The organism is Streptomyces sp. CB02980 (assembly GCF_014451325.2).
Lineage (GTDB): Bacteria > Actinomycetota > Actinomycetes > Streptomycetales > Streptomycetaceae > Streptomyces.
Window position 1 is genome coordinate 1 of record NZ_JACSCH020000009.1, and the last position, 56,388, is coordinate 56,388.

General features: G+C 72.7%; 52 protein-coding genes (1 of these 52 only partly in view). 33 read left to right on the forward strand and 19 right to left on the reverse strand.

Annotation, left to right across the window (positions count from 1 at the left end):
- Window positions 1-635 precede the first annotated feature (635 nt).
- The gene (gene ileS, locus E0F75_RS19780; protein ID WP_187623869.1) at window positions 636-3,779 is read right to left on the reverse strand and encodes an isoleucine--tRNA ligase; all 3,144 of its coding nucleotides are present in this window, start codon (window positions 3,777-3,779) and stop codon (window positions 636-638) included.
- Between the two features lie 541 nt (window positions 3,780-4,320).
- On the opposite strand from ileS, the gene E0F75_RS19785 reads away from it, so the two are divergent.
- From E0F75_RS19785 to E0F75_RS19810, 6 genes are all read left to right on the forward strand, one after another.
- Window positions 4,321-5,112 (forward strand): histone H1-like repetitive region-containing protein, encoded by a 792-nt coding sequence (locus E0F75_RS19785; RefSeq protein WP_187623870.1) that lies wholly within the window; start codon window positions 4,321-4,323, stop codon window positions 5,110-5,112.
- Window positions 5,113-5,319: 207 nt separating this feature from the next.
- Window positions 5,320-5,943, forward strand: coding sequence for a signal peptidase II (gene lspA, locus E0F75_RS19790; protein WP_187623871.1), 624 nt, complete (start codon window positions 5,320-5,322; stop codon window positions 5,941-5,943).
- A gap of 51 nt (window positions 5,944-5,994) precedes the next feature.
- Entirely contained in the window at window positions 5,995-6,936 is a 942-nt protein-coding gene (locus E0F75_RS19795) for an RluA family pseudouridine synthase (protein ID WP_187623872.1), read from the forward strand.
- On the forward strand, window positions 6,933-7,400 hold the full coding sequence (locus tag E0F75_RS19800; RefSeq protein WP_187623873.1) for a GNAT family N-acetyltransferase: 468 nt from the start codon (window positions 6,933-6,935) through the stop codon (window positions 7,398-7,400). Before E0F75_RS19795 ends, E0F75_RS19800 begins: the two co-directional genes overlap by 4 nt.
- A gap of 110 nt (window positions 7,401-7,510) precedes the next feature.
- Window positions 7,511-9,097, forward strand: a complete 1,587-nt coding sequence (locus E0F75_RS19805) for a Na+/H+ antiporter (protein ID WP_187623874.1) — start codon at window positions 7,511-7,513, stop codon at window positions 9,095-9,097.
- Between the two features lie 121 nt (window positions 9,098-9,218).
- The gene (locus E0F75_RS19810; RefSeq protein ID WP_187623875.1) at window positions 9,219-9,788 is read left to right on the forward strand and encodes a dienelactone hydrolase family protein; all 570 of its coding nucleotides are present in this window, start codon (window positions 9,219-9,221) and stop codon (window positions 9,786-9,788) included.
- A 65-nt stretch (window positions 9,789-9,853) separates the two neighbouring features.
- Here the strand turns inward: E0F75_RS19810 and E0F75_RS19815 are convergent, their stop codons facing one another.
- Window positions 9,854-10,831, reverse strand: a complete 978-nt coding sequence (locus E0F75_RS19815; protein WP_229312743.1) for a zinc metalloprotease — start codon at window positions 10,829-10,831, stop codon at window positions 9,854-9,856.
- A gap of 336 nt (window positions 10,832-11,167) precedes the next feature.
- Complete coding sequence (locus tag E0F75_RS19820) at window positions 11,168-12,817, reverse strand: alkaline phosphatase (RefSeq protein WP_187623876.1); 1,650 nt, start codon at window positions 12,815-12,817, stop codon at window positions 11,168-11,170.
- A 197-nt stretch (window positions 12,818-13,014) separates the two neighbouring features.
- Here E0F75_RS19820 and E0F75_RS19825 point away from each other — a divergent pair, with 197 nt between their 5' ends.
- Window positions 13,015-14,553, forward strand: a complete 1,539-nt coding sequence (locus tag E0F75_RS19825; RefSeq protein WP_229312744.1) for a PQQ-binding-like beta-propeller repeat protein — start codon at window positions 13,015-13,017, stop codon at window positions 14,551-14,553.
- A gap of 55 nt (window positions 14,554-14,608) precedes the next feature.
- Here the strand turns inward: E0F75_RS19825 and E0F75_RS19830 are convergent, their stop codons facing one another.
- The 3 genes from E0F75_RS19830 to E0F75_RS19840 all read right to left on the reverse strand — a co-directional run bounded on the left by E0F75_RS19830 (window position 14,609) and on the right by E0F75_RS19840 (window position 17,646).
- Window positions 14,609-15,424: a DsbA family protein gene (locus tag E0F75_RS19830; RefSeq protein ID WP_187623877.1), complete on the reverse strand. Its 816-nt coding sequence runs from the start codon at window positions 15,422-15,424 to the stop codon at window positions 14,609-14,611.
- Between the two features lie 60 nt (window positions 15,425-15,484).
- Window positions 15,485-16,171 carry a hypothetical protein gene (locus E0F75_RS19835; protein WP_187624124.1) on the reverse strand — a complete coding sequence of 229 codons (687 nt, stop codon included), beginning with the start codon at window positions 16,169-16,171 and terminating at the stop codon, window positions 15,485-15,487.
- A gap of 125 nt (window positions 16,172-16,296) precedes the next feature.
- Window positions 16,297-17,646 carry a DUF2252 domain-containing protein gene (locus E0F75_RS19840; RefSeq protein ID WP_187623878.1) on the reverse strand — a complete coding sequence of 450 codons (1,350 nt, stop codon included), beginning with the start codon at window positions 17,644-17,646 and terminating at the stop codon, window positions 16,297-16,299.
- A gap of 158 nt (window positions 17,647-17,804) precedes the next feature.
- On the opposite strand from E0F75_RS19840, the gene dnaE reads away from it, so the two are divergent.
- Window positions 17,805-21,344: a DNA polymerase III subunit alpha gene (dnaE, locus tag E0F75_RS19845; RefSeq protein WP_187623879.1), complete on the forward strand. Its 3,540-nt coding sequence runs from the start codon at window positions 17,805-17,807 to the stop codon at window positions 21,342-21,344.
- A 100-nt stretch (window positions 21,345-21,444) separates the two neighbouring features.
- Here the strand turns inward: dnaE and E0F75_RS19850 are convergent, their stop codons facing one another.
- Window positions 21,445-21,618 carry a hypothetical protein gene (locus tag E0F75_RS19850; RefSeq protein ID WP_187623880.1) on the reverse strand — a complete coding sequence of 58 codons (174 nt, stop codon included), beginning with the start codon at window positions 21,616-21,618 and terminating at the stop codon, window positions 21,445-21,447.
- Between the two features lie 216 nt (window positions 21,619-21,834).
- Between E0F75_RS19850 and E0F75_RS19855 the strand changes: the two genes are divergently transcribed.
- The 4 genes from E0F75_RS19855 to E0F75_RS19870 all read left to right on the forward strand — a co-directional run bounded on the left by E0F75_RS19855 (window position 21,835) and on the right by E0F75_RS19870 (window position 25,798).
- Entirely contained in the window at window positions 21,835-23,190 is a 1,356-nt protein-coding gene (locus E0F75_RS19855) for an NYN domain-containing protein (RefSeq protein ID WP_187623881.1), read from the forward strand.
- 20 nt (window positions 23,191-23,210) lie between these two features.
- Window positions 23,211-24,182, forward strand: a complete 972-nt coding sequence (locus E0F75_RS19860) for an ABC transporter ATP-binding protein (protein ID WP_187624125.1) — start codon at window positions 23,211-23,213, stop codon at window positions 24,180-24,182.
- A gap of 112 nt (window positions 24,183-24,294) precedes the next feature.
- Complete coding sequence (locus E0F75_RS19865; RefSeq protein ID WP_187623882.1) at window positions 24,295-25,122, forward strand: ABC transporter permease; 828 nt, start codon at window positions 24,295-24,297, stop codon at window positions 25,120-25,122.
- A gap of 34 nt (window positions 25,123-25,156) precedes the next feature.
- Window positions 25,157-25,798 (forward strand): DUF2567 domain-containing protein, encoded by a 642-nt coding sequence (locus tag E0F75_RS19870; RefSeq protein WP_187623883.1) that lies wholly within the window; start codon window positions 25,157-25,159, stop codon window positions 25,796-25,798.
- Window positions 25,799-25,918: 120 nt separating this feature from the next.
- Here E0F75_RS19870 and ybaK read toward each other — a convergent pair whose 3' ends face one another.
- The 4 genes from ybaK to E0F75_RS19890 all read right to left on the reverse strand — a co-directional run bounded on the left by ybaK (window position 25,919) and on the right by E0F75_RS19890 (window position 29,983).
- The gene (gene ybaK, locus E0F75_RS19875) at window positions 25,919-26,416 is read right to left on the reverse strand and encodes a Cys-tRNA(Pro) deacylase (RefSeq protein ID WP_187623884.1); all 498 of its coding nucleotides are present in this window, start codon (window positions 26,414-26,416) and stop codon (window positions 25,919-25,921) included.
- A gap of 14 nt (window positions 26,417-26,430) precedes the next feature.
- Window positions 26,431-27,168 (reverse strand): LON peptidase substrate-binding domain-containing protein, encoded by a 738-nt coding sequence (locus tag E0F75_RS19880; RefSeq protein WP_187623885.1) that lies wholly within the window; start codon window positions 27,166-27,168, stop codon window positions 26,431-26,433.
- 10 nt (window positions 27,169-27,178) lie between these two features.
- Entirely contained in the window at window positions 27,179-28,258 is a 1,080-nt protein-coding gene (locus E0F75_RS19885; RefSeq protein ID WP_187623886.1) for a hypothetical protein, read from the reverse strand.
- Window positions 28,259-28,369: 111 nt separating this feature from the next.
- Window positions 28,370-29,983 carry an oxidoreductase gene (locus tag E0F75_RS19890; RefSeq protein ID WP_187623887.1) on the reverse strand — a complete coding sequence of 538 codons (1,614 nt, stop codon included), beginning with the start codon at window positions 29,981-29,983 and terminating at the stop codon, window positions 28,370-28,372.
- A gap of 214 nt (window positions 29,984-30,197) precedes the next feature.
- Between E0F75_RS19890 and hisD the strand changes: the two genes are divergently transcribed.
- The 10 genes from hisD (at window position 30,198) to E0F75_RS19940 (ending at window position 37,915) form a co-directional block, all read left to right on the forward strand.
- Entirely contained in the window at window positions 30,198-31,541 is a 1,344-nt protein-coding gene (gene hisD, locus E0F75_RS19895) for a histidinol dehydrogenase (RefSeq protein WP_187623888.1), read from the forward strand.
- Window positions 31,538-32,662, forward strand: coding sequence for a histidinol-phosphate transaminase (locus tag E0F75_RS19900; RefSeq protein ID WP_229312745.1), 1,125 nt, complete (start codon window positions 31,538-31,540; stop codon window positions 32,660-32,662). The genes hisD and E0F75_RS19900 overlap by 4 nt, the downstream gene beginning before the upstream one ends.
- A complete protein-coding gene (gene hisB / locus E0F75_RS19905; RefSeq protein WP_015032911.1) occupies window positions 32,659-33,252 on the forward strand; it encodes an imidazoleglycerol-phosphate dehydratase HisB in 594 nt (197 codons plus the stop codon). The genes E0F75_RS19900 and hisB overlap by 4 nt, the downstream gene beginning before the upstream one ends.
- A 2-nt stretch (window positions 33,253-33,254) precedes the next feature.
- Window positions 33,255-33,419 carry a hypothetical protein gene (locus tag E0F75_RS19910; protein WP_187623890.1) on the forward strand — a complete coding sequence of 55 codons (165 nt, stop codon included), beginning with the start codon at window positions 33,255-33,257 and terminating at the stop codon, window positions 33,417-33,419.
- Window positions 33,416-34,063: an imidazole glycerol phosphate synthase subunit HisH gene (hisH, locus tag E0F75_RS19915; protein ID WP_187623891.1), complete on the forward strand. Its 648-nt coding sequence runs from the start codon at window positions 33,416-33,418 to the stop codon at window positions 34,061-34,063. Before E0F75_RS19910 ends, hisH begins: the two co-directional genes overlap by 4 nt.
- A 2-nt stretch (window positions 34,064-34,065) precedes the next feature.
- A complete protein-coding gene (gene priA / locus E0F75_RS19920) occupies window positions 34,066-34,797 on the forward strand; it encodes a bifunctional 1-(5-phosphoribosyl)-5-((5-phosphoribosylamino)methylideneamino)imidazole-4-carboxamide isomerase/phosphoribosylanthranilate isomerase PriA (protein ID WP_187623892.1) in 732 nt (243 codons plus the stop codon).
- Complete coding sequence (locus E0F75_RS19925) at window positions 34,794-35,207, forward strand: RidA family protein (protein ID WP_187623893.1); 414 nt, start codon at window positions 34,794-34,796, stop codon at window positions 35,205-35,207. Before priA ends, E0F75_RS19925 begins: the two co-directional genes overlap by 4 nt.
- The gene (hisF, locus tag E0F75_RS19930; protein WP_187623894.1) at window positions 35,204-35,959 is read left to right on the forward strand and encodes an imidazole glycerol phosphate synthase subunit HisF; all 756 of its coding nucleotides are present in this window, start codon (window positions 35,204-35,206) and stop codon (window positions 35,957-35,959) included. The genes E0F75_RS19925 and hisF overlap by 4 nt, the downstream gene beginning before the upstream one ends.
- Before the next feature lie 118 nt (window positions 35,960-36,077).
- Window positions 36,078-36,665, forward strand: coding sequence for a transcriptional regulator (locus tag E0F75_RS19935; protein WP_187623895.1), 588 nt, complete (start codon window positions 36,078-36,080; stop codon window positions 36,663-36,665).
- Window positions 36,662-37,915 (forward strand): MFS transporter, encoded by a 1,254-nt coding sequence (locus E0F75_RS19940; RefSeq protein ID WP_187623896.1) that lies wholly within the window; start codon window positions 36,662-36,664, stop codon window positions 37,913-37,915. Before E0F75_RS19935 ends, E0F75_RS19940 begins: the two co-directional genes overlap by 4 nt.
- Window positions 37,916-37,984: 69 nt before the next feature.
- Here the strand turns inward: E0F75_RS19940 and E0F75_RS19945 are convergent, their stop codons facing one another.
- Window positions 37,985-38,620: a TIGR03085 family metal-binding protein gene (locus E0F75_RS19945; protein ID WP_187623897.1), complete on the reverse strand. Its 636-nt coding sequence runs from the start codon at window positions 38,618-38,620 to the stop codon at window positions 37,985-37,987.
- 84 nt (window positions 38,621-38,704) lie between these two features.
- Here E0F75_RS19945 and hisI point away from each other — a divergent pair, with 84 nt between their 5' ends.
- The 11 genes from hisI to lgt all read left to right on the forward strand — a co-directional run bounded on the left by hisI (window position 38,705) and on the right by lgt (window position 48,270).
- Window positions 38,705-39,097 carry a phosphoribosyl-AMP cyclohydrolase gene (gene hisI, locus E0F75_RS19950; RefSeq protein ID WP_187623898.1) on the forward strand — a complete coding sequence of 131 codons (393 nt, stop codon included), beginning with the start codon at window positions 38,705-38,707 and terminating at the stop codon, window positions 39,095-39,097.
- A gap of 11 nt (window positions 39,098-39,108) precedes the next feature.
- Entirely contained in the window at window positions 39,109-40,611 is a 1,503-nt protein-coding gene (locus E0F75_RS19955; RefSeq protein ID WP_187623899.1) for an anthranilate synthase component I, read from the forward strand.
- 14 nt (window positions 40,612-40,625) lie between these two features.
- Window positions 40,626-41,276, forward strand: coding sequence for a TIGR02234 family membrane protein (locus E0F75_RS19960; RefSeq protein ID WP_187623900.1), 651 nt, complete (start codon window positions 40,626-40,628; stop codon window positions 41,274-41,276).
- A 169-nt stretch (window positions 41,277-41,445) separates the two neighbouring features.
- Window positions 41,446-41,694: an HGxxPAAW family protein gene (locus E0F75_RS19965; protein ID WP_187623901.1), complete on the forward strand. Its 249-nt coding sequence runs from the start codon at window positions 41,446-41,448 to the stop codon at window positions 41,692-41,694.
- A gap of 332 nt (window positions 41,695-42,026) precedes the next feature.
- Window positions 42,027-42,452 (forward strand): DUF2752 domain-containing protein, encoded by a 426-nt coding sequence (locus E0F75_RS19970; protein ID WP_187623902.1) that lies wholly within the window; start codon window positions 42,027-42,029, stop codon window positions 42,450-42,452.
- A 155-nt stretch (window positions 42,453-42,607) separates the two neighbouring features.
- Window positions 42,608-43,417, forward strand: coding sequence for an indole-3-glycerol phosphate synthase TrpC (gene trpC, locus E0F75_RS19975; protein WP_187623903.1), 810 nt, complete (start codon window positions 42,608-42,610; stop codon window positions 43,415-43,417).
- Window positions 43,418-43,424: 7 nt separating this feature from the next.
- Window positions 43,425-43,685, forward strand: a complete 261-nt coding sequence (trpM, locus tag E0F75_RS19980; protein WP_194481304.1) for a tryptophan biosynthesis modulator TrpM — start codon at window positions 43,425-43,427, stop codon at window positions 43,683-43,685.
- 517 nt (window positions 43,686-44,202) lie between these two features.
- Window positions 44,203-45,441 (forward strand): tryptophan synthase subunit beta, encoded by a 1,239-nt coding sequence (gene trpB, locus E0F75_RS19985; RefSeq protein WP_187623904.1) that lies wholly within the window; start codon window positions 44,203-44,205, stop codon window positions 45,439-45,441.
- On the forward strand, window positions 45,438-46,259 hold the full coding sequence (gene trpA, locus E0F75_RS19990) for a tryptophan synthase subunit alpha (protein WP_187623905.1): 822 nt from the start codon (window positions 45,438-45,440) through the stop codon (window positions 46,257-46,259). Before trpB ends, trpA begins: the two co-directional genes overlap by 4 nt.
- A 63-nt stretch (window positions 46,260-46,322) precedes the next feature.
- Entirely contained in the window at window positions 46,323-47,180 is an 858-nt protein-coding gene (locus tag E0F75_RS19995; protein ID WP_187623906.1) for a thioredoxin domain-containing protein, read from the forward strand.
- An 88-nt stretch (window positions 47,181-47,268) separates the two neighbouring features.
- A complete protein-coding gene (gene lgt, locus E0F75_RS20000) occupies window positions 47,269-48,270 on the forward strand; it encodes a prolipoprotein diacylglyceryl transferase (protein ID WP_187623907.1) in 1,002 nt (333 codons plus the stop codon).
- 100 nt (window positions 48,271-48,370) lie between these two features.
- On the opposite strand, the gene E0F75_RS20005 is transcribed toward lgt, so the two are convergent.
- From E0F75_RS20005 to E0F75_RS20035, 7 genes are all read right to left on the reverse strand, one after another.
- The gene (locus E0F75_RS20005; protein WP_187624127.1) at window positions 48,371-49,216 is read right to left on the reverse strand and encodes a CoA ester lyase; all 846 of its coding nucleotides are present in this window, start codon (window positions 49,214-49,216) and stop codon (window positions 48,371-48,373) included.
- Window positions 49,217-49,221: 5 nt separating this feature from the next.
- A complete protein-coding gene (locus tag E0F75_RS20010; RefSeq protein WP_229312746.1) occupies window positions 49,222-50,496 on the reverse strand; it encodes a CaiB/BaiF CoA-transferase family protein in 1,275 nt (424 codons plus the stop codon).
- On the reverse strand, window positions 50,493-51,431 hold the full coding sequence (gene rbsK / locus E0F75_RS20015; protein WP_187623908.1) for a ribokinase: 939 nt from the start codon (window positions 51,429-51,431) through the stop codon (window positions 50,493-50,495). Before rbsK ends, E0F75_RS20010 begins: the two co-directional genes overlap by 4 nt.
- The gene (locus E0F75_RS20020) at window positions 51,428-52,828 is read right to left on the reverse strand and encodes an ADP-ribosylglycohydrolase family protein (RefSeq protein WP_187623909.1); all 1,401 of its coding nucleotides are present in this window, start codon (window positions 52,826-52,828) and stop codon (window positions 51,428-51,430) included. The genes rbsK and E0F75_RS20020 overlap by 4 nt, the downstream gene beginning before the upstream one ends.
- Window positions 52,825-54,003 carry an ADP-ribosylglycohydrolase family protein gene (locus tag E0F75_RS20025; protein ID WP_187623910.1) on the reverse strand — a complete coding sequence of 393 codons (1,179 nt, stop codon included), beginning with the start codon at window positions 54,001-54,003 and terminating at the stop codon, window positions 52,825-52,827. Before E0F75_RS20025 ends, E0F75_RS20020 begins: the two co-directional genes overlap by 4 nt.
- Window positions 53,960-55,273 carry an ADP-ribosylglycohydrolase family protein gene (locus E0F75_RS20030; RefSeq protein ID WP_374115415.1) on the reverse strand — a complete coding sequence of 438 codons (1,314 nt, stop codon included), beginning with the start codon at window positions 55,271-55,273 and terminating at the stop codon, window positions 53,960-53,962. Before E0F75_RS20030 ends, E0F75_RS20025 begins: the two co-directional genes overlap by 44 nt.
- A gap of 296 nt (window positions 55,274-55,569) precedes the next feature.
- On the reverse strand, window positions 55,570-56,388 hold the 3' portion of the coding sequence (locus E0F75_RS20035; protein WP_187623911.1) for an ADP-ribosylglycohydrolase family protein. The gene runs 177 nt beyond the window's last position; the window shows 819 of its 996 coding nt (coding positions 178-996); the start codon falls outside the window, past its right edge; it ends in the stop codon at window positions 55,570-55,572.

Here is a 56,388-nt window from a genome sequence, read left to right on the forward strand (position 1 = left end):
CGCCCGCCACCGCACCCTCTGCCGGGCTGCGCCCGCCACCGCACCCTCTGCCGGGCTGCGCCCGCCACCGCACCCTCACCCGGGCTGCGCCCGCGCCCTCGCCACCCGCCGTGCGGGCTGTGCCCGCCATCCCGCCCACCTCCGTGTGGGCAATCGTCCCGCTGGGGCGGGACGGGTGGGCACACGGGACGGCGCCCTTTGCGGGCGCCTCCGCCCCTTGTGCCTGGACCCGCGCCCAAGGTCGGTGCACTAGGGGTGCGGGTCAGGGCGCGGAAGCCTAGGCCCGGCACGGGGCGCCGTTCCGTTGTGCCCACCCGTTCCGCCCCAGCGGAACAACTGCCCACAACGAGGTGGGCGGCGGGCGGGGGTGGGTACTGCGCCGGTGGAAGGGATGGCCGCAACGTTGGGTGGCGGGTGCGGGGGTGGGCACCGCGCCGGCGGAAGGGATGGCCGCATCGAGGGCGGCGGCGGGGGCTGTGCCGGCGGAGCGGGTGGTTGCAACGGGGTGGCGGTGGGCGCCGCGCAGGGGAGTGGATGGCTGCAATCGGGTGGGCGGGTGGGCTTCGGCGCGGCGGGGCCGGGGGTATGGCGATGGGCCCGGCGCCAGGGGTGGTGCCGGGCCCATCGCGTACCGATCAGGCCTTGCGGAGGCGGAACGTCAGGTTCAGGGACTCGTCCGTGAACGGGGCGCCGAACGTGGCGTCCGCCTCGCCCTGGGCGTGGTCCGTGGCCAGGACCTCGTCAGCGATCAGGCCCGCGTGAGCCGTCAGCGCCTCCGCCGTCTCCGGGGAGTCCGTCACCCAGCGCAGGGCGATCCGGTCGGCCACGTCCAGGCCGCTGTTCTTGCGGGCCTCCTGGATCAGGCGGATCGCGTCACGCGCCAGGCCCGCCTTGCGGAGCTCCGGGGTGATCTCCAGGTCCAGGGCGACCGTCGCGCCCGCGTCCGAGGCCACCGACCAGCCCTCGCGGGGGGTCTCCGTGATGATGACCTCCTCGGGGGTGACGGTGATGTCCTCGCCGTTCACCGACAGGGTCGCCTCGCCCGACCGGAGCGCCAGGGACAGCGCCGCCGCGTCCGCCGCCGCCACCGCCTTCGCCACGTCCTGGACGCCCTTGCCGAAGCGCTTGCCCAGGGAGCGGAAGTTCGCCTTCGCGGTGGTGTCCACCAGCGAGCCGCCCACCTCGGAGAGGGAGGCCAGGGACGAGACGTTCAGCTCCTCCGTGATCTGGGCCTGGAGGTCCGCGGAGAGGGCCGCGAAGCCCGTCGCCGCCACCAGGGCCCGGGAGAGCGGCTGGCGGGTCTTCACGCCCGACTCCGCGCGCGTCGCCCGGCCCAGCTCCACCAGACGCCGGACGAGGAGCATCTGCTCCGAGAGCGTCTTGTCGATCGCCGTCGTGTCCGCCTCCGGCCACGTCGCCAGGTGGACCGACTCGGGGGCGTCCGGCGACACCGGCACCACCAGGTCCTGCCAGACCCGCTCGGTGATGAACGGGGTCAGCGGGGCCATCAGGCGCGTGACCGTCTCCACCACGTCGTGGAGGGTGCGGAGGGCCGCCTTGTCGCCCTGCCAGAAGCGGCGGCGCGAGCGGCGCACGTACCAGTTGGAGAGATCGTCGACGAAGGCCGAGATCAGCTTGCCGGTGCGCTGGGTGTCGTACGACTCCATCGCCTCGGTCGTCTCGGCGACCAGCGTGTTCAGCTCGGAGAGCAGCCACTTGTCGAGGACCGTGCGGTCGGCCGGGGCCGGGTCCGCGGCCGAGGGGGCCCAGCCGGACGTACGGGCGTACAGCGCCTGGAAGGCCACCGTGTTCCAGTACGTCAGGAGGGTCTTGCGGACGACCTCCTGGATCGTGCCGTGGCCCACCCGGCGCGCCGCCCACGGCGAGCCGCCGGCCGCCATGAACCAGCGGACCGCGTCGGCGCCGTGCTGGTCCATCAGCGCGATCGGCTCCAGGGTGTTGCCCAGGTGCTTGGACATCTTGCGGCCGTCCTCGGCGAGGATGTGGCCCAGGCAGACCACGTTCTCGTAGGACGACTTGTCGAAGACCAGCGTGCCGACGGCCATCAGCGTGTAGAACCAGCCTCGCGTCTGGTCGATCGCCTCGCTGATGAACTGCGCCGGGTAGCGGGACTCGAAGAGTTCCTTGTTCTCGTGCGGGTAGCCGTACTGCGCGAACGGCATCGAGCCCGAGTCGTACCAGGCGTCGATGACCTCGGAGACGCGGGTGGACTCCAGCGCGCAGCCCTCCGTCGGGCAGCCGAACGTCACCGCGTCGATGTACGGGCGGTGCGGGTCGAGCTGCGACTGGTCCGTGCCGGTCAGCTCGGTCAGCTCGGCGCGCGAGCCCACACAGGTCAGGTGGCCGTCCTCGCAGCGCCAGATCGGCAGCGGGGTGCCCCAGTAGCGGTTCCGGGAGAGCGCCCAGTCGACGTTGTTGGTCAGCCAGTCGCCGAAGCGGCCGTGCTTGACCGAGTCCGGGAACCAGTTCGTCCGCTCGTTCTCCGCGAGCATGCGGTCCTTGACCGCGGTCGTGCGGATGTACCAGGACGGCTGCGCGTAGTACAGCAGCGCCGTGTGGCAGCGCCAGCAGTGCGGGTAGCTGTGCTCGTACGCGATGTGCCGGAAGAGCAGCCCGCGCGCGTCCAGGTCGGCGGTGAGCGCCTCGTCGGCCTTCTTGAAGAAGACGCCGCCGACCAGCGGCACGTCCTCCTCGAAGGTGCCGTCGGGGCGGACCGGGTTCACGACCGGCAGGCCGTACGCCTTGCAGACCTTGAGGTCGTCCTCACCGAAGGCGGGGGACTGGTGGACCAGACCCGTACCGTCCTCGGTCGTCACGTACTCGGCGTTCACGACGTAGTGGGCCGGCTCGGGGAACTCGACCAGCTCGAAGGGGCGCTGGTAGGTCCAGCGCTCCATCTCGGCGCCGGTGAAGGACTCGCCCGTGGTGACCCAGCCCTCGCCGAGGGCCTTCTCGACCAGCGGCTGGGCGACGACGACCCGCTCGTCGCCGTCGGTGGCGACGACGTAGGTGACCTCGGGGTGGGCGGCGACCGCGGTGTTGGACACCAGGGTCCACGGGGTCGTCGTCCAGACCAGGAGCGCCGCCTTGCCGGCCAGCGGGCCGGAGGTCAGCGGGAAGCGGACGTAGACCGAGGGGTCGACGACCGTCTCGTAGCCCTGGGCCAGCTCGTGGTCGGAGAGGCCGGTGCCGCAGCGCGGGCACCAGGGGGCGACCCGGTGGTCCTGGACGAGCAGGTCCTTGTCGAAGATCTGCTTCAGCGACCACCAGACCGACTCGATGTACGAGGGGTCCATCGTCCGGTACGCGTCGTCCAGGTCGACCCAGTAGCCCATGCGGGTCGTGAGCTCGGCGAACGCGTCGGTGTGCCGGGTCACGGACTCGCGGCACTTGTCGTTGAACTCGGCGATGCCGTAGTCCTCGATGTCCTTCTTGCCGGCGAAGCCGAGCTCCTTCTCGACGGCGAGCTCGACCGGGAGGCCGTGGCAGTCCCAGCCGGCCTTGCGGGCGACGTGGTAGCCGCGCATGGTCCGGAAGCGGGGGAAGACGTCCTTGAAGACGCGGGCCTCGATGTGGTGCGCGCCCGGCATGCCGTTGGCGGTCGGCGGGCCCTCGTAGAACACCCACTCGGGGCGTCCCTCGGACTGTTCGAGGGTCTTGGCGAAGACCTTGTTCTCGTGCCAGAGATCGAGCACGGCGTGCTCCATCGCGGGCAGGTCTACCTGGGCGGGCACCTGGCGGTACTGCGGCGGTGTCATCGAGTTCCTCCGGCGGACTGTCGTCGTTCCGTCGGAGGGACGAGAGCGCTGCTCCCGCGGTACCACCCTCCTTGGCCCGGGGCACGCACGCCCTGAGCCCCCTCATTGGGGTCGCGACGCCGGGTCTAGTCACCGCAGTGCCCTGCGGCTTTCTTCCGACGGCTCCGGGGTGATGCTTCACATCGGGCTCGCCCCCGGGCTCTCACCGTCCCCGGGTCGCTCATGGCTGCGTACGACGCTACTCGTCCCCATCCAAGCCTTTCGCCAGGACCAGTGTACGGGCCCCGGGGCGGGGCGGCAGACCGGTTTTCCCGTGACCCGAATGGCCATACGGGGCGGTGCGGACTTGGGGTGCGGCCATGTGGGGGAGGGGCGGGACGGATTACCCGGCGGGGAGCTGGGCACAACGGAGGCAGGCCTGCCCCGAGGGGTGCGGGGGCGGGTGGGAACGGCGGCGTGCCCCGTTGCCGCGGGCCTTGGGCCGATTTATCGTCCCAGCACGATTCGCGAGCAAGATCACAAAATGTGAAGGGGCCGCGACATGGTGGCGAAGAAGACCGCCGCGAAGAAGCCCTCGGCCGCCGGTTCCACCGGTTCGGCGGAGGGCGCCAAGGACGTGGCCGGGAAGAAGACGACGGTCGCGGAGCCGCCGACGGTCGCGAAGAGGACCACCACGAAGAAGAACACCGCGAAGAAGGCCGCCGTGAAGAAGACCGCCGTGAAGAAGACCGCGGGGGAGGAGGCGGTCGCCGAGGAGACGGTTGCCCCGAAGGCCACCGCCAGGAAGACGCCCGCCAAGAAGGCCGCGGCGAAGAAGGCGGCTGCCACGGCGCCCGCCGCGAAGAAGCAGACAGGAGCCAGGACGGTGGCAGCGAAGAAGACCGCGGGTGGCGTCACGACCGCCGGGGACGAGGCCGCCGTGCCTCCCGCCCGGACCGGCGAGCTCGCCGTACGTCCCGGGGAGGATCCGTGGACCCCGGCCGAGGTCACCGAGGCCCGCAACGAGCTCCAGTCCGAGGTGCTGCGGCTCCGCAGCGAGCTCGCGCACTCCCAGGAGGAGCTCACCGGCCTCATGCGGGACTCGGGCGACGGCGCAGGCGACGACCAGGCCGACACCGGCACCAAGAACATCACCCGCGAGCACGAGCTCGCCCTGGCCGCCAACGCCCGGGAGATGCTGGAACAGACCGAGCACGCCCTGGAACGGCTCGACGCGGGCACGTACGGCCTCTGCGAGGTGTGCGGGAAGCCGATCGGCAAGGCGCGGATGCAGGCCTTCCCCCGGGCCACGCTCTGCGTCGAGGACAAGCAGCGGCAGGAGCGGCGCGGCTGACGGCGGAAGGCGGCGCGGCTGACGGTGGAGGGCGGCGCGGCCGACGGTGAAGGGCGGGCCGCGGCCGGGAGCGGAGCGGGTGACGAACGGCGGCCGCGCGGCCGCCGGCCGGACGCCGCGCGGCCGGTGATCTCGGCTGCCGGTCTCGTACGCCTGTGCCGTACCCTCGGTGCACGGTCAGGCATCGAGGTCGAGGGACTCACTCACGTGGCAGAGGCGGAGCGCATCATCGGTACGCCGGATTCAGCAGGGGCCGAGGAGCCGGCCGCCTCCGACGAGACGGTGGCCGCCGACGGCAGGGCCACGCCCGACGACGGTCCGGCCGCTCCCGAGGAGCGGCCGAAGGGCAGGCGCAGGATCCTCGCCCTGTTCGTCGTGGCCGTCCTCGCCTACCTGCTCGACCTGGGCAGCAAGATGCTCGTGGTCGCCAGGCTGGAGGGCCATGAGCCGATCCAGGTCGTCGGTGACCTGCTGCGCTTCGACGCCATCCGGAACCCGGGTGCGGCGTTCGGCATGGGCGAGGCCTTCACGATCATCTTCACCTGCATCGCGGCCGCCGTGATCGTCGTGATCATCCGGCTGGCGCGGAAGCTCTACAGCCTGCCCTGGGCGATCGCGCTCGGTCTGCTGCTCGGCGGCGCGCTGGGCAACCTCACGGACCGGATCTTCCGCTCCCCGGGCGTCTTCGAGGGCGCGGTCGTCGACTTCATCGCCCCCGCGCACTTCGCCGTCTTCAACCTCGCCGACTCGGCGATCGTCTGCGGCGGCATCCTCATCGTGATCCTGTCGTTCCGGGGTCTGGACCCCGACGGCACCGTCCACAAGGACTGAGCCGATCCGGCCGCGAGACCCGAGCACCTCGGGGCAAGGCATACTCGACGAGTGAGTACGAGTCCCGAGATCCGCACGCTGCCCGTTCCCGATGGCCTGGAGGGCGAGCGCGTCGACGCCGCCATCGCCCGTATGTTCGGGTTCTCCCGTACGAAGGCGGCCGAGCTGGCCGCCGCAGGGAAGGTCCAGGTCGACGGCTCCGTCGTCGGCAAGTCCGAGCGGGTGAGCGGTGGCGCGTGGCTCGAGGTCGAGATGCCGGGCGCGGCCGCGCCCGTGCAGATCGTCGCCGAGCCCGTCGAGGGCATGGAGATCGTCCACGACGACGACGACATCGTCGTGATCATGAAGCCGATCGGTGTGGCCGCGCACCCCAGCCCCGGCTGGACCGGCACCACGGTCATCGGCGGCCTCGCCGCCGCCGGGTACCGCATCTCCACCTCCGGCGCCGCCGAGCGCCAGGGCATCGTGCACCGCCTCGACGTCGGCACCTCCGGTCTGATGGTGGTCGCCAAGTCGGAGTACGCGTACACCTCGCTCAAGCGCCAGTTCAAGGAGCGCACGGTCGACAAGCGCTACCACGCGCTGGTGCAGGGCCACCCCGACCCGATGAGCGGCACCATCGACGCCCCCATCGGCCGGCACCCGAACCACGACTACAAGTGGGCGGTCACCGCCGACGGCAAGGCGTCCGTCACGCACTACGACCTCATCGAGGCGTACCGCTCGGCGTCGCTGCTCGACATCAAGCTGGAGACGGGCCGCACCCACCAGATCCGGGTGCACATGTCCGCCCACCGCCACCCCTGCGTCGGTGACCTCACGTACGGCGCCGACCCGACGATCGCCAAGCGCCTCGGTCTGACCCGGCAGTGGCTGCACGCCGTCCGGCTGGGCTTCGAGCACCCGGGCGACGGCTCGTGGGCCGAGTTCGCCAGCACGTACCCCGAGGACCTCCAGAAGGCCCTGGACCGGATCGCGTCGGAGAGCCAGTGAGCAGCGCGTACAGCGTCCGTGAGGCGCTCGGCGCCGAGGACCGGGAGGCCTGCTTCGCGGTCCGCCGCGAGGTCTTCGTGGTGGAGCAGGGCGTTCCGCAGGAGCTGGAGTACGACACGTACGACACCACCGCGGTGCACGTGCTCGCCGTGCGCGAGGACGGGCTGCCGCTGGGCACCGGCCGGCTGCTCCTCGGGGCGGACGCGGTCGGCAAGACCGGCGCCGGCGCCACGGTGGGCTCGCTCGGCCGGCTCGCGGTGTCCCAGGCCGCGCGCGGCCTCGGTGTCGGCGCGGCGCTCGTGCGGGGCATCGAGGACGTGGCGCGCGAGCGCGGTCTGACCGCCGTCGACCTGCATGCGCAGACCCACGCGCTCGGTTTCTACGAGCGGCTCGGCTACGAGGCGTACGGCCCCGAGTTCCCGGACGCGGACATGCCGCACCGGGCCATGCGTAGGGCTCTGTAGGGCCCGCGCCGCACCAGGAGTGCTCGACCGCCCCCTGCCACACCCGCCGCGAGCGGGCGCACACAGGGGGCAGTCGCCGTTAAATCGGACATACGTGACAGGGTGTGTCCGTGGATCAATTGGCCCTGTTGTTCTTGCTGCTGCTCGGCGCGCTGCTCACGGTCCCCCTCGGCGAGCGGCTCGGACTGCCCGCGCCCGTCCTGATGACCCTCATCGGAATCGGGCTGGCCGTCCTGCCCTTCGTACCGAACGTCGAGGTGCCACCGGAGTTCATCCTTCCGCTGGTGCTGCCACCGCTGCTCTACGCCTCGGTGCAGCGGACCTCCTGGCGTCAGTTCGCGGCCAACAGGCGGCCGATCTTCCTGCTCGCGGTCGCCCTCGTGTTCGTCACCACGGCCGCCGTCGGCGCCGTCGCCAGCGCCCTCGTGCCCGGTCTTCCGCTGGCCGCCGCGATCGCGCTCGGCGCCCTCGTCGCCCCGCCCGACCCGGTCGCGGCGACCGCCGTCGCCGGCTCGCTGGGGCTGCCGCGGCGGCTGGTGTCGATCCTGGAGGGCGAGGGGCTCTTCAACGACGTCACCGCGATCGTGCTGTACCACGTGGCCATCGCCGCCGCGGTCAGCGGCTCCTTCTCCTGGCCCGACGCGCTCGGCGAGTTCGTCCTCTCCGCGGTGGTCGCGGTGGCCGTCGGTCTGGCGCTCGGCTGGCTCGCCAACAAGCTCATCGGGCTGCTAGGCGACGCCACCCTCCAGACCGGCCTCACCCTCCTCGTGCCCTTCGTGAGCTACGTCCTCGCCGAGGAGCTGCACGGCTCCGGCGTCCTCGCCGTCCTGGTCACCGCCCTCTTCCTCGCCGAGCACGCGGCCGACGCCGACGACGTGATGGGCCGGCTCGCCGGGCAGACCTTCTGGCAGATCGTCGACACCCTCGTCACCGGCATCGCCTTCGGCCTCATCGGCCTCGAACTCGTGCATGTCTTCGGGGTGGCCGAGGGGCGCGGCTGGGAGATGCTCGGCTGGGGAGCCGCCGTCGTCGGGGTGGTCGTCGGCGTCCGGCTGCTGTGGCTGCTGCCGGCGACCTGGCTGGCGAAACGGCTGCACACCCGCCGGGACGTCGACGAGGAGATCCCGACCAGCTGGCGGGAGACCATCGTCATGTGGTGGGCGGGGATGCGCGGCGTGGCCTCGGTGGCGCTCGCGCTCGCCATCCCGCTCCGCACCGACGACGGCGCGCCCTTCCCCGGCCGCGACGAGATCGTCTTCATCGCCTTCTGTGTGATCATCGCCACGCTCGTCGTCCAGGGGCTCACCCTGCCCTGGCTGGTGAAGCGGCTCGGCGTACGGGCCGACGCGGACGCCGAGCGGATCCTGGAGCGGGATCTCGCCATCCGGGCCGCGAAGGCGGCCAGGCGCAGGCTCAAGGAGATCGAGGAGGTCGAGGAGCTGCCCGAGGAGGTCCAGGAGCGGCTGCTGCGCGGGGCGTACGACATCGGGGCGCGGATCAGTCCTGACATGGTCGACGAGGAGCGGCGGGCCGCGTTCGTCGAGCGGACGAAGCGCTTCAAGGCGGTGCAGCGGATCCAGCGGGAGCTGATGTCGGCCGCCCGGCACGAGGTGCTCTCGGCCCGCAGCGAGCCGGGCGCCGACCCGGAGGTGGTGGACCGGGTGCTGCGCCAGCTGGACGTGCGCAGCATGCGGTGAGGGGGTGGCCGGCGGCAGGTGGGAGGCGGGGTTCCGGCGCCTGGCGGCAGGTGGGGAGGCGGGGGCGCCGCGGCGGGCGGTGCGGCCGGAGTCCCGTGGAGCGGGTGGCAGGATGGGACGCATGGACATCATGCTCTTCCACTCGGCCTACGGGCTGACCCCTTCCGTCGAGGCCGCTGCCGAGCGGCTCCGCGCCGCCGGGCACCAGGTCTGGACCCCGGACCTCTACGGGGGCCGGACGGTCGGGAGCGTGGAGGAGGGCGTGGAGCTCCGGGACGAGATCGGCAAGGACGAGCTGCTGAAGCGGGCGGTCCTGGCCGCCGCCCCGTACTCCGAGCGCGGTCTGGTCTACATGGGCCTCTCCCTCGGGGCCTCGATCGCGCAGACCCTGGCGCTCGGCGACGAGAAGGCGCGCGGGCTGCTGCTGTTCCACGGCACCTCGGACCTCGCGGAGTCGGCCGTGGTGGACGAGCTGCCCGTGCAGCTGCACGTGGCCGATCCCGACCCGTTCGAGACGCACGACTGGCTGTCCTCCTGGTACCTGCAGATGCGCAAGGCCGGGGCGGACGTGGAGATCTACCGCTACCCGGGCGCGGGGCACGTGTACACGGACCCGGAGCTGCCCGACTGGGACGAGGAGTCGGCCGAGCGGACGTGGTCGGTGGCGCTGGCCTTCCTGGACAGCCTGTAGGACCGCGGTGAACGGGTGTGGCCCCCGGGGGAGTTCCCCGGGGGCCACACGCGTGTTCGGCCGGATCAGGCGCGGTACGCCGTCCAGTAGTCGTTCATCCGGGTCACCTGGCCCGAGGTGAACTGGTACATGCAGGCGTCGTACGTGTAGTCCATGAAGTTGTGGATCGGGTCCACACCGGCCTTGTTGGTGCAGGTGTCACGGCCGGTCGGGCACTCGTAGGCGGGGCTCTTCTCGGCCGGGGTGTCGGCCACGCCGTCACCGCTGCCGCTGCAGCCGCCCTGGAAGGTGTGGTAGAGGCCCATCCAGTGGCCGACCTCGTGGGTGGCGGTGTCGCCCTGGTTGTAGTTGGCCGCGGAGCCGCCCGGGAGGGAGGCGTCGAGGACGACGACCCCGTCCATGGACGGCTGCGAGGCGTACGAGGACGGGAAGGTCGCCCAGCCGAGGAGGCCGCCGCCCAGGTTGGCGGTGTAGAAGTTCAGCGCGCCCGCGCCGCCCTTGCGGAGGGTCTGCTTCATCTGCTTCTCGGCGGTGGAGCCGGAGGACAGGTTGTACCAGGACGCGTTGTCCGTGTAGTCGGTACCGGCCAGGGTGAACTGGAAGTTGGAGTTCACGTTGCCGGTGCCCTGGCCCGCGTAGGCCGCGTTCAGGACGTTCATCTGGTTGGTGATCGCGGTCGCGGAGAGCTTGCCCGTCGTACCGGAGTGGATGACGTGGAAGTAGACGGGGATGTTCACCACCGCGGCGGCTCTGCCGGCGGAGCCGCTGAGGCGGGCCTCGGAACGGGCGGCGGACAGCTTCTTCTTGAAATCGGCGTCCATGGCCGAGGCCTTGGCGGCCGTGACCTCGTTCGGCTCGGCGGCGTGGCCGTCGGCGCCGCGCGCCTTGCGGGCGCCGGAGAGGGCGCCGGCGTCGTCGGCGCACTCCTCGGCGGAGGCACCGGCCAGGGTGGCGGTGGTGGTGCCGCTCGCGACCGGGGCGGAGAGCGGGGCAAGGGCCAGGGTTCCGGCCATGACGGCCGTACCGAGCATCCGACGTGACATACGCGGGGATATGCGGACAAGAGCACGCATGGTGACTCCTCGTGGGGGGTGGGGGGAGGAACTTCCTCCGCCACGCCGGGGAGATTACGCGTCCATGTCAGCCACCGTTGAGGAGTGATCAAGCCCAATCATTCAGGGGGCAATTCGGGTCATCAGAAAGAAAATCTTGTGCCGCTTCCGGAGTTTGAGATCTCGATGTAACAACTGGGGGGACGGAGGCGGGTGGTGTGTCCGGATTCGATCTCCAAAACCAGCCACCCGCCGTAGCGATGTGATCTCCCGTTAACAGAAGGGATCATGGCTGAAAAGCATCGCTAATGAGCCGTCAGGTACACATCAGCGGACCGGCTGGTACACCCGCTCGACGCGCTGCGTTCCGCTCAGCGTCCGGTAGGAGCGCGCCCAGGACGTCGTCGCGGCCGGGTCCGTCTTGTCGGAGACCGTGTAGTAGTCCATCTGCGAGCGCTCGGCGGTCACGTCGAGCACGCCGTAGCCGTGGTGGTCCATGTCCACCCACTTCACGTGCCGGTTGGCGGCCTTGACGGCTCCGGCGGCCACCACCGAGAGCGTCCCCGGGGCCACGTGCAGCAGGTCGTCCAGGTTGTCCGAGGTCACCGAGGTGACCACGAACTCGGTCGCGGCCGACGCCGAGAAGGGGTACGTCGCCGCCTTCACCGGTACGTCGTTGGCCCAGGCCATGTGGATGTCGCCGGTCAGGAAGACCGTGTTGCGGATCGCCCGCGAGCTGAGGTGCCCGAGCAGCTCCTTGCGGTCGTCCGTGTAGCCGTCCCACTGGTCGACGTTGACCGCGAGCCCCTCCTTCGGCAGGCCCATCAGCTCGGCGATCGGCTCCAGGAGGTGGGCGGGCAGGGCGCCGAAGGCGATCGGCGAGATCATCACCGAGGTGCCGACCAGCTGCCAGGTCGCGTCCGAGCCCGCGAGCCCGGACTTCAGCCAGTCCAGCTGCGCGCGGCCGGTGATGCTGCGCGCCGGGTCGTCGACCGAACCGCTGCCGGTCTTCGCCGGCGCGGAGCGGAACGACCTCAGGTCGAGGAGGTGCAGATCGGCCAGCTTGCCGAAGCGCAGCCGCCGGAAGACCGTGCCCTCGGTGGACGTACGGACCGGCATCCACTCGAAGTAGGCCTGCTTGGCCGCGGCGACCCGGGCCGCCCAGTCGCCCTCGGCGCCGGGGGTGTGGTTCTCGGCCCCGCCCTCCCAGGCGTCGTTGGCGAACTCGTGGTCGTCCCAGATGGCGATGACCGGGTGGGCCGCGTGCAGCGCCTGGAGGTCGGCGTCCGTCTTGTAGTGGCCGTGCCGGGTGCGGTAGTCGGCCAGCGAGACGATCTCGTGGCGCGGCTCGTGCTGCCGGACGGTGTACTTCGCCTCCGGGTAGGTGCCGCTGCCGTACTCGTACACGTAGTCGCCGAGGTGGAGGATCGCGTCCAGGTCGGCGCGGGCGGCGAGGTGGCGGTACGCGGAGAAGTGGCCGGCCTCCCAGTTCGCGCAGGAGACCACACCGAACCGGACACCGGGCGCGGCGGCGTCGGCGGCCGGCGTGGTGCGGGTGCGCGCGGTGGGGGAGACGGCGGATCCCGCGGTGAAGCGGAACCAGTAGGAGGTGGCCGGGCGCAGGCCCCGGACGTCCGCCTTCACCGTGTGGTCGGAGCCGGCGCTCGCCGTGGTCGTGCCGGAGGCCACGATCCGCGCGAAGCCGCGGTCCTCGGCGAGTTCCCAGCCGACCTGGACGTCGGGGCCGAGGCCGGAGCCGGGCACGGCTTCGGGGGTGGGGGTGACGCGCGTCCAGAGCAGGACGCCGTCGGGCAGCGGGTCGCCGGAGGCGACGCCGTGGAGGAACGCGGGGGCCCCGGGGTTCGCGTGGGCCGTGGTGGCCGCGCCGAGGAGGGCGGGCGCGGTGACGGCGGTGACGGCGGCGGCCTTGACGACCGTGCGCCGCGTGGGGGCGGAGGATATGAAACGACTGGTCACGGGCAGTCAGATTACTGGCGGGTACGGTGGGTGGGGAGGGGCTTGCGGGAAAGTTCGCCGGATCGTCGCCCCCAGGTCGCATCCGACCCCGCGGCGGTGGCGCCTCCCGGGGGGTCGCTAACCTGACTCGGGATCAGAACGGCTCTCCGTGAGGCAGTTCCAGGGGAGGCCGCTCGCCACGACACGGGGGGAACCGGATGTCGCAGTCGAACGAGCCCTGGTACAGGCACCGTCCGCCGTCCTGGCCCGTGCCGGACAATCCGTACGCCCCCGAGGGGTACGGTCCGCCACCGCCTCGCCCACCCCGCCGCCACTGGCCGCTGGTCGCCGCGGTCCTCGCGCTGCTGCTGCTCGTCGGCTCGGGTGCCTACCTTCTCGGTGAGCGCTCCGGAGCGGCCCGCGCCCGATCGGAGAGCGACGCCCCGAAGACCACGGCACCGCCGAAGACCACGGCACCGCCGGAGAAGACCGCGAGCCCCACCCCGTCACCCTCCCGCATCCCCACCACCGCGGAGATCGCGCGGCAGCGCCGGGCCGGCGAGGCAGCTGCCTGGATCGTCGACGACCGCACCGACCTGCCCCATCGGAACATCCCGACCGAGAACCTCTGGATCGTCGGCGGCACCGCCGTCCAGGCCGTCTACAAGAGGGTCGTCGCCCACCGGCTCAGCGACGGCGCCCAGCTGTGGAGCGTCGACCTCCCGACCCCCGTCTGCGAGACCCCGGTCAACGCGGCCCCCGACGGCAAGGTCGTCATCGTCCTCAAGAACGTCGAGGCCTGGACCGGGACCCGGTGCAACCGGCTCCAGATGATCGACCTGCGCACCGGCAGGGCGGGCTGGCACAAGCAGCTGACCGAGACGGGCTCGGGGGACGACACGATCATGGTGGACAGCGCGGTGAGCGGGGGCACCTTCGCGATCGTCCAGAGCCTGAAGGCCTCCGCGTACAAGGTCGCCGACGGGAGGAAGCTGTACGACATCCCCATGGAGAACCCCGGGAAGTGCTACCCCGGCAGGGTGGCCGGCGGCAGCCGGCTGCTGGTGGTGGCCGACTGCGCGATCACCTCGATGGAGAAGGCGTACAGCCAGCTCAGGGAGATCGACCCGGCGACGGGCAAGGTCCGTTGGCGCCTCAGGACCGCGCCGGGGTGGCAGGTCGGCCAGGTGCTCTCCGTCGACCCGGTCGTGATCACCAGCGTGAAGAAGGAGACGAGCGGGAAGGACTGGCGGGTCGTCGCCCTCGGGCCCGGTGGCAAGGTCCGCAGGACCATCGACCCCCGGGGCAAGGGATTCACCCACTGCGGGGACTCCGTCGACACCAGCGGCAACGCCCAGGCCTGCCGGGAGGCCGTCGTCGGCGGGGGCCTCGTGCTCCTCGGCGGCACCGACCGCGTCGGCGCCTACGACCTCGGCACCGGGAAGCTGGTCTGGGGCGTGAAGGCCGGGGAGACCTCGTACGGCTACCACCCCCTGCGCGTCGGACCGGGCAGGACCGGGACGGTCTACCAGCTGGGCACGCTCAACTCCCCCGGGCGCGTCTTCCGGGTCGGTCCCGGCGGCGTGGACACCATCAAGGACGTGCTGCGGCTCCCCGCCTCCACCGCGAAGGCCGAGTTCGGGATGGGGGTCGTCGGGGAGAACGCCTATGTGGGCGACCGGCTCGTGATCACGCCCGCCGGTCTGAGCGGCGACGACGCCCAGCACGAGCCCCGCATGCTCTCCTTCGCCCCCTGACCCGCCGAGCGGGCGCGGATCAGGGAGCGAAGGAGGCCGTTCCGTCCGGTCCGGGTCAGCCCTTGAGGGCCGTGTCGATCGCCGTGTTGAACTCCGGCGCGGTCATCGGCGGGTTGTCGGAGCCCGCCACCGTCACCGGCTTGCCGTCCATCTTCAGCGTCGGGGTGCCCTTCACACCGCTGTCGTCGAAGGCCTTCGACATCTTCATCGCCCAGGCGTCGAAGGTGCCGTCCTCGACGTTCTTCTTGAACGCGGCGTTGCCCTTGAGGGCCGGCACCGAGTCCGCCACCTCCAGGAGGTAGGAGTCCTTGGCGAACTTGTCGTCGTTCTCCTCGGGGTGGAACTTCGCCGAGTAGAGCGCCGCCTTGTACGTCAGGAAGGCATCGGGGCTCACGTCGAGGGCCGCGCCGAGGGCCGAGAGGGCGTTCTTCGAGCCCTCGCCCGTGGCGGCGTCGTCGATGAACGTGGCACCGACGTACTTGATCTTGTACTTGCCGGCCTCGACGTCCTTCTCGACCGTGGAGCCCACGGACTGCTCGAAGGTCGCGCAGACCGGGCAGCGCGAGTCCTCGTACAGCTCCAGGGTCTTCTTCGCGGCCGGCTTGCCGACGACGACGGTCGTGCCGTTCGTGCCCGAGGTGTTCTTCGGGGCGGTCACGGTGGTCGCCTTCGCGGCCGACTCCCATGCGGAGGGCTGGTTCGACTGGACCACCGCGTAGCCGATGCCGCCGGCGGCGGCCAGGACGGCCACGGCCGAGACGCCGACGACGAGCTGCCGGCGGGCCCGGTCCTTCTTCGCCTGGCGCTCGCGCTCGACGCGCAGACGCTCGCGGGCGGCAGCCTTGTTGGCCTGGTTGTTGCGTGCACTCATGATCGTGATCTCCGTGACGGTGAGGAATCGAGGGGTACCGCGTGCCTGGGTGCGCGTCGCTCAGACGAGAGCGAGGCGCGGGCACGGAGGTCCCCGCCGTCCCACGGAGTGGGTGAGGAGCCGGGTACGGGAGGGCCGGGGCCGTCCCGCGGGCCGCCCGGCGCGCCGCGGCGCCGGACCACCGGTACGGAAGAGGGCCGCCACCAGGAGCAGCGGTCGGAACGCGACGGCCGCCACCGCGCCGAGCAGCCGGGCGAGCGCCCGCTCCCCGCCGCGCAGCCAGACCGCGGCGAAGAGCCCGACGCCCACATGGGCCAGGAGCAGCAGCCAGGGCAGCGACGGGTCGGGGGAGTCGAGGAGCGCGGCGGCCGTGCCGCTCTCGGGGGCGGCCACGCCGGGCAGCGGGGTGCCGACGGCGCCGCCGCAGAACACCTCCACGCCGACCGCGCGCAGCGATCCGGCGACCGGGCCGCCGGCGGCGCCGTAACAGACCGCCTGGCCGCTGGTGAAGAGCGTGTCGGCCGCCAGTTCCAGCGGGACGAGGAGCCCGGCGATCGGGCCGAGGCCCCGCTCGCGGCCCGCCAGGGCGTACGCCACGGCGAAGACGCCGACCGCGACCGGGACGATCGTCCCGAGCGGCAGCGGCACGCGTGAGAGCAGCACGTGGGACGCCACGGACAGCGTCACGACCAGTGCCGTGAAGAACGCCGCCCGCAGCGTCCTCAGCTGCGTCCCTGCCATGTCCATCGTCGTGGAGTGTGCCATGCCGGTCCGTAAAACGCCCTTAAAGGCAGTCTGTGAACGGCCCCGCAGGCCCCGGATTCCCCAGCGGCCCCCGATTCCCCGGGAAGCGCCGGTGGCCCGGGATTCCGCTACAGCCCCGGGATCCGGCCGTTGCGGAAGAGGTCCACGAAGATCTGGTGGTCGGCCCGCGCGCGTGCCCCGTAGGCGTGGGCGAAGTCCACCAGGAGCTCCGCGAAACCCTCCTCGTCGGCGGCGATCGCCGCGTCGATGGCCCGCTCCGTCGAGAACGGCACCAGCGAGTGCCCGCTGGAGTCGTCCGCCGCCGCGTGCATGGTCGCCGTCGCCCGGCCGAGGTCGGCGACCGTGGCCGCGATGTCCTGGGGGTCGTCGATGTCCGACCAGTCGAGGTCCACCGCGTACGGCGAGACCTCCGCGACCAGCTGCCCGGCGCCGTCCAGCTCCGTCCAGCCGAGCCACGGGTCGGCGTGCGCCTGGAGCGCCCGCTGCGAGATCACGGTGCGGTGGCCCTCGTGCTGGAAGTACTCCCGCACCGCCGCGTCCGTCACATGACGGGAGACCGCCGGGGTCTGCGCCTGCTTGAGGTAGATCACGACGTCGTTCTCCAGGGCGTCGCTGTTGCCCTCCAGGAGGATGTTGTACGAGGGGAGGCCGGCCGAGCCGATGCCGATCCCGCGCCGCCCGACCACGTCCTTGACCCGGTACGAGTCGGGGCGGGACAGGCTGGACTCCGGCAGGGTCTCCAGGTAACCGTCGAAGGCCGCCAGGACCTTGTACCGCGCGGCCGCGTCCAGCTCGATCGCGCCGCCGCCCGCGGAGAAGCGGCGCTCGTAGTCCCGGATCTCCGTCATCGACTCGAGGAGCCCGAAGCGGGTCATGGAGCGGGCGTCGCGCAGCGCGTCGAGCAGCGCGCCCTCGGCCGTGTCCAGCGTGAACGGGGGCAGCTCGTCGTTCTTCGCGCCGGTCGCGAGGGCGTGGATCCGCTCCCGGTAGGACGCGGCGTAGATCCGGACCAGGTGGCTGATCTGCTCGTCGCTCAGCGCCTTCGCGTAGCCGACGAGGGCGAGCGAGGCCGCGAGCCGCTTGAGGTCCCAGGTGAAGGGGCCGACGTACGCCTCGTCGAAGTCGTTGACGTTGAAGATGAGCCGCCCGTTGGCGTCCATGTACGTGCCGAAGTTCTCGGCGTGCAGATCGCCGTGGATCCAGACCCGGCCGGTGCGCTCGTCCAGGTAGGGGCCACTGTGCGTGTTCCCTCCCTCCCGCCCGGAGCCCTCCCGCGCCAGGTCGGCGTAGAACAGGCAGGCCGTGCCCCGGTAGAAGGCGAACGCCGAGCCGGCCATCTTCCGGAACTTGACGCGGAAGGCGGCGGGGTCGGCGGCGAGGAGCTCGCCGAAGGCGGTGTCGAAGACGGCGAGAATGTGCTCACCGCGCTCCGCGGCGGTGGGCTGGGGGACCGACATCGAGGTGCCTCCTGGTACGAAGCCGTGCATAGACAAATGGGACAGGTGTTCCTGTCTCCCAACGCGCGACGGTACCCGCGAGTGCCCGGCCGCTGTCAGTCCGGCGACGTAGACTTCGACGCTGTCCCCCCAGAAGTTCACTGCCGGAGGCCTCCCCCGTGACCAAGCCGCCCTTCACGCACCTCCACGTCCACACCCAGTACTCGCTGCTGGACGGTGCCGCGCGGCTGAAGGACATGTTCAACGCGTGCAACGAGATGGGCATGACCCATATCGCGATGTCCGACCACGGCAATCTGCACGGGGCGTACGACTTCTTCCACACGGCGAAGAAGGCCGGGGTGACGCCGATCATCGGCATCGAGGCGTACGTCGCCCCCGAGTCCCGGCGCAACAAGCGGAAGATCCAGTGGGGCCAGCCGCACCAGAAGCGGGACGACGTCTCCGGTTCCGGTGGTTACACCCACAAGACGATCTGGGCGGCCAACGCCACGGGACTGCACAACCTCTTCAAGCTCTCCTCCGACGCGTACGCCGAGGGCTGGCTCCAGAAGTGGCCCCGGATGGACAAGGAGACCATCTCCCAGTGGTCGGAGGGGCTCATCGCCTCCACCGGCTGCCCCTCCGGCGAGCTGCAGACCCGGCTCCGGCTCGGCCAGTTCGACGAGGCCCTCAAGGCGGCCTCCGAGTACCAGGACATCTTCGGCAAGGAGCGGTACTTCCTGGAGCTGATGGACCACGGCATCGAGATCGAGCGCCGGGTCCGCGACGGGCTCCTGGAGATCGGCAAGAAGCTCGGCATCCCGCCGCTGGTCACCAACGACTCGCACTACACGTACGCGCACGAGGCCGGCGCGCACGACGCCCTGCTCTGCATCCAGACCGGCAAGAACCTCTCCGACCCGGACCGCTTCCGGTTCGACGGCACCGGCTACTACCTGAAGTCCACGGACGAGATGTACGCCGTCGACTCCTCGGACGCCTGGCAGGAGGGCTGCCGCAACACCCTCCTGGTCGCCGAGCAGGTCTCCACCGACGGCATGTTCGTCGAGAAGAACCTCATGCCGAAGTTCGACATCCCGGAGGGGTTCACCGAGGTCACCTGGTTCCGCGAGGAGACCATGCGGGGCATGCACCGCCGCTTCCCCGGAGGCATCCCCGACGACCGCATGAAGCAGGTCGAGTACGAGATGGACACGATCATCTCGATGGGCTTCCCCGGCTACTTCCTCGTCGTCGCCGACTTCATCATGTGGGCGAAGAAGCAGGGCATCGCCGTGGGCCCCGGCCGAGGCTCCGCGGCCGGCTCGATCGTCGCGTACGCCATGGGCATCACCGACCTCGACCCGATCCCGCACGGACTGATCTTCGAGCGCTTCCTCAACCCCGAGCGCATCTCGATGCCCGATGTCGACATCGACTTCGACGAGCGTCGGCGCGTCGAGGTGATCCGGTACGTGACGGAGAAGTACGGCTCCGACAAGGTCGCCATGATCGGCACCTACGGCAAGATCAAGGCGAAGAACGCCATCAAGGACTCCGCGCGCGTCCTCGGCTACCCGTACGCCATGGGCGACCGGCTCACCAAGGCCATGCCCGCCGACGTCCTCGGCAAGGGCATCGACCTCAACGGCATCACCGACCCCTCGCACCCGCGCTACAGCGAGGCCGGCGAGATCCGCGCGATGTACGAGAACGAGCCGGACGTCAAGAAGGTCATCGACACCGCCCGGGGCGTCGAGGGCCTGGTCCGCCAGATGGGCGTGCACGCGGCCGGCGTCATCATGTCCAGCGAGCCGATCGTCGACCACGCGCCGATCTGGGTGCGGCACACCGACGGCGTCACCATCACGCAGTGGGACTACCCGCAGTGCGAGTCGCTCGGCCTGCTCAAGATGGACTTCCTGGGCCTGCGCAACCTCACGATCATGGACGACGCCGTCAAGATGGTGAAGGCCAACAAGGGGATCGACCTCGACCTCCTGGCCCTGCCGCTCGACGACCCGAAGACCTTCGAACTGCTCCAGCGCGGTGACACGCTCGGTGTCTTCCAGTTCGACGGCGGCCCCATGCGTTCGCTGCTGCGGCTGATGAAGCCCGACAACTTCGAAGACATCTCCGCCGTGTCCGCCCTGTACCGGCCGGGCCCGATGGGCATGAACTCGCACACGAACTACGCCCTGCGCAAGAACGCGCAGCAGGAGATCACCCCGATCCACCCCGAGCTGGAGAAGCCGCTCGAAGAGGTGCTCGCGGTCACCTACGGCCTCATCGTGTACCAGGAGCAGGTGCAGAAGGCCGCCCAGATCATCGCCGGGTACTCGCTCGGCGAGGCCGACATCCTCCGCCGCGTGATGGGCAAGAAGAAGCCCGACGAGCTGGCGAAGAACTTCGTCATCTTCGAGGCCGGAGCCAAGGGCAAGGGCTTCAGCGACGCGGCCATCAAGGCCCTCTGGGACGTCCTGGTCCCCTTCGCCGGCTACGCCTTCAACAAGGCCCACTCGGCCGCGTACGGACTGGTCTCCTACTGGACCGCCTACCTCAAGGCCAACTTCCCGGCCGAGTACATGGCGGGACTGCTCACCTCGGTCAAGGACGACAAGGACAAGTCCGCGATCTACCTCAACGAGTGCCGCCGCATGGGCATCAAGGTGCTCCCGCCGAACGTGAACGAGTCCGAGTCGAACTTCGCCGCCCAGGGCGACGACGTGATCCTCTTCGGCCTCTCCGCCGTCCGGAACGTCGGCACCAACGTCGTCGAGTCGATCATCAAGTCGCGCAAGGCGAAGGGGAAGTACTCCTCCTTCCCGGACTTCCTCGACAAGGTCGAGGCCGTCGTCTGCAACAAGCGGACCGTCGAGTCGCTGATCAAGGCCGGCGCGTTCGACGAGATGGGCCACACCCGCAAGGGCCTGGTCGCCCACCACGAACCGATGATCGACAACGTGGTGGCGGTCAAGCGCAAGGAGGCCGAGGGACAGTTCGACCTGTTCGGCGGCATGGGCGACGAGTCCGCCGACGAGCCCGGCTTCGGCCTGGACGTCGAGTTCTCCGACATCGAGTGGGAGAAGTCCTACCTGCTCGCCCAGGAGCGCGAGATGCTCGGCCTGTACGTCTCCGACCACCCGCTCTTCGGCATCGAGCACGTCCTGTCCGACAAGACGGACGCGGCGATCTCCCAGCTCACCGGCGGCGAGCACTCCGACGGCGCGGTCGTCACCATCGGCGGCATCATCTCCGGCCTCCAGCGGAAGATGACCAAGCAGGGCAACGCCTGGGCCATCGCCACCGTCGAGGACCTGGCCGGCTCCATCGAGTGCATGTACTTCCCGGCCACCTACCAGCTGGTCTCCACCCAGCTCGTCGAGGACACGGTGGTCTTCGTCAAGGGCCGGCTCGACAAGCGCGAGGACGTGCCCCGGCTCGTCGCCATGGAGCTGATGGTCCCCGACCTGTCGAACGCCGGGACCAACGCGCCGGTGATCCTCACCATCCCCACCGTCAAGGTGACCCCGCCGATGGTCACCCGCCTCGGCGAGATCCTGGGCCACCACAAGGGCAACACCGAGGTGCGGATCAAGCTCCAGGGCCCCCGGACCACGACCGTGCTGCGCCTCGACCGGCACCGGGTGCAGGCCGATCCGGCGCTCTTCGGCGACCTGAAGGTGCTGCTCGGCCCGTCCTGCCTGGCCGGCTGATCATCCGTCCCGCCCGGCCCGGCCGGGTGGGACCTCCCGCACACGCGCAAGGGGCGCGCCCGTCGTCACGGGCGCGCCCCTTTGCCGTACGCGGAGGCCGTCAGTTGTGGCCGAAGCGCTTCTGGCGGCCCTTGCGGGCGACATCGCTCGGCAGCACCTGAGACGTGCGCTGCGACGCCTCGGACTCCATCGCCGACTGCTGCGCCTGCTGGGCGCCGCGCTCGGCCGGGGACTGCTGCTTCTGGCTGCGGTTCTGGTTGCGGTTCTTGGCCATGGGGATGCCTCCTCAAAGGGACCTAGGGGCCAGGGCCGCTGTCAGACTCACATACGGCACGAACCGCCGCATGTTGGATCATTACGGAGCGTAAGGCCCCGGGGAACGTGACATCCGCCACGCCGATGATCCAGTTCCGACCGTCGAGCCCCCGCCCTTCGGGCAGACTCGAAGGAAATCCGAAGCAACTTCCGATCCCGAGGTTCCCGAAAGAGGGTGGAACACGTGGACCGCTGCGTCGTCCTGGTGGATGCCGGCTACCTGCTGGGAGCTGCCGCCAGTCTTCTGGCCGGGGAACCGGCCCGCTCCAGGATCACCGTCGATCACGCCGGGCTCATCCAGCAGCTGCGCCAGCGCGCCGAGGCCGAGACCGCGCTGCCCCTCCTGCGGATCTACTGGTTCGACGGCGCTCCCGACCGGGTGCCCCAGCCCGAGCACCGGAGACTGCGCGTGATGCCCCGGGTCACCGTCCGGCTCGGCGCGCTGACGCGGAGCGACGGACGCTGGGCCCAGAAGGGCGTCGACGCGGCGATGCACACCGAGCTGACCGAGCTCGCCAGGAACCGGGCCTGCTCCGACATCGTGCTCGTCACCGGCGACGGAGACCTGCTGCCCGGACTGATGTCCGCCAAGGAGCACGGCGTCGCCGTCCATCTCTGGGCCGTCCAGGCCGCCGACGGCGACTACAACCAGTCCGAGGACCTCGTCGCCGAGGCCGACGAACGGCGGGTCCTCGACCGGACCTGGATCACCCGGGCCGTCCGCGCCAAGGACCTCACCGGGATCTGCTCGCCCCCGCCCGCCCCGCGCCCCGAGATCGCCGCCATCCTCTCCGCGCCGCTGCCGGAGGCGGCTCTCGCCGCCTCCGCGGAACGGGCCGCCGAGGCGGCCGCCGCCCGGGCCCCCGAGGAGGTCTCCCATGCCAACGGCGGCGGCAACGGTCACGTCCACCACGGCAACGGGCACGCGGGCGCCAACGGTCACCTCCGCGAGGACGACCACGACCGCGGCCACGGGACCGGCGTCCCCGCCCCGGCCTCCGGCAAGGGCGTCCCCACCCCCAAGGACCTGGCGGGACTGCGCGCCCCCGGCGCCGCCGCCTCCCCGGCCGCCCCCCTGCCCCAGGGCGCCAGCGCACTCCGCTGGTCCTCCGACCGGGGCTGGGTCGAGCGCCCCGCCGCCCCCCTCGGTGAACCGGCCGAGACCGCCTCCCTGCCGACCCTCGCCGCCCTCACCAGCGCCGAGCAGCGCTGGGCGGACCGCGAGGAGGACATCACCACCGTCGGCGGAGACCCGTTCGAGGTCGGACAGGTGTTCGCCCGGCGGTGGATGGAACGGCTCCCCGAGCAGAGCCACGTCCAGAAGCTGTCCACCCTCTACCCCCGCATCCCGCACCGCATCGACGGCGAACTCCTCCGGTACGCGGCCCGATTCGGCCTGCTCGCCCACAAGGACGACCAGATCGACGAGCACGACCGTTATGCGATCCGGGCGGGATTCTGGCGCGAGATCGACGTCCGGGCCGCCGCCGAACAAGCCCCCGCGCCCGGAGCGGGCCCGGCGACCCCGTAGGCTCTTCCCCCGTGAGTACGGTGTGCGTGGTGCGGGATCTGGTCAAGACGTACCCCGCCACGCGCGGCGGGCGCGGTGCGCCGGCGACACCCGAGGTGCGGGCCACCGACGGGATCAGCCTCGACGTGCGCGGCGGCGAGATCTTCGGGCTGCTCGGCCCCAACGGCGCGGGCAAGTCGACCCTCGTCCGCCAGCTCACCGGGCTCATGCGCCCCGACTCCGGCAGCGTCCGGCTTCTCGGCCACGACCTCGTGCGCCACCCCGAGCGGGCGTCCCGCCTCCTCGCGTACCTCGGCCAGGAGTCCACCGCCCTCGACGAGCTGACCGTCGCCCTCGCCGCCGAGACCACCGGGCGGCTGCGCGGCCTCACCGCCCGCGACGCGCGCGCCGAGCGCGACGCCGTCCTGGAGGAACTCGGCCTCGGCGCGCTCGCCTCCCGGCCCCTCAAGAAGCTCTCCGGCGGCCAGCGCAGGCTCGCCTGCTTCGCCGCCGCCCTCGTCGGCGAGCGCCCCGTCCTCGTCCTCGACGAGCCCACCACGGGCATGGACCCCGTCGCCCGCCGCGCCGTCTGGGCGGCCGTCGACCGGCGGCGCGCCGAACACGGCGCCACCGTGCTGCTCGTCACCCACAACGTCATCGAGGCCGAGACCGTCCTCGACCGGGTCGCCGTCCTCGAACACGGCCGGGTCATCGCCTGCGACACGCCCGCCGGCCTCAAGGAACGGGTCGCGGGCGAGGTCCGCGTCGAGCTGGTCTGGCGCGAGTCCGCCCCGCTCCACCTGCCCGAGGTCGCGGCGCTGCGCGGACTCGCCCAGGAGACGGGCCGGCGCTGGATCCTCCGGCTCGCCCCCGACGCCGCCCGCACCGCCGTCGCCACCGTCACCGGCGGGGCCGCGTTCGCCGCGCTCGACGACTTCACCCTGGCCACCCCCAGCCTGGAGGACGTGTACCTGGCGCTGGGCGGCGCGACCGAGGGACTGGTGAAGGCATGACCCGCCCCGTACCGCACGTACACCGTGCACCGCACCTACACTGCGCACCTCGCCGAAGCCGTGTCCCGCACGTACTGCCCGTACCGCACGTCACCCCCAGGAGCTGTACGCAGTGAGCACCGTGCCCGCAGAGGTCCTGCCGACCGGCGCGCCTTCCGTCCGCGCCGGCGCGGACGACGAGGCCGTCGCCCCCCTCGCCCCGCGCGCCCGGCTGCTGCCGGCCCTGGCCGCCGTCTACCGCGCGCAGCTCTCCCGCGCCCGGGTCGCCCGCATCCCGCTGCTCTTCGTGGCCACCTTCCAGTCCATCGGGATCATGGTCCTGATGCGCGGGGTCGTCGACGGGGGCTCCGAGGCGCGCGCCGTCGTGGCCGGCTCCACCGTCCTCGTCGTCGCCTTCGTCGCGCTCAACCTGCTCGCCCAGTACTTCGGCCAGCTGCGGGCCACCGGCGGCCTCGACCACTACGCCACCCTGCCCGTGCCGCCCGCCGCCGTCGTGCTCGGCGCCGCCGGCGCGTACGCCTCCTTCACCGTGCCCGGGACCGCCGTCACCGCCGTCGCCGGCTCCGTGCTCTTCGGACTGCCGCTCGGCCACCTCTGGATCCTCGCCGCCGTCGTCCCGCTCGCCGGCGCCGCGCTCGCCGGCCTCGGCGCGGCCCTCGGGCTCCTCGCGCCCCGGCAGGAGCTGGCCACCCTCCTCGGCCAGCTCGGCATGTCTGCGGCGCTGCTCCTCGGCGTGCTCCCGGCGGAGCGGCTGCCGCAGCCCATCGGCTGGGCCCGGGACCTGCTGCCCTCGACGTACGGCGTGGAGGCCCTGGCCCGCACCTTCGACCGCCGTCCCGACTGGGCGGCCGTCGCCCTCGACCTCGCCGTGTGCGGGGTGGTCGGGGTGGTCTCCCTGGCCCTCGCCACCTGGGCGTACCGGCGGGCAGCCGTCCGCTGAGGCGGGCCACGGACACACCTGGCACGATGGCGGGGTGACCGCACCCCTGACTCCGCCTCACCAGCCACCGCCGCACGACCCCGACTGGCCCCCGCCGCCCCCGCCGATGCTCGGCCCGGCCGGGGACCCGATCACGGCGGCCGAGGTCCTTCAGGGTGTCCTGGTGACCCTCGTCTCGGCGGTCGCCGGGGCGGTGCTCGGAGTGCTGTGGCTGAACCTGGCCCCGCGGATCCTGCTCATCTCGGACGGCAAGGGCGTCTACCTCCGCAACTCGGAGGGGGAGGCGGCGATCGGCTCGGACGGAACGTTTGTCCTGCTCGCGCTGGCCTTCGGCGCGGTCGCCGCGCTCGTCGTCTTCCTCGCGCGCCGCAAGGGCGGCGTCCCGCTGGTGCTCGGCCTCGCGCTGGGCGGCGTGCTGGGCTCACTGCTCGCCTGGGGCCTCGGGACGTACTTCGGCCCGACGAGCGACGTCGTCGCCCACGCGAAGGCGGTCGGCCCCAACGTCGCCTTCGAGGCGCCGCTCGAACTGAACCTGGGGGCCGCCGCGATGCTGGCCTGGCCGCTCGCCGCGATGATCGTGCACCTGGCGCTCACCGCCCTCTTCGGCCCGCGCGACCAGGAACCCGGACCGTGGGACCAGCCGAAGGCGTACACCCAGGGGCCGGGCCGGAGCTGACGGCCCCGGCTCCCACGGCGGCCCCGGCTCCCACGGCGACCGCGCCGCCCGACGGACGCGGCCGACCGGCAGGCGCGTCCGACCGCCAGGCGGGTCCTGATCGTCAGGCACTTCCGACCGTCAGGCGCGGCCGATCGGGGCCACGACCGCCGACGTGAGGGCGGCCAGATCCGCGGGGGAGAGCTCCACCTCGAGGCCGCGCCGGCCCGCCGAGATGCAGATGGACGCGTGGTCCGAGGCCGAGGCGTCGAGGACCGTACGGAGCCGCTTGCGCTGGCCCAGCGGGGAGATGCCGCCCCGCACATAGCCCGTGGTGCGCTCGGCCGCCGCCGGGTCCGCCATCGCCGCGCGCTTGCCGCCGACCGCCGAGGCCAGGGCCTTCAGATCGAGCTGGCCGGCGACCGGGACCACCGCGACCGTCAGCTCGCCGTCGACGTCCGCCACCAGGGTCTTGAAGACCCGGTCCGGGGAGACGCCGAGGGCCTCGGCCGCCTCCTCGCCGTACGAGGGGGAGGCCGGGTCGTGCTCGTACGCGTGCAGGGTGAACGGGGTGCCGGCCGCCGTCAGGGCCACCGTCGCAGGGGTGCCTCCGCCGTTCTTCTTCTGCTTCTTCGCCACGCGCGCGCTCTTCCTCAGTTCGGGTACGTCGGGGCCTGCGTCAGGTCCACCACCGGCAGCGACGGCAGATGCCGGAGGACCGCCGTCTCCGCGCGCAGCAGCGTCAGCTCCTCGCGCAGCCGGGTCGCCGTGTCCGGGGCCTGGAGCAGCCGCTGCTTCGACGGCGTGTCCAGCACCGCCGCAGCCGCGACCAGGTACGAGACCACCGAGGGGTCGTCCGGCAGCTCGCTCGTGGTCAGCGAGCGCTCGCGCGCCCCGGCCAGCCGCTTCTGGTAGCTGCGGAAGGCCCGCAGCACCCCCTCGGAGAGGCTGCCGGCCTCCTCGCCCTGCTCCTCCGGGATCTCCTCGACCTCGGCGACCAGGAACGGCCCGCTCGCGTCGACGGACAGCAGCTTCACCCGGGTCGTGCCGGTGGCCGTCACCTCGAAGCTGCCGTCGGCGCGCTCGCGGATCTGCACCGCGTCGGCGACGCAGCCGACCCGGTGGAAGGACTGGATGGGGTCGGAGCCGAAGCCCGCGGCCGGGCCCTTCTCCGGCAGCGCCGTCTGGTCGGGCATGCCGGGGGCCGTCGGGGCGACCTCGCGGCCGTCGCGGATGGCGACGACGGCGAAGCGGCGCGGCTCCGAGTCGTCGATCGTGAGCAGCTCGCGCATCATGGCGCGATAACGCTCCTCGAAGACGTTCAGCGGCAGCACGAGGCCCGGGAACAGCACCGCGTTGAGCGGGAAGAGAGGCAGGCGAGCGGTGGTCACAGCGGTCAGCCTAATGGCCGCCGGGCCCGCCCCGTCCGGCCCGTCCCTCTCCGGTGTCCCAGAGAGGGGTACGGCGGGCCAGTTCGGTCCTGACCGTGTCCCGCGCGGCGAGGAACCGGAGCAGGGGGTCCCCCCTGCTCGAGCGGAGCCGAGAGCTCGGGGGAGGATCCTCCCGCCCGGCACCCCGCGCGGCTCCCCACGGGAAGGAGGTCGCGTGGACCCCGATCCGGCCGAACTCCGCCCGCGCCTCCGCCCACCGCCCCCGCTCCACCAGTACGTACGCCAGCAGGTTGCGGACCTCGGCGGGCCACGGGTCGCCCGTCGGGAAGACCGCCGACAGGGCCAGGGCCCGGTCCGCCGCCCGGTCGATCCGCGCCTCCGGCACGGACGGGTCCCGGTCCGGCGCCACCCGGAGCCGGTCGTAGGCGGCGCGGACCGGCAGCGCCCGTACGAGCGAGTCCGGGGCGGCGTCGTCGGCCGCCTGCTCGGCGAAGTCGAAGGCGGCCCGGTGCGAGCCGTACCACTGCGCCGACAGGTACTTGAGCGCCGCGACATGGCAGCCGTAGTGGTGCGGGGAGCGGCGCACCGCCTGCTCCCAGAGCGACTCGAAGGCGGCGGGCCCGGCGTGCGCCCCGCGCGCGTGGTCCAGGGCGAGCCGCCACGGCACCGGGTCGTGCGGCGCCTCCTCGGCCATCGCCTGGATCAGCGGCGTGAGTTCGCGCAGCCGCTCGGCCCGCGCGGGCGACTCCCAGGCCCGGCGGACGGCGAGCTGCGCGGTGACGAGCAGGGCGTCGGGATCGCGGGGCGCGGCGGAGAGCCAGTGGGTCAGCCAGTCGTCCCTGCTGTACGCGAAGGTGGCGAGCCGGGTGACGTAACGGTCGCGGTCCTCCCACTCGCCGGCGTCCCGGGTGGTGGCGAGCAGCTTCGCCGCGGGCTCCGGGTCGGCGAGGGCGGCGGCGACCAGGGCGGGGGCGAGCCGCTCGTCCGGGGCGTCGAGCAGCACGTCGTCGTCCGGCACGAACCCGGCGGCGAGCCGCGGGGTGTGCCGGGCCGAACGAACGGCGCCTCTCAGGGCACGGAGCAAGGACATGGTGCGACGTATTCTCTCCCGACCCCCGCCTCCGCGGCAGCCGGTCTCACGGCCCGCTCACCAAACCTTCGCCGCAGCCCGCCGCTTACACCAATCCTCCGCCGCGCCGCCTCACCCCCTGCTCAGCAGCCGGGTCGCTCCCGCCGCCACCGTCGTCGCCAGGATCCAGCCCAGCAGGATCAGCACCGCCGCCGCCCACTGCCATGTCCCCTCCAGGCGCCAGTAGCCGTCCTGGCCGAGATTGATCACCGGGAGCAGCAGATCGAGCGCGTACAGCGGACCGTTCCACTCGGGAGCCTCCTCCGCCTTCAGCGGTGTCGGGCGGTAGTGGGAGAAGGCCACCGTGCCCGCCGCCCACAGGACCGCCATCCACAGTGCGGCCCGGCCCGGCCGGTAGCCGTAGGCCACGGTCCAGTCCTGGAGGTAGCCCCAGAGCTTCCCCGCCACCGGCAGGGTCTCGCGTCTGCGCCGCTGCTTGGCCAGCAGCACCTCGCGGGCGTCGGCGTCCTCCCCGCTGCTGCGCAGGACGGTCGCCAGGCGTTCGTACGGCTCGGGGGCGTACTCCGGGGTCGCCGCCGCCACCCACTCCAGGCGCCGGGCCAGCGGGAAGTGCCCGTACGGGACGAGGTTCTCGTAGGCGAAGCCGCCCATCGCGAGCCCGCCGGGCCCCGGCCAGCTGGTCGACAGGTCGATCAGGGTGACGACCTTCGCGCCGTTGAGCACGACGCGGCCCTCCTCCGGCCGCTCGCCGTTGAACCGGAGCTCCGGGGTGACGATCCGCCGCAGCGAGACCTCCTCCCGGCGCGCCCCGCTCAGCAGGAACCGGGCGTGGTGCAGGTCCACCGCGTCACCGAAGCGGCCGTCGTCGAGCCGCACCCCGCCGTGGAACTCGACCGGCTTGCGGTGGGCGCCCTGGGCGGGCGTCACCCCGTACGGCGGGGTGGCCGTCGAGTTGCCCGTGCTCCCCGCGGTGCCCGACTCCTCGTACACCCAGGCCGCGTTCAGATAGAGCGAGCGCTCCACCGTCAGCTGCGGCGCGTTGAGCGCGCGGCGGCCCTGCGCGCCGCGCAGCACACTGCCCCGCAGGCTGAGCGACACGCCGACCTTCGCCCCGCGCAGGCTCAGCTCCCCGTGCGTCTCGATCAGCTCGGCCTGGAGGTCCTGGGCGACCACCAGGCCGTCCGCGGTGATGGCCCGGCCGCGCCGGTCCGGCCACACCTGGATCTGGTTGACGAGCAGGTCCGTGCCGATCTGCGCGTCGGTGAGCCGGATGCCCCACCGCACCCGGCAGCGCGGCAGGTGCAGGTCCCCCTCGGTGTGCAGCCGGGCCGCCTCCAGGCGCGGCAGCGCGCACTCGACCATCCGCAGCGTGCCGAACCGGGCCTCCGGCAGCACCACCTCGCCGTCGAAGCGGCAGCCGTGCAGCTCCACGTACGGCCCTATCGTCCCGCCCGCCAGGTTCAGCACGCCGGTGATCCGCACGCCGCGCAGCTTCAGCGCGGCCACCCGTCCGGACCGGGCCGGCGGCCCGGCGAGCAGCAGCAGCGCCACCACATCGGCGCGGACGCTCCGCTCCTCCCCCCAGTCCCTCCCCCCGAAGGGGTCGTCCCGCTCCGCGATCCCCTCCGTCAGATCGCACGTCCTGCCGACGACGAACGCCCGCCACACGGCCCGCTCCGGGCCCGTGAGTCCGTCCGGCATCCCGTCCTCGTGCGGCTCGGTCACTGCCGCCCCCCTCGCTTTCCACGATCCGCTCGCACGATTCCGCGATTCCGGTTTCGATCGTTTTCCGGGGTCCCGTGGATTCGTACAGCCGTTCTTCCCGCTGAGTGACGGGCTGAACGCTAACGGTCAGGAGTGGCGACAAGACGCCAGTGTGGCCCGTATCAGCCATTGATACGGGCGACCGGCGCTGTGGGCCGTCTGCGAGAATTGACCCGTGATCTCTCGAATCGATCTGCGCGGCGAGACCCTCCCCGAGGGTTCCGCCCTGCGCGACCTGCTGCCCCGTGCCGAGTTCGACGTGGAAGCCGCCCTGGAGACAGTGCGGCCGATCTGCGAGGACGTCAGGCATCATGGCGCGGCCGCGGTGATCGACTACGGGGAGAAATTCGACGGCGTCCGCGTTCCGGGCCTGCGCGTCCCCGCCGAGGCGATCGCCCGCGCCCTCGACGAGCTCGACCCGGCCGTCCGCGCCGCACTCGAGGAGTCCATCCGGCGCGCCCGCCTCGTCCACCACGAGCAGCGCCGCACCACCCACACCACCCAGGTCGTCCCCGGCGGCACGGTCACCGAGAAGTGGATCCCGGTCGAGCGCGTCGGTCTGTACGTGCCGGGCGGCCGAGCCGTCTACCCGTCCTCCGTCGTGATGAACGTCGTCCCGGCCCAGGAGGCCGGCGTCGAGAGCCTGGCCGTCGCCTCGCCCCCGCAGAAGGATTTCGGCGGGCTTCCGCACCCGACGATCCTCGCCGCCTGCGCCCTGCTCGGGGTCGACGAGGTGTACGCCGCCGGCGGCGCCCAGGCCATCGCCATGTTCGCGTACGGCACGGAGGGGACGGCCGGCGAGCCCGGCTGCGCCCCCGTCAACCTCGTGACCGGCCCCGGCAACATCTACGTGGCCGCCGCCAAGCGGCTCCTCAAGGGCCGGATCGGCATCGACGCCGAGGCCGGCCCGACGGAGATCGCGATCCTCGCGGACTCCACCGCCGACCCCGTGCACGTCGCCGCCGACCTCATCAGCCAGGCCGAGCACGACCCGATGGCCGCCTCCGTCCTCGTCACCGACTCGGACGAGCTGGCCGCCGCCACCGAGGCCGAACTGAAGACCCAGGTCGCCGCCTCCAAGCACGTCGACGACCGGATCGTCCCGGCCCTGGCGGGACGCCAGTCCGCGATCGTCCTCGTCCGCGACCTGGCCGACGGCCTCAAGGTCGTCGACGCGTACGGCGCCGAGCACCTGGAGATCCAGACCCGCGACGCCGCGGCCGTCGCCGACCGCGTCCGCAACGCCGGCGCGATCTTCGTCGGCCCCTGGGCGCCCGTCTCCCTCGGCGACTACTGCGCGGGCTCCAACCACGTCCTGCCCACCGGCGGCTGCGCCTGCCACTCCTCGGGCCTCTCCGTGCAGTCGTTCCTGCGCGGGGTGCACATCGTGGACTACACGCGCGACGCGCTCGCCGACGTCGCCCACCACGTGGTGACCCTGGCCGAGGCGGAGGACCTCCCGGCCCACGGCGCTGCGATCAAGGCAAGGTTCGGATGGAAGGTGCCGGAGACCAAGTGACCGGAATCAGCGATCGATCCCCCTGGGACGAGCTCCCCGTCCGGGACGAGCTGAAGGGCAAGTCCCCCTACGGAGCGCCCCAGCTCGACGTCCCCGTCCAGCTGAACACCAACGAGAACCCGTACCCGCTGCCCGAGCCGCTCGTCGCGCGCATCGCGGAGCGCGTCGCCGAGGCCGCCCGTACCCTCAACCGCTACCCCGACCGGGACGTGGTCGAGCTCCGCACCGAGCTCGCCCGCTACCTCACCCGGACCGGCGGGCACCCGGTCGCCGCCGAGAACGTCTGGGCGGCCAACGGGTCCAACGAGGTCCTCCAGCAGCTGCTGCAGACCTTCGGCGGCCCGGGCCGTACCGCGATCGGCTTCGAGCCCTCGTACTCGATGCACGCCCTGATCGCCCGCGGCACCGGCACCGGCTGGATCTCCGGTCCGCGCAAAGAGGACTTCACCATCGACGTGGCGGCGGCCGTCGCGGCGATCGCCGAGAACGCGCCGGACGTCGTGTTCATCGCCTCGCCCAACAACCCCACCGGCACCGCCGTCGAGGCCGACACCGTCCTCGCCCTGTACGAGGCGGCCCAGGCGGCCAAGCCCTCGATGGTGATCATCGACGAGGCGTACGTGGAGTTCAGCCACCGGGAATCGCTGCTGCCCCTCATCGAGGGCCGCCCGAACCTGGTGGTCTCCCGGACCATGTCCAAGGCCTTCGGCGCCGCCGGACTGCGGCTCGGCTACCTCGCCGCCCACCCGGCCGTGGTCGACGCCGTCCAGCTGGTCCGGCTCCCTTACCACCTCTCCGCCGTCACCCAGGCGACCGCGCTCGCCGCCCTGGAGCACACCGACACCCTCCTCGGGTACGTCGAGCAGCTCAAGGCCGAGCGCGACCGGCTCGTCACCGAGCTGCGCGGGATCGGCTACGAGGTCACCGATTCGGACGCCAACTTCGTGCAGTTCGGGAAGTTCCCCGACACGCACGCGGCCTGGCAGCGGATCCTCGACCGGGGCGTCCTGGTCCGGGACAACGGCGTACCGGGATGGCTGCGGGTCACCGCCGGCACCCCCGAAGAGAACGACGCGTTCCTCGACGCGGTTCGTGAATTGATGAAGGAGCAGGAGCGATGAGCCGCGTAGGCCGCGTAGAGCGCACCACCAAGGAGACCTCCGTCGTCGTCGAGATCGACCTCGACGGCACCGGAAAGGTCGACGTGTCGACCGGGGTCGGGTTCTACGACCACATGCTCGACCAGCTCGGCCGGCACGGTCTGTTCGACCTCACCGTCAAGACCGACGGCGACCTGCACATCGACTCGCACCACACCATCGAGGACACCGCCCTCGCCCTCGGCGCCGCCTTCAAGCAGGCCCTCGGCGACAAGGTCGGCATCTACCGCTTCGGCAACTGCACCGTCCCGCTGGACGAGTCGCTCGCCCAGGTGACCGTCGACCTCTCCGGCCGCCCGTACCTCGTGCACACCGAGCCCGAGAACATGGCGCCGATGATCGGCTCGTACGACACGACGATGACCCGGCACATCTTCGAGTCCTTCGTCGCCCAGGCCCAGATCGCGCTGCACATCCACGTGCCGTACGGGCGCAACGCCCACCACATCGTGGAGTGCCAGTTCAAGGCGTTCGCCCGCGCCCTCCGCTATGCCTCCGAGCGCGACCCGCGCGCCGCCGGAATCCTCCCCTCCACGAAGGGCGCGCTCTAAACGTGAACGGCCTCTCCACCATCCTCATCGTCGTCGGGCTGTTCCTGCTCGGCGGCATCTACTCCTTCGTCAAGCAGCAGATGCCCAAGGGCCTCATCGCGCTCGTCGCCTTCGGCGCCGCGATGTGTCTCGTCGCCGGTGTGCTGCGGCTGGACGTGTGGGCATGACCGCGAGCACCCCCAGGAAGGTCGTCGTCTTCGACTACGGCTTCGGCAACGTGCGCTCGGCCGAGCGCGCCCTCGCCCGGGTCGGCGCCGACGTCGAGATCACCCGCGACTACGACACCGCGATGAACGCCGACGGACTCCTCGTCCCCGGCGTCGGCGCCTTCTCCGCCTGCATGCAGGGGCTGAAGGACGCGCGCGGCGACTGGATCGTCGGCCGCCGGCTCTCCGGCGGCCGCCCGGTCATGGGCATCTGCGTCGGCATGCAGATCCTCTTCGCCCACGGCTTCGAGCACGGCGTGGAGAGCGAGGGCCTCGACGAGTGGCCCGGTACGGTCGAGCCGTTGAACGCCCCCGTCGTCCCCCACATGGGCTGGAACACGGTCGACGCGCCGCAGGACACCGAGATGTTCGCGGAACTCGACGCCGACGCCCGGTTCTACTTCGTGCACTCCTACGCGGTGCGCGAGTGGACCCTCGAGGTCGGCAACAAGAACATCCGCGCCCCCAAGGTCACCTGGGCCACCCACGGCGAGCCCTTCGTCGCGGCCGTCGAGAACGGCGCCCTGTGGGCCACCCAGTTCCACCCCGAGAAGTCCGGCGACGCCGGAGCCCAGCTCCTCACCAATTGGATCGAGACCCTCTGATCATGGCTCAGAAGCTTGAACTCCTCCCCGCCGTCGACGTCCGCGACGGTCAGGCCGTCCGCCTCGTGCACGGCGAGTCCGGCAGCGAGACCTCCTACGGCTCTCCGCTCCAGGCGGCCCTCGCCTGGCAGAGCTCGGGCGCCGAGTGGCTGCACCTGGTCGACCTCGACGCCGCCTTCGGCACCGGTGACAACCGGCAGCTGATCGCCGAGGTCGCCCAGGCCATGGACATCAAGGTCGAGCTCTCCGGCGGCATCCGCGACGACGCCTCGCTCGCCGCCGCCCTCGCCACCGGCTGCACCCGCGTCAACCTCGGCACCGCCGCCCTGGAGACCCCCGAGTGGGTCGCCAAGGTCATCGCCGAGCACGGCGACAAGATCGCCGTCGGCCTCGACGTCCGCGGCACGACCCTGCGCGGCCGCGGCTGGACCCGCGACGGCGGCGACCTCTACGAGACGCTCGCCCGCCTCGACTCCGAGGGCTGCTCCCGCTACGTCGTCACCGACATCGCCAAGGACGGCACCCTCCAGGGACCCAACCTGGAGCTCCTGAAGAACGTCTGCGCGGCCACCGACAAGCCCGTCGTCGCCTCCGGCGGCGTGTCGTCCCTGGACGACCTGCGGGCCCTGTCCGGCCTGGTGCCGCTCGGCGTCGAGGGCGCGATCGTCGGCAAGGCGCTGTACGCCAAGGCGTTCACCCTCGAAGAGGCGCTGGAGGCGGTGGCTTCCGCATGACCGACGGCGTGAAGAAGGTCGTCACCGGCGCCCCCTGGGAGGAGCAGTTCGGCTACTCCCGCGCGGTGGAGCTGCCGAACGGCCTGGTCCTCGTCGCCGGCTGTACGTCGGTGGTCGGCGGCCAGATCGCCGGCGGAGGCCCGTACGACCAGACGGTGAACTCCTTCAACGTGGCCTTCGCCGCCCTGAAGCAGCTCGGTCTGGGCCCGGAGGACGTCGTCCGCACCCGGATGTACATCACCCACGCCCGGGACGTGGACGAGGTCGGCCGCGCCCACAAGGAGCTGTTCGACGCCGTCCGCCCGGCGGCTTCGATGATCATCGTCTCCGGCTTCGTCGACCCCAGCCTGGTCGTCGAGGTCGAGGTCGAGGCATTCCGCCCAGAGGGACAGACGGGCGGTGCGGCATGAGCCTCGCCGTACGCGTGATCCCCTGCCTGGACGTGGACAACGGCCGGGTCGTCAAGGGCGTCAACTTCCAGAACCTGCGGGACGCGGGCGACCCCGTCGAGATGGCCAAGCTGTACGACGCCGAGGGCGCCGACGAGCTGACCTTTCTCGACATCACCGCCTCCTCGGGCAACCGGGAGACCACCTACGACGTGGTGCGCCGCACCGCCGAGCAGGTCTTCATCCCGCTCACGGTCGGCGGCGGAGTCCGCGCGGCCGAGGACGTCGACAAGCTGCTGCGGGCCGGCGCCGACAAGGTGGGCGTCAACACCGCCGCCATCGCACGTCCCGAGCTGATCCAGGAGATCGCGGAGCGCTTCGGCCGCCAGGTGCTCGTCCTGTCGGTCGACGCCCGGCGGACGGCCTCGGGCTCCTTCGAGGTGACGACGCACGGCGGCCGCAAGGGCACCGGCATCGACGCCGTCGAGTGGGCGCACCGGGCCGCCGAGCTGGGTGCGGGCGAGATCCTGCTCAACTCGATGGACGCGGACGGCACCAAGGACGGCTACGACACGGAGATGATCGCGGCCGTGCGCAAGCACGTGACCGTGCCGGTGATCGCGAGCGGGGGAGCGGGCAAGCTCGCCGACTTCCCGCCGGCGGTGGCGGCGGGCGCGGACGCGGTGCTCGCGGCCTCCGTCTTCCACTTCGGTGATCTGCGGATCTCCCAGGTCAAGGACGAGCTGCGGGCGGCGGGCCACGCGGTCCGCTGACCCGGCGCTCCGCTCTGGGGGAGGGCTCCTTCGGGGGCCCTTCTTCTTCCCCGAACGTGCAGGATTATTTGTGCAATTCTCATTGCGCAAGTTTTCTTTCGTATCTAGGGTCGGTGGCATGACCTCGCCGGAGAACCGCCGGATCACCGATCTCGGCACCTTGAAAGCCATCTCGCACCCGCTGCGGATGCGCCTCTACCGCGCCCTCTTCGTGGCCCGCACCGCCACCGCGTCCCAGCTCGCCGACCAGGTCGACGAGGCGGTCTCGCTGGTCAGCTACCACCTGCGCAAGCTCGCCGAGCACGGCCTCATCGAGGAGGCCGAGACCCAGTCGACGGACGGCCGGGAGAGGTGGTGGCAGCCGAGCTCGTACGGCTTCAGCATCCACGACGAGGACCTCCGCGACGCCCCCGAGCTCGCCGCCGCGAGCGCCGCCTTCGGCCGTACGGTCGACGAGCAGCGCACCCAGATGTACGCCCGCTTCCTCGACGAGCGGCACACCTGGTCCGACACGTGGCGCTCCGCGTCCCTCAGCTCCGAGTGGCTGCCCCGCCTCACCGCCGACGAGCTCGCCGCCCTCGGCGCCGAACTCGACGCCGTGCTGCGCAAGTACGACCAGCAGGCCCGCGCCGCCGAGGCCGCCGGTGACAACGAGGGCCGCGAGAACATCGCCATCCACCTCAACGGCTTCCCCTACCGCTCATGACCGCCACCGCCACCGTCCCCGCCGCGGCGCCCGCCGCCGTCGAGCGGCCCGCCCACCGCGACCCCCAGGTCCTGCGCTGGCTCGGCGCCTACACCGCCTCCACCCTCGGCGACAGCGTCTACCACCTCGCCCTCTCCTGGGCCGCCGTCCGCGGCGGCACCCCGGCCGAGGCGGGACTCGTCATGGCCGTCAGCGCCGTACCGCGCGCCCTGCTCATGCTCGGCGGGGGAGTGGTCGCCGACCGCTTCGGCCCGCGCCGGGTCGTCATCGCCTCCGACACCGTCCGCTGCCTCGTCGTCCTCGGCGTCGCCGCGCTCGTCCTCGTCACCTCGCCCACCCTCTGGATGCTGGCCGGCGTCGCCCTCGTCTTCGGCATCGTCGACGCGCTCTTCATGCCCGCCGTCGGCGCCCTGCCGCCCCGGATCGCCCCGCACGACCAGCTCACACGCGTCCAGGGCATGCGCGGCCTCGCCTACCGTTCGGGAGCCGTCATCGGCGCCCCGCTCGGCGGCCTGGCGGTCGCCCTCGGCGGGCCGGGCGTCGCCTTCGCCGTGGCCGGAGCGCTCTTCGCCCTCTCCCTGCCCCTGCTGCTCGCCCTCCGGATCCGCCCGCTCACCGGAGAGGCCCGGAAGCAGAACGGCACCGCGTTCGGCGACCTCGTGGACGGACTGCGCTATCTGCGCGGCCACCGGGTCCTCGGGCCGCTCATGATCGTCATAGCCCTCAGCGACCTCGGCTTCGTCGGCCCGCTCAACGTCGGCCTCGTGCTCCTCTCCGACCAGCGCGGCTGGGGAGCCTCCGGCATCGGCTGGGTCCTCGCCGGCTTCGGCGTCGGCGCCGGCAGCGCCTCGCTGCTGCTCAGCGTCAAGGGGCGGGTGCCGCGCGCCGGAGCCGTCCTCGGCTGGACCATGACCGTCGGCGCCGTCTCGATCGGCGCGCTCGCCTTCGTCCCGCAGCTGCCCCTGGCCGTGGTCGTCGCCCTCTCCATCGGCCTGTTCGCCGGCCTCTCCGGAGCGCTCTGCGGGGCCCTTGTCCAGACCGAGTGCGACCCCGCCTACCTCGGCCGCGTCTCGGCCGTCTCCAGCCTGGTGAGCCTGGGCCTCGCCCCGCTCAGCTTCCCGCTCACGGGCGCCGCGATCGGCCTGTGGGGCGTCGGCCCGGTCTTCACCGTCAGCGCGGCGGTCTGCGCGCTCGCGGGCGTCTACGGCCTCTCGGTCAGGGCCGTACGCCGGGCGGAGCTGCCCGGCTAGCACCGTTCGGGCGGAGCAGAGGGCGGGGCCGCAGCGGCGGCGCCGAGAGGGCGGCCCCCGCCTCCTCCCTCAGAGCCCCAGCTGCTTCGTCTCCCGCAGCCGCTCGATCGCCTCGGGCTCCCCGTCCAGCTCCACCTTGGCCGAGTCCTGGCGGCCGAACAGGTACATCGTCAGCTCGCCCGGCTCCCCGGAGACCGTCACCACCGGGGTGCCCCGGTGCGCCACCGCCGTCTGGCCGTTCGGGCGGCGCAGCACCAGGCCCACCGGGACCTTCCGGCCCAGCAGGCGGGCGCCGCGCTCCAGGCGGGACCAGAGGGCGTCGGCGAAGACCGGGTCGAGCTCCCGCGCCGACCACTCGGGCTGGGCACGGCGCACGTCCTCGGCGTGGACATAGAACTCGACGATGTTCGCCCCCTCGTCCACCTGCTTGATGGTGAACGGCGAGAACCGCGGCGGTCCGTTCCGGATGAGCTGGATCAGCTCCTCGTACGGCTTGTCGGCGAACTCCGCCTGCACCCGCTCCTGCCGGTCCTTCAGCGCCGGTACGAGCGCACCCGCCGCCGCGTCCGGGCGCCGCTCCCGCACCACCACATGGGCCGCGAGATCCCGGGTCCGCCAGCCCTCGCAGAGCGTCGGCGCTTCGGGGCCCGCCGCCTCCAACAGGTCGGCGAGCAGAAGGCGTTCACGTTTGGCATGGGTCGACATGACTGCCAGCGTACGGCGGGTGCCGCCGGTCCGCCCAGTGGACGCCCCGCCGGACACCACCCCGGGGCGCGGCACAATGGCGCCATGAGCAGCACGCCCCGGACCCCCAGCGACCTCGACCCGGCCATCGCCGCGCGCCTCAAGCGCGGCCCGGACGGACTCGTCCCCGCCATCGCCCAGCAGTACGACACCGGCGAGGTGCTGATGCTCGGCTGGATGGACGACGAGGCCCTCCACCGCACCCTCACCACCGGCCGCTGCACCTACTGGTCCCGCAGCCGCCAGGAGTACTGGGTCAAGGGCGACACCTCCGGCCACGTCCAGCACGTCAGGTCCGTCGCCCTCGACTGCGACGCCGACACCGTCCTCGTCAGGGTCGACCAGGTCGGCGCCGCCTGCCACACCGGCGCCCGGACCTGCTTCGACGCCGATGTGCTCCCCGTATCCGGGTCCGACGCGGACCCCGTATCCGAGTAGGGTCTGGCGCCATGGATCTCGACACCTTCCGCAAGCTGGCGGCCGACCGCCGCGTCATCCCCGTCAGCCGCCGGCTGCTCGCGGACGGCGACACCCCGGTCGGGCTCTACCGCAAGCTCGCCGCCGAACGGCCCGGCACCTTCCTCCTCGAATCCGCGGAGAACGGCCGCAGCTGGTCCCGGTACTCCTTCATCGGCGTCCGCAGCGACGCCACCCTGACGGTGAAGGACGGCGAGGCCCACTGGCTGGGCACCCCGCCCGTCGGCGTCCCCACCGACGGCGACCCGCTCCAGGCGCTGCGCGCCACCGTCGAGACCCTCCACACCCCCCGCGACCTCGACAGGGTGCTCGGTGGCGGTCTGCCGCCGTTCACCGGCGGCATGGTCGGCTACCTCGGCTACGACATCGTCCGCCGCCTGGAGAAGATCGGCGACTCCACCCGGGACGACCTCGAACTCCCCGAGCTGACCATGCTCCTCACCAGCGACCTCGCGGTCCTCGACCACTGGGACGGCTCGGTCCTGCTGATTGCCAACGCGATCAACCACAACGACCTGGAGACCGGCATCGAGGAGGCCTACGCGCACGCCGTCGCCCGCCTCGACGCCATGGAGGCCGACCTGGCCCGCCCGGTCGCCACCGCTCCCACCGCCCTGCCCGCCTCCGAGCTCCCCGAGTTCTCCGCGCTCTGGGGCGGACCGGCCTACCAGGACGCCGTCGAGGACATCAAGGAGCGCATCCGGGCCGGCGAGGCCTTCCAGGTCGTGCCCTCGCAGCGCTTCGAGACCGCCTGCACCGCCTCCGCGCTCGATGTCTACCGGGTCCTGCGGGCCACCAACCCGTCCCCGTACATGTACCTCTTCCGCTTCGAGAACGGCTTCGACGTCGTCGGATCCAGCCCCGAGGCCCTCGTCAAGGTCGAGGACGGCCACGCGCTGCTCCACCCCATCGCCGGCACCAGGCACCGCGGCGCCACCCCGCAGGAGGACCACGACCTCGCCGAGGAACTGCTCGCCGACCCCAAGGAGCGCGCCGAGCACCTCATGCTCGTCGACCTCGGCCGCAACGACCTCGGCCGCGTCTGCGCGCCCGGCTCCGTCGAGGTCGTCGACTTCATGTCCGTCGAGCGCTACTCGCACGTCATGCACATCGTCTCCACCGTGACCGGCGAGGTCGCCGAGGGCAGGACCGCCTTCGACGTCCTCACCGCCTGCTTCCCGGCCGGCACGCTCTCCGGCGCGCCCAAGCCCCGCGCGATGCAGATCATCGAGGAGCTCGAACCCTCCCGACGCGGCCTGTACGGCGGATGTGTCGGTTATCTCGATTTCGCCGGCGACGCGGACACGGCCATCGCCATCCGTACCGCCCTGCTCCGCGACGGAACCGCGTATGTGCAGGCCGGAGCGGGTGTCGTCGCCGACTCCGATCCCGTCGCCGAGGACAACGAGTGCCGGAACAAGGCCGCGGCCGTCCTCCGCGCCGTCCACACCGCCAACCGGATGAACGGCGCCTGACCGCGTAGGGGATAGTGGGGTACGTGAGTGCCGTACCCGTACCCCAGCCCCGGGCCGCCCGCGCGGCCGTCCCCGGCGGCGGCCGCCGCAGCCTGGCCGCGGCCCTCCTCCTCGGTGCCCTCGGCGCCACCGTCGTCCTGCTCTCCGCGGGCCAGATCTGGGCGGAGGGCACCGCGTCCGTCGGCGGTGGCAGCGTCCCCGTCGAGGCCGACGGCGGCACCGTCACCGGTGTGCCGACCGCCCTCGCGATCGTCGGCCTCGCCGCGCTCTTCGCCGTGTTCGCCGTCCGCCGCACCGGCCGCACCCTCGTCGCCGCGCTCCTCGCGCTCAGCGGCGCGGGCGCCGCGCTCGCCGCGGTCCTCGGCGCCTCCGACAGCGCCGCCCTGGACGCCGAGGCCGCCCGCATCAGCGGAGACACCGCCGCCGCCGTGGCCGGCCTGAGCCACACCGTCTGGCCGTACGTGACCGCCGCGGGCGCCGTCCTGATCCTGCTCGCCGGCCTCTTCGCGCTGCGCTTCGGCAAGAGCTGGCCCGCGATGGGCGGCCGCTACGAGCGCACCGGCACCCCCCGGGCCGCCCGCAAGGCCCCCACGGCCGACCCCGACCGGCCCGAGGACCTGTGGAAGGCCCTGGACCGCGGCGAGGACCCCACGCACGGGGCGTGACGGGGCCGCCCACGGTGCCCCACGGCACCGCAGAGGCTCACCCGACCGCGACGCGTGATCGTCCCGGTACCCCCGATTCACCCTCGCGCGCCCGCGTGCGGGACAATGAGCGCCGAGAGTCCGCGCACGCGAGACCTCACCATCGAGCAACTGCAACGAGGAGCAACTCATGGCGGGCAGCGCCCACGGACACACCCCGGCCGCCTGGACCGGTGTCATCATCTCCTTCATCGGCTTCTGCATCGCCGGAGTCTTCATGGTGGCCGCCAACCTGCCCGGTTTCTGGGCCGGCATGGGTGTCATCGTGCTCGGCGGCATCGTCGGCGGCGCGATGAAGGCCGCGGGCCTCGGCATGCCGAAGGAGTCGGCGGCCGTCGTCGCCGCCCGCGAGACCGCGACCGCGCAGGCCCGTTCCTGACGCGCCACGACACATCCGAGAGCGCAGTCCGGCCGTGCCGGGCTGCGCTCTCGCGCGTCCGGGGCGAGAATCACCGGGTGGACCCGCAGCCGACGGCCGGAGCCGTGACCGACGCATCAAGCACCCGACCGGGTGAACCTGTGGCACCGGCCGAACCGGCGCGCCAGGAGGCTCCCGGGGCACTGGGGGCGCCACCCGTCACGCCCCCGCACGCGCATGCGCCAGCGGGGGCCGGGGACGGGGACGTCACGCCTCCGCACGCGCCCGCGTGGCCGGGTGGAGGGCCCGTGGCGCCGCCGGGCGCCTGGGGGCCAGGCGGGCCCGGCGGGCCCGTGACGGCACCGCCACCCCCACCGGCCCGGTCGCTCGCGCGGCGGCTGCTCGCGCCCGTCGCCACGCTCGCCGCCGTGACGGCCGCCTTCGCGTACGTCGGGACCGTCGACCCCAACGAACCCGGGCACTATCCCGTCTGCCCCCTGCTCCGCTTCACCGGCATCTACTGCCCCGGCTGCGGCGGGCTCCGCAGCGCCCACGCCTTCGTCCACGGCGACCTTCCGGCCGCCCTCGGCGCCAACGCCCTCGCCGTCATCGGCTACGGACTCTTCGGCGTCCTCATGGTCCTATGGCTGATTCGTGCCATCCGCGGGGTGCCCATGCGCCTCGCGGTCTCCCCGGTCCTGTGGTGGGGGATCGGGGCCGTCCTCGCCCTCTTCACCCTGGTCCGGAACCTTCCCTTCGGCTCCGCGCTGGCCCCCTGAGGGCCCCGCACGGCGCCGCGGGGACCCCTACAGGAGTCCCAGCAGGTGGGACGCGACTCCGGCCGATGCGAGTCCGGGGCCGTCCTGCGGATAGGATCGATGTGGCTGAACCTGGTTCATCATCACCATCACCGTCCCGGAAGGGGGCCCCTCGCGTGAGTGTGCTCGACGAGATCATCGAAGGCGTACGCGCCGACCTCGCAGAGCGGCAGGCGCGGGTCACCCTCGACGAGCTCAAGGAGCGCGCCGCCAAGGCGCCGCAGGCCAAGGACGGCGTCGCCGCACTGCGCGGCGACGGCGTCAAGGTGATCTGCGAGGTCAAGCGCTCCAGCCCGTCCAAGGGCGCGCTCGCCGCGATCGCCGACCCGGCCGGACTCGCCGCTGACTACGAGGCGGGCGGCGCGGCCGTCATCTCCGTCCTCACCGAGCAGCGCCGCTTCGGCGGCTCGCTCGCGGACCTGGAGGCCGTCCGGGCCAAGGTCGACATCCCGGTCCTGCGCAAGGACTTCATCGTCACCGCGTACCAGCTCTGGGAAGCACGCGCGTACGGAGCGGATCTCGCGCTCCTCATCGTCGCCGCCCTGGACCAGGAGGCCCTGGTCTCCCTCATCGAGCGCGCCGAGTCCATCGGGCTCACCCCGCTCGTCGAGGTCCACGACGAGGACGAGGTCGAGCGCGCCGTCGACGCGGGCGCCCGGATCATCGGCGTCAACGCGCGCAACCTGAAGACCCTCAAGGTCGACCGCTCCACCTTCGAGCGCGTCGCCCCCGAGATCCCCGCGCACATCGTCAAGATCGCCGAGTCCGGCGTCCGCGGCCCGCACGACCTCATCGCCTACGCCAACGCCGGCGCCGACGCGGTCCTGGTCGGCGAGTCGCTCGTCACCGGCCGCGACCCGAAGGCCGCCGTCGCCGACCTGGTCGCCGCCGGCGCCCACCCGGCACTCCGGCACGGCCGGAGCTGACCGCGCCATGACCCGCCGCCGCGCCACGCCGACCCCTCCGGGCACCGCCCGGGGGACCGTCGGCGTGCCCGGCGGCAGGCTGCGCATCGCAGCCGCGTCCGTACCCGCGCCGCACGCCCCGCTGGCCCGGGGCTGCCGTCCGCGTGGCTGCCGCGCGCCCGCCCGCCGTGTCCACGGTCGCCGGGTGCGGTACGTCATCGGGGACGAGCCCGGCCAGGTCAACGGCATGCGATGGCGCCGGCGCCTTGCGCGCACCTCCACGAACTGACGCAGCTGCTCAGCCGCTGAGGCCTTCGGCCCCGTGGCCCCGCCGTTGCCCGGCATCGCAACCCCACCGCCGCGTGGGCACCGCACCTCCGTGTGGGCAATCGTCCCTCCCCCAGACTCCGTCCGGGGGGACCCCCAGGGCGGGACGGGTGGGCACACGGGACGGCGCCCTCGGCGGCGCCTACGCCCCTTGTGCCTGAACCCGCACCCAGTTGTGCGGCGCACACGGGGTGCGGGTTCAGGACGCGAAAGCCTGGGCCCGGCAAGGGGCGCCGTTCCGTTGTGCCCACCCGTTCCTCCCCCAAGGACTTCGTCCAGGGGGGACCCCCAGCGGAACGACTGCCCACAACGGGCGGGGCGAGCGGCCGGAGGCCCATGGCGGGCGGCCCGGCAAGCAGGCGGCCTGCGGGCGTATGCCCGGCCATGGCGTTGGCGGACGGGAGTGGGGTCGTGCGCATACCGTGACCATCGACCGCACGTAAAGAGCACGGGGCACCCGCCCCGCGAGGAGCATCCGCATGTCCAGCGAGTTCTTCATTCCAGACCCGGAGGGTCAGGTCCCCACCCCCGAGGGCTACTTCGGCGCCTACGGCGGCAAGTTCATCCCCGAGGCCCTCGTCGCCGCCGTCGACGAGGTCGCCGCCGAGTACGACAAGGCCAAGTCCGACCCGGAGTTCGCCCGCGAGCTCAACGACCTGATGGTCAACTACACGGGCCGCCCGAGCGCCCTCACCGAGGTGCCCCGGTTCGCCGAGCACGCCGGCGGCGCCCGGATCTTCCTCAAGCGCGAGGACCTGAACCACACCGGCTCGCACAAGATCAACAACGTGCTCGGTCAGGCCCTGCTCACCAAGCGCATGGGCAAGACCCGCGTCATCGCCGAGACCGGCGCCGGTCAGCACGGAGTGGCCACCGCCACCGCCTGTGCCCTCTTCGGCCTCGACTGCACCATCTACATGGGCGAGGTCGACACCCAGCGCCAGGCCCTCAACGTGGCCCGGATGCGGATGCTCGGCGCCGAGGTCGTGGCCGTGAAGTCCGGCAGCCGCACCCTCAAGGACGCCATCAACGAGGCGTTCCGCGACTGGGTCGCCAACGTGGACCGGACGCACTACCTGTTCGGCACCGTGGCGGGCCCGCACCCCTTCCCCGCCATGGTCCGCGACTTCCACCGGGTCATCGGCGTCGAGGCCCGCCGCCAGATCCTGGAGCGCGCCGGCCGCCTCCCCGACGCGGCCATCGCCTGCGTCGGCGGCGGCTCCAACGCCATCGGACTCTTCCACGCCTTCGTCCCCGACGCGGACGTCCGGCTGATCGGCTGCGAGCCGGCCGGCCACGGCGTCGAGACCGGCGAGCACGCGGCCACCCTCACCGCCGGCGAGCCCGGCATCCTGCACGGCTCGCGGTCGTACGTCCTCCAGGACGAGGAGGGCCAGATCACCGAGCCGTACTCGATCTCGGCGGGCCTCGACTACCCGGGCATCGGCCCCGAGCACGCGTACCTGAAGGACAGCGGGCGCGGCGAGTACCGCGCCGTCACCGACGACGCCGCCATGCAGGCGCTGCGGCTGCTCTCCCGTACCGAGGGGATCATCCCGGCGATCGAGTCGGCACACGCCCTCGCGGGGGCCCTGGAGGTCGGCAAGGAGCTCGGCAAGGACGCCCTGCTCCTCGTGAACCTCTCCGGGCGCGGCGACAAGGACATGGACACGGCCGCCCGCTACTTCGGCCTGTACGACGGGGAGGGCTCCAAATGACGACCGGCAACATCCAGCTGCTCAGCGACACCCTCGCCAAGGCGAAGGCGGAGAACCGGGCCGCGCTCATCGCGTACCTCCCGGCCGGCTTCCCGACCGTCGACGGCGGCATCGCGGCGATCAAGGCCGTCTTCGACGGCGGCGCGGACGTGGTCGAGGTCGGCCTCCCGCACAGTGACCCGGTCCTCGACGGGCCGGTCATCCAGACCGCCGACGACATCGCCCTGCGCGGCGGCGTCAAGATCGCCGACGTCATGCGGACGGTCCGCGAGGCCCACGAGGCCACCGGCAAGCCGGTCCTCGTCATGACGTACTGGAACCCGATCGACCGGTACGGCGTCGAGCGCTTCACCGAGGAGCTCGCCGCGGCCGGCGGCGCGGGCTGCATCCTGCCCGACCTGCCGGTCCAGGAGTCCGCGGTCTGGCGCGCGAACGCCGACAAGCACGGTCTCGCGACCGTCTTCGTCGTGGCGCCCAGCAGCAAGGACGAGCGCCTCGCCACCATCACGGCGGCCGGCTCCGGCTTCGTCTACGCGGCCTCCCTCATGGGCGTCACCGGTACCCGAGAGTCGGTCGGCGAGCAGGCGGCCGACCTGGTGCGCCGTACCCGCGCCACCTCCGAGCTCCCGGTCTGCGTCGGCCTCGGCGTCTCCAACGCCACCCAGGCCAAGGAGGTCGCCGTCTTCGCCGACGGCGTCATCGTCGGCTCCGCGTTCGTGAAGCGGATCCTCGACGCCGACGGCGACGAGACCGCGGGACTCGCCGCCGTAAGGGAACTGGCGGCCGAACTCGCCGAGGGCGTCCGGCGCGTTTCGTAACCCATTGGGGTGGATCTGCGACCGGGGAGGCACGCACGTGCCTCCCCGGTTCGTTTCCGAGGCGTGAGCCAGAAGAACAGTGGTGACGGTAATCGGAGTGCGCGGGAGCGTCTCCAGCAGCAGCGCGAGCACGAGAAGGCCCGCGAGAAGCAGCGGCGGATCCTGATCGTGTCGGCGGCGGTGGTCGGCGTCCTCGGGCTGGCCGCGGTCGTCGGTGTGATCGCCGCGGGCGGTGACCCGGACAGCGGATCCGACAAGGCGGGCCCGGTCGTCGCGCCCACGGGAGCGACCGAGGAGGACGGCAAGCCCGCCATTCCCACCGGCACGTCGGACGCCCCGTCGACGTTGGCGATCTGGGAGGACTTCCGCTGCCCGGCGTGCGCCCAGTTCGAGAACGCGTTCCGGGACACCATCCACGAGCTGGAGGCCGCGGGCGCGATCAGGACCGAGTACCACCTCGCCACCCTCATCGACGGGAACATGGGCGGCAGCGGCTCCCTGCGCGCGGCGAACGCCGCCGCGTGCGCCCAGGACGCGGGGAAGTTCACCGCGTTCCACGACACGCTCTACATCAACCAGCCGCCGGAGACGGACGACGCCTTCGGCAGCAACGACAAGCTGATCGAGCTGGCGGCGAAGGTGCCGGGGCTCGACACGCCCGCCTTCCGCAGCTGTGTGAACGACGGCACGCACGACACCTGGGTGGCCAAGTCGAACGAGGCCTTCCGGAACGGCGGCTTCCGCGGCACGCCGTCCGTCCTGCTCAACGGAGAATCGATCTTCCCGCAGAAGGGGAGCGAGCAGATCTCCCCGGACAACCTGAAGAAGTGGGTCGCCGAGGCCAACAAGGGCAAGAAGCCCGGCACGGCGGCTCCGACGACCGCCCCGGCAGCTTCCCCGGGCTCTCCCTCGGCGGGCTGAGCCGCCGTTTCCGGCCCGGGTTAGTTACCCATACGTTGCCGGGTGGGCTGCCGTCCCGCCCGCCCGGCAGGGTAGCGTCGGTCCTGCCATGGACCTTGCCTATATTCCCAGCCCGTCGACCGGCGTGATCAACCTCGGACCGATCCCGCTGCGCGGCTATGCCTTCTGCATCATCATCGGTGTCTTCGTCGCCGTCTGGTACGGCAACAAGCGCTGGATCGCCCGGGGCGGCACCGCCGGCACCGTGGCCGACATCGCCGTCTGGGCGGTGCCCTTCGGCCTCGTCGGCGGACGCCTCTACCACGTGATCACCGACTACCAGCTGTACTTCAGCGAGGGTGAGAACTGGGTCGACGCCTTCAAGATCTGGGAGGGCGGCCTCGGTATCTGGGGCGCCATCGCGCTCGGCGCGGTGGGTGCCTGGATCGGTTGTCGCCGGAGGGGCATCCCGCTCCCGGCGTACGCCGACGCCATCGCTCCCGGAATCGCGTTCGCCCAGGCCATCGGCCGCTGGGGCAACTGGTTCAACCAGGAGCTGTACGGCAAGCCGACCGATCTGCCCTGGGCCCTGAAGATCACCGAGAGCGCGAACCGCGAGGCCGGGCTCTACCACCCGACCTTCCTGTACGAGTCGCTCTGGTGCATCGGTGTCGCCGTCCTCGTCATCTGGGCCGACCGCCGCTTCAAGCTCGGCCACGGACGCGCCTTCGCGCTGTACGTCGCCGCGTACTGCGTGGGCCGGTCCTGGACCGAGTACATGCGCGTCGACGAGGCCCACCACATCCTCGGCCTCCGCCTGAACGTGTGGACCGCGATCGGCGTCTTCGTGCTCGCCGTGGTCTACATGGTGATCTCGGCGCGGATCCGCCCGGGCCGCGAGGAGATCGTCGAGCCGAAGGCCGCGAAGGAGGCCGCGGACAAGGCGGCCGGGAAGACGGCCGACGACGACACGGATCCCGAGGATGCTGCCGAGGGCGCCGTCACGGACACCCTCCCGGACACCGGGAAGGACGCCGAGAGCTCCGAGAGCTCCGACGGGGACGTGGAGCACGGGGCCGGCAACGGCGCCGGGTCCGCCGCCAAGAGCTGATCCCCTCCAGCCGGTCGAAGGGCCGTCGGGACCGAGAGGTCCCGGCGGCCCTTCGCCATGCCCGGGCACGGGGAGCCGGGCTGGTGCCCGGGTGCCGGAGTCAGGCCGTGCGGGCCGCGAGGGCGAGGGTCCGGTGGGCGCCCGCCACCACCGCAGCGTCCACGAAGCGCCCGTCCGGGAGGGCGAGGGCGCCCCGCTCGGGGCCGGCGGCCGCGACGACCTCCCGCGCCGCGTCGACCTCCTCCGCGGTGGGGAGATAGGCGCGCTCGATGACCGGGAGCTGGCGGGGGTGGATGGCCGCCCGGCCGAAGAAGCCCATGGCCCGGCCCCGGGCGCAGCCCGCGGCCAGCGCGTCCAGGTCGCTGATGTCGGGATGGACCGACTGGGCCGGGGGAGGGAGGGCGGCCGCGCGGGCCGCGACCACCACCCGGCCGCGCGACCAGTCCAGGGCGCAGTCCTCCCGTACCCCCAGGTCCGCGCGGAGATCGGCCTCGCCGAGCGCGATGCCGCGGACGGCGGGGTGGGCGGTGGCGATGGCGTACGCGTGCTCCACGGCCAGGGCGTTCTCCAGCAGCGGGTAGAGCGGGAGGCCCGGGGCGAGTTCGACGAGCCGGTGGATGTCAGTGGCGTGTGTCACCTTGGGAACACGAAGACCGTGGAGGCCGGGGAGGAGGGCCAGGGTGGGGATGTCGCGCGGGGTGTGGACGCGGACGTGGACCGGGACGGGGTGCGGGTCCGTGAGCAGATCGGCCGTGGCCTCGAGGGCGTACGCCTTGCGGTGCGGGGCGACCGCGTCCTCCAGATCGACGATGACGACGTCGGCGCCGGAGGCCAGGGCCTTGCGGACCACCTCGGGGCGGTCGCCGGGGGCGTACAGCCAGGTGAGGGCGGGCGTGGAGGGCGGGCGGCGCGTCGTGCCGTTCGCGCGGGTCGGGGTCTCGCTCATGTTGCTCATACCGCTCCCTGCTCGCGGAGGCTGCCGATCTCGGCGGGGGTGAGGCCGAGTTCGGAGAGGACGGCGGTGGTGTCGGCGCCGTGGGGGCGGCCGGCCCAGCGGATGGCTCCGGGCGTCTCGGAGAGGCGGAAGAGGACGTTCTGCATCTTGATCGGGCCGAGTTCGGGGTCCTGCACCTCGGTGACGGTGCCGAGCGCCCGGTACTGGGGATCGTCGACGACGTCCCGGATGTCGTAGACCGGGGCGATCGCCGCCTCGGCCTTCTCGAACGCCGCCATCGCCTCGTCCCGGGTGCGGCGGGCGATCCACGAGCCGACCGCCTCGTCCAGGACGTCCGCGTGCTCGGCCCGTCCCGTGCCGTCGGCGAACCACGGCTCGTCGATCAGATCGGGGCGGCCGACCAGGACCATGACGCGTTCGGCGATGGACTGGGCGGAGGTGGAGACGGCGACCCAGGAGCCGTCGGAGGTGCGGTACGTGTTGCGGGGGGCGTTGTTGCGGGAGCGGTTGCCCGTGCGGGGCTGGACATAGCCGAGCTGGTCGTACCAGAGGGGGTGGGGTCCGATGACCGAGAGGATCGGTTCGATGATCGCCATGTCGACGACCTGGCCGCGCCCGGTCGTGGTCCTCGCGGTGAGCGCGGTCATCACCGCGTACGCCGTGGCCAGGGCGGCGATCGAGTCGGCCAGGCCGAAGGGGGGCAGGGTGGGCGGGCCCTCGGGCTCGCCGGTGATGGCGGCGAAACCGCTCATGGCCTCGGCGAGGGTGCCGAAACCGGGGCGGTGGGCGTACGGGCCGAACTGGCCGAAGCCGGTGACCCGGGCGAGGACCAGACGCGGGTTGACGGTGGAGAGCTCCTCCCAGCCGAGACCCCAGCGTTCCAGGGTGCCGGGGCGGAAGTTCTCCACGATCACGTCGGCGTCGGCGGCGAGCGCGAGCAGGGTGTCACGGCCGCCGGGCGACGACAGATCGAGGGTGATCGCCCGCTTGTTGCGGCCGAGGACCTTCCACCAGAGACCGATGCCGTCCTTGGCGGGGCCGTGGCCGCGGGACGGGTCGGGCTTGCGGGGGTGCTCGACCTTGACGACGTCGGCGCCGAAGTCGCCGAGCATCGTGGCGGCGAGCGGGCCGGCGAAGAGGGTGGCGAGATCCAGGACGCGCAGGCCGTGGAGGGGTGCCTGAGGGGTGGGGCCGGTGGTGGACGTGGTGGGCGCGGTCGGAGCGTGCGGCGTGGGGAGGTGAGGCCCGGGGGCGTGCGGCGTGGAGGTCATGCGGGGTCGGTCTCCTTCTCGTCCTGGTCCGCGGGCGCGCCGAGGGAGCCGAAGGCGGCCTCGATCTCGGTGCGGTAGGGCATCGACGTCGACGCGCCCTCGCGCTGGACGGAGAGCGCGGCGGCGGTCCCCGCCCAGGCGAGTGCCTCGGGGGCAGGGCGGCCCTCGCCGAGGGCGACCACCAGTGCGCCGACGAAGGTGTCACCGGCGGCGGTGGTGTCCACGGCCCGGACGCGGGGCGCGGGCACCAGTACCGGATCGGCGCCCCGGACGGCGTACAGGCTGCCGGCCGCCCCCAGGGTGACGACGACCTCGGGGACGTCCCGGAGCAGGGCGAGGGCGGCCTCGCGGGGGTCCGACAGGCCGGTGAGCGCGGCGGCCTCGTGCTCGTTGGGCACCAGAAGGTCGATGGTGGCGAGCAGTTCGGGAGGGAGCGGCCGGGCGGGGGCGGGGGTGAGGACGGTACGGACGCCGAGGCGGCGGGCGGTCGCGGCGCCCTCCACGACGACGGAGAGGGGGAGTTCGAGCTGGAGCAGCAGGGCGTCGGCGGTGCCGATGAGGGCCTCGTCGCCGTGGTCGAGGGAGGTGACGGTGCCGTTCGCGCCGGGGACGACGACGATCGCGTTGCCGCCCTCGTCGTCGACGACGATGTGCGCGGTGCCGGAGGCGCCCTCGGCGGTGCGCAGGAGATCGGTGTCCACCGAGCAGTGTTCGAGGGTGGCCCGGAGCCGGGTGCCGAAGTCGTCGGCGCCGACCGCGCCGATCATCGAGACCTCGCCGCCGGCGCGCGCGGCGGCGACGGCCTGGTTGGCGCCCTTGCCGCCGGGGATCGTACGGAAGGCACGGCCGGTGACGGTTTCGCCGAGGGCCGGGGCCCTCGGGACGTAGGCGACGAGGTCCATGTTGGTGCTGCCGAGTACGACGATGCTGGTCATGGGCGTACTGCCTCCAGGTGGGTCAGTTCGGCCAGGGTGTCGAAGCCGATGCCGTCGAAGGACGGGACGGAGGTCGCGAGGCGGTTCTTGAGGGGGGAGGTCCAGTGCTCCGGCAGCCGGTCGGGGTGCCCGGTGAGCAGCCCGGCGACCGACCCTGCGGTGGCGCCGTTGGAGTCGGTGTCCCAGCCGCCGGAGACCGCCGCGCAGATGGAGCGGGTGAAGTCGCCGTCGGCGTGGGTGAGGGCGGCGGCGAGCAGGGCGGCGTTGGGGACGGCATGCACCCAGTGGTACCCGCTGAGTTCGGTGTGCAGGCGGTCGGCGACGGTGTCGAAGTCGGGGGTGTCGCGAGCGAGTCCGATCCCTCGGCGGACCGCCTGCGCGAGGCGGGAGCGCGGTGGGATCACGGCGAGGCCTTCGGCGAGCGACCGGTGGACGTCGGCGGTGCCGCTCGCGGCGGTGGCGAGGGTGGCGGCGACGAACATGGCGCCGTAGACGCCGTTCGCCGTGTGGGTGAGGGTCGCGTCCCGGTACGCCTGCTCGGCGGCGGCGACCGGGTCGCCGGGGTGGGTCCAGCCGTGGACGTCGGCCCGGATCTGGGCGCCGATCCACTCGCGGAACGGGTTGCGGTGGACGGCGGTCAGCGGGGGTTCGATCCCGTCGAGGAGGTTGCGGTAGGCCACGCGCTCGGCCGTGAAGGTGCGGCCGGCGGGAAGCTCGTCGAGCCAGAGGCGGGCGACGTCGGCGGTGGTGAAGCCGCGGCCGTGGCGCTGGAGGAGCAGCAGGTTGAGGAGGGGGTAGTTGAGGTCGTCGTCCTCGGGCATCCCGTCGATGTTCTCGGCGAGGGAGGTGGGGGCGGAGCGGCGGTTCCAGGGGTGGGCGGCGAGCAGCTCGGGCGGGACGCCGCGGGCGGTGAACCAGGTGGAGAGAGGCCAGTCGCCGGTGGCGCGGGCGAGGGCGCGGATGGCGTGGAGTTCGAGCTTCTCGACGGGTTTGCCGAGGAGACAGCCGGCGGCTCGGCCGAGCCAGGCGGCGTGCAGACGGTCGCGCAGGGGGTCGCTTTCCCCCGCCCCTTCCCCCGCCCCTCCTCCTACGCCTGGCGGTGTGGGGGGAGGGGCGGGGTGGGGGGGCGTCGAAGCCTGGATGGCGGCGAGGGCTGTCGGCTCCTGTGCCGACAGGGGGGTGGGGAGGGCCGACAGGGCCGCAAGGAGCGAGTCCGCCAGGGGGCGGAGGTCCGGGCGGGGGGTGACGGAGGCGCCGGCCGTTTCCGGGGCGGGTGGGCCGCTCGCCGCCGCCCAGCGGGCCGCGAGGGCGTGGGCGTCGCGGCCGTCCTCCGCCGCCTGGCGGAGTTCGTGGCCCACCAGGTCCTCCGGTTGGACCCAGGTCAGGCGGAGGTTCATCGGGCGGCCGTGCCCGTCAGGGTCGCGAACGCCTGCTCGTGGGCCCGGCGGCGTTTCCCGTCCTGGGTGAAGATCTCGTGGGTCACCTCCGTCAGGGCCCTCGCCGGGGCGTGCAGGTCCAGTCGGCTCGCCTCCGCCACCCGCTTCGCCCAGTCGGCCGGCACCGCCTGCTCCCCGTGCAGCGCGCCCACGAGCGCGCCCGCCATCGTGGCGATCGAGTCGCAGTCCCGGCCGTAGTTGACGGAGCCCAGAACCGTACGCCGGTAGTCGCCCTCTCCGACGAGCAGCATGCCGAGGGCGATCGGGAGTTCCTCGATCGCGTGGAGACGGGACGGGCGACGGGCGCCGAGGGAGGGGGAGCGGTAGTCGGGGCCCACCGAGTCGAACGGGGCCACCGCCGTGCGGAGCGGCGTCAGTGCCGACTCGAAGTCCCGGTGCCCGGACGCCACTTCCGCCACCGCCTCGATCGCCGCCAGCGTTCCGTCCTTCGCCAGTGACAGGGCCGCGTCGACCACGGATGTCGGCGTGGCGCCGGGCGCGCACGCCGCGGCCACCGCCGCCGCGAACACCCCCGCCGCCTCGCGGCCGTACGAGGACTGGTGCGCGCCCGCGATGTCGAGGGCCTCGGCGTACGCGGCCTCCGGGTGGGCCGCGTTGACGAGCCCGACCGGTGCCATGTACATCGAGGCGCCGCAGTTGACGATGTTGCCGCTGCCGGCCTCGCGCGGGTCCACATGGCCGTAGTGGATGCGTGCCACCAGCCACTTCTCCGCCAGGAAGATCCGCTGGAGCGGGAGTGCCTCCGCCTCCAGCTCCGGGATCCAGACGGGGTTGCCCATGAGGTCGGGGACGAGGTGGTCCGCGACCGCGTACGCGTCGAGGTGGCCGCGGACCTTCTCGTACACCCGGATCAGCGCGTGGGTCATCAAGGTGTCGTCGGTGACGTGCCCGTCGCCCTTGTGGTACGGGGCGATGGGGCGGGCGGTGCGCCACTCGTCGCCGTTCCACGGGCCGACGATCCCGGTGACGCGGCCGCCGTGGCGTTCCAGGATCTGCTGGGGGGTGTAGCCCTCGACGGGGCCGCCGAGCGCGTCGCCGACGGCGGCCCCGAGGAGGCTGCCGGTGATCCGGTCATCCAGTGTGGGCGTCACTGCCGGGGGTGTTGTGGGTGTCATGTCGGGATTGTCCACCCGGGATGGGTGGTTCCGTGGCTGCGAGCAGCCCGGCGAGTTCGACCAGATCCGTTCCCGCGAGGCGGGGCAGCGCACAGCCCGCGAGTGTCCGGCACGCCTCGCGCCAGGTCGCCGGCACCGAACGGCCCCCGCCCAGCGCCCCGGTGAGTGCTCCGGCCAGCGCGGGCGCGGAGTCGGCGACCCGGGAGAGGCAGACGGCGGCCGGGACGGCGGCCGTCATCTCGCCCCGGGCGGCGGTGGCGAGGGCGAGCGCCACCGGGACGGTCTCGGCGGCGGCGATGCCGTAGCTGTAGACGTGGTCCACGATCTGGTGCTCAAGGAGCGGGACCAGTTCGAAGGCCGAAGCGGCGGTCTGGGCCAGCTTCACCGCGTACCGGGCGTTGCGGCCGATCTCGGTGACCGGCGGGAGCTCGGCGAGTGCCGCCTCGACGGCCTCGTCGACCGTCGCCCCGCCGAGGGCCGCGGCGACGGCCGCCGCCATCGCGCGGGCGCCGTGGACGCCGTCGCCGTCCTGGGTGTACCGGGCGTCGAACTCGGCGAGTTCGGCCGCGGCGCGGGGGTCGCCGGGGTGGGCGACGGCCAGGACGACGGCCCGGACGCAGGCCGCGTCGTCGAAGTAGTGCGGGTTGTCGTGGCCGGTCGCGGGCGGACGCAGGCCGGTGGCGAGATTGCCGAGGCCCGCGCGGACGGAGATCCGGGCGCGGAGCGGGAGTACGGCGGACTCGACCTCGGGAGCGCGTTCCGCCGCGGCGGCGACCTGTCCGGCGAGGGCGTTCCAGGCGAGGTCGACGGCGGCGCGGAGACGGCGCTCCTCGGGGAGGCCGGTGAAGACCGGGCCCGAGGCGGTGAGGATCGCCTCGGCGGTGAAGACCGCCCATTCGGCGTCGTCGGAGGGGCCGAGGCGGAGGGGCTCGGGGGGCTGGTTGAGGGCGATGGGGACGGGGAGGGTGGTCGTGGCGTTCTGCTCGGCGAAGGTGTCGAGCTCGCGGGTGAGACGGCGGGTCCACTCGGGCATGCGGGCGGCGCGGTGCCTTGCGGCGGGCCACCCTGCGGCGTCGCCTGCGGCGAGGCCGAGGAGGAGGCCTTCGACCGCGTCGCGCCCGGCCCTGCGGGGGGCGTCGGGTTGCGGGACCTCGTGGGTGCCGCCCCATGAACCCGTGCCGTGGCGAAGGGCGGGGTCCTGGGGGGTGAGGTCCAGCGTGTCGGTGCCCGGCAGCGGGGGCACCGCCAGGTCCTGGTGGGCACCGAGCACGGGGCCGGTCTCCGGCAACGGGCGCTGTGCCCACCCACCCCCAGGCTCCGTCTGGGGGTGGCCCCACCGTCCTGCGGGACGATTGCCCACAGCGGCGGTGGGAGCGTGGCCGACAGCGGTGGGGGCATTGCTCGCAGCGGCGGCGGGAGCGTGGCCCACAGCGGCAGGGGTGTTGCCCACAGCGGCAGTGGGAGCGTGGCCGACAGCGGCAGTGGGAGCGTGGCCGACAGCGGTGGAGGCGCTGCCCACTGCGGCGGGGTGCTCGGCCGCAGCAGTCGTCGTCGTGTCTCCGCTCATCAGGATTCCCCCTCCGGGGTCAGGAGGTCCGCCACGTCCAGGACGTGGTAGCCGCGCATCGAGGGGAGGCAGCTGCCCGTGACCGGGGTGATGGCCGAGGCCCACTCCTCGGGGATCGACCGCACTCCGCCCGCCGCGCCCGCCAGCGCGCCCGCCACCGCCGCCGTGGTGTCGGCGTCGCGGCCCATGTTGACGGCCGTCAGGACCGCCGTACGGAAGTCGCCCCGCGCCGCCGCGAAGGCGCCGAACGCAAGGCCCACCGCCTCCGGGGCCAGGTCCGTCCACGGGTAGCCGCCGATGACGACCGCCGAGCGGACCTGGCGCTCGCGGGTCAGCGGGTCCGGCTGGACGCGCTGGGCGGCGACCACCGCGCGGCGCAGCGAGCGGGCCGTCCACGAGTCCATCGGGACGGCCGAGAGGGCCGCGGCGATCACCGAGGTCACCCCCGCTCCCGCCATCGCCGCCGCGACGCCCGCCGCGACCGCCTGGCCGCCGTAGATGCCCTCGCCGTCGTGGCTGACGCTGCCGTCGATCGCGACCAGCCGGGCCGCCTCCGCCGGGCGGCCCGCCGCGAACACCCCGAACGGCGCCGCCCGCATGGCGAGACCGTCGCTCCAGGCGTGCCGGTGCTGCGCGGAGATCGGCGCGGCGAGGCCCCGGCGGAGGTTCTCCAGGGTGCCGCGCTCCGAGAAGCCCGCCCCGCGGAACGGGCCTTCGTCGAGGTCGGCGATCCAGTGGTGCCAGGCCCGTTCGACGTGGTGGACGGTGAGGGCCGAGCCGTGCCGGGCCAGGAGCAGCGCCGAGAAGATGGCGTACTC

What these genes read in the sequence shown, in the direction of transcription:
- E0F75_RS19850 (WP_187623880.1), bottom strand. Translation starts at nt 21,618, where the DNA reads ATGGCCAAGAACCGCAACCAGAACCGCAGCCAGAAGCAGCAGTCCCCG.
- E0F75_RS20005 (WP_187624127.1), bottom strand. Translation starts at nt 49,216, where the DNA reads ATGAGCGAGACCCCGACCCGCGCGAACGGCACGACGCGCCGCCCGCCC.
- trpB (WP_187623904.1), top strand. Translation starts at nt 44,203, where the DNA reads ATGTCCAGCGAGTTCTTCATTCCAGACCCGGAGGGTCAGGTCCCCACC.
- ileS (WP_187623869.1), bottom strand. Translation starts at nt 3,779, where the DNA reads ATGACACCGCCGCAGTACCGCCAGGTGCCCGCCCAGGTAGACCTGCCC.
- E0F75_RS19965 (WP_187623901.1), top strand. Translation starts at nt 41,446, where the DNA reads ATGGCGGGCAGCGCCCACGGACACACCCCGGCCGCCTGGACCGGTGTC.
- E0F75_RS19885 (WP_187623886.1), bottom strand. Translation starts at nt 28,258, where the DNA reads ATGTCCTTGCTCCGTGCCCTGAGAGGCGCCGTTCGTTCGGCCCGGCAC.
- rbsK (WP_187623908.1), bottom strand. Translation starts at nt 51,431, where the DNA reads ATGACCAGCATCGTCGTACTCGGCAGCACCAACATGGACCTCGTCGCC.
- E0F75_RS19940 (WP_187623896.1), top strand. Translation starts at nt 36,662, where the DNA reads ATGACCGCCACCGCCACCGTCCCCGCCGCGGCGCCCGCCGCCGTCGAG.
- E0F75_RS19955 (WP_187623899.1), top strand. Translation starts at nt 39,109, where the DNA reads ATGGATCTCGACACCTTCCGCAAGCTGGCGGCCGACCGCCGCGTCATC.
- E0F75_RS19925 (WP_187623893.1), top strand. Translation starts at nt 34,794, where the DNA reads ATGACCGACGGCGTGAAGAAGGTCGTCACCGGCGCCCCCTGGGAGGAG.
- hisB (WP_015032911.1), top strand. Translation starts at nt 32,659, where the DNA reads ATGAGCCGCGTAGGCCGCGTAGAGCGCACCACCAAGGAGACCTCCGTC.
- priA (WP_187623892.1), top strand. Translation starts at nt 34,066, where the DNA reads ATGGCTCAGAAGCTTGAACTCCTCCCCGCCGTCGACGTCCGCGACGGT.
- E0F75_RS19830 (WP_187623877.1), bottom strand. Translation starts at nt 15,424, where the DNA reads ATGAGTGCACGCAACAACCAGGCCAACAAGGCTGCCGCCCGCGAGCGT.
- hisF (WP_187623894.1), top strand. Translation starts at nt 35,204, where the DNA reads ATGAGCCTCGCCGTACGCGTGATCCCCTGCCTGGACGTGGACAACGGC.
- E0F75_RS19835 (WP_187624124.1), bottom strand. Translation starts at nt 16,171, where the DNA reads ATGGACATGGCAGGGACGCAGCTGAGGACGCTGCGGGCGGCGTTCTTC.
- E0F75_RS19935 (WP_187623895.1), top strand. Translation starts at nt 36,078, where the DNA reads ATGACCTCGCCGGAGAACCGCCGGATCACCGATCTCGGCACCTTGAAA.
- E0F75_RS19825 (WP_229312744.1), top strand. Translation starts at nt 13,015, where the DNA reads ATGTCGCAGTCGAACGAGCCCTGGTACAGGCACCGTCCGCCGTCCTGG.
- lgt (WP_187623907.1), top strand. Translation starts at nt 47,269, where the DNA reads ATGGACCTTGCCTATATTCCCAGCCCGTCGACCGGCGTGATCAACCTC.
- E0F75_RS19815 (WP_229312743.1), bottom strand. Translation starts at nt 10,831, where the DNA reads ATGTCACGTCGGATGCTCGGTACGGCCGTCATGGCCGGAACCCTGGCC.
- E0F75_RS19945 (WP_187623897.1), bottom strand. Translation starts at nt 38,620, where the DNA reads ATGTCGACCCATGCCAAACGTGAACGCCTTCTGCTCGCCGACCTGTTG.
- hisI (WP_187623898.1), top strand. Translation starts at nt 38,705, where the DNA reads ATGAGCAGCACGCCCCGGACCCCCAGCGACCTCGACCCGGCCATCGCC.
- trpA (WP_187623905.1), top strand. Translation starts at nt 45,438, where the DNA reads ATGACGACCGGCAACATCCAGCTGCTCAGCGACACCCTCGCCAAGGCG.
- E0F75_RS19810 (WP_187623875.1), top strand. Translation starts at nt 9,219, where the DNA reads ATGGACATCATGCTCTTCCACTCGGCCTACGGGCTGACCCCTTCCGTC.
- hisH (WP_187623891.1), top strand. Translation starts at nt 33,416, where the DNA reads ATGACCGCGAGCACCCCCAGGAAGGTCGTCGTCTTCGACTACGGCTTC.
- E0F75_RS20020 (WP_187623909.1), bottom strand. Translation starts at nt 52,828, where the DNA reads ATGAACCTCCGCCTGACCTGGGTCCAACCGGAGGACCTGGTGGGCCAC.
- trpM (WP_194481304.1), top strand. Translation starts at nt 43,425, where the DNA reads ATGACCCGCCGCCGCGCCACGCCGACCCCTCCGGGCACCGCCCGGGGG.
- E0F75_RS19785 (WP_187623870.1), top strand. Translation starts at nt 4,321, where the DNA reads ATGGTGGCGAAGAAGACCGCCGCGAAGAAGCCCTCGGCCGCCGGTTCC.
- E0F75_RS19840 (WP_187623878.1), bottom strand. Translation starts at nt 17,646, where the DNA reads ATGTCGGTCCCCCAGCCCACCGCCGCGGAGCGCGGTGAGCACATTCTC.
- E0F75_RS20010 (WP_229312746.1), bottom strand. Translation starts at nt 50,496, where the DNA reads ATGACCTCCACGCCGCACGCCCCCGGGCCTCACCTCCCCACGCCGCAC.
- E0F75_RS20025 (WP_187623910.1), bottom strand. Translation starts at nt 54,003, where the DNA reads ATGACACCCACAACACCCCCGGCAGTGACGCCCACACTGGATGACCGG.